Annotated in this window: 51 protein-coding genes and 3 pseudogenes (2 of these 54 cut by a window edge); 20 read left to right on the top strand and 34 right to left on the bottom strand. The window is 34.8% G+C overall.

What is annotated here, in order from left to right:
• From AC4G3O_RS00555 to AC4G3O_RS00535, 5 genes are all read left to right on the top strand, one after another.
• Positions 1 to 1,568: the 3' portion of a TnsB C-terminal domain-containing protein gene (locus tag AC4G3O_RS00555; RefSeq protein ID WP_491135642.1), read on the top strand. The gene continues 457 nt to the left of window position 1, outside the view; 1,568 of the gene's 2,025 nt are visible here — the last part of the coding sequence; its start codon lies off the left edge, out of view; its stop codon occupies positions 1,566 to 1,568.
• Between the two features lie 12 nt (positions 1,569 to 1,580).
• Entirely contained in the window at positions 1,581 to 2,585 is a 1,005-nt protein-coding gene (locus AC4G3O_RS00550) for an ATP-binding protein (protein ID WP_491135641.1), read from the top strand.
• Entirely contained in the window at positions 2,575 to 4,134 is a 1,560-nt protein-coding gene (locus tag AC4G3O_RS00545) for a hypothetical protein (protein ID WP_491135640.1), read from the top strand. The genes AC4G3O_RS00550 and AC4G3O_RS00545 overlap by 11 nt, the downstream gene beginning before the upstream one ends.
• Before the next feature lie 61 nt (positions 4,135 to 4,195).
• Entirely contained in the window at positions 4,196 to 5,470 is a 1,275-nt protein-coding gene (locus tag AC4G3O_RS00540) for a hypothetical protein (protein ID WP_491135639.1), read from the top strand.
• A gap of 95 nt (positions 5,471 to 5,565) precedes the next feature.
• Positions 5,566 to 8,700 carry an Eco57I restriction-modification methylase domain-containing protein gene (locus AC4G3O_RS00535; RefSeq protein ID WP_491135638.1) on the top strand — a complete coding sequence of 1,045 codons (3,135 nt, stop codon included), beginning with the start codon at positions 5,566 to 5,568 and terminating at the stop codon, positions 8,698 to 8,700.
• A gap of 698 nt (positions 8,701 to 9,398) precedes the next feature.
• Here AC4G3O_RS00535 and AC4G3O_RS00530 read toward each other — a convergent pair.
• From AC4G3O_RS00530 to AC4G3O_RS00520, 3 genes are all read right to left on the bottom strand, one after another.
• The gene (locus tag AC4G3O_RS00530; RefSeq protein WP_491135930.1) at positions 9,399 to 10,508 is read right to left on the bottom strand and encodes a metallophosphoesterase; all 1,110 of its coding nucleotides are present in this window, start codon (positions 10,506 to 10,508) and stop codon (positions 9,399 to 9,401) included.
• Positions 10,509 to 10,928: 420 nt separating this feature from the next.
• The gene (locus AC4G3O_RS00525; protein ID WP_491135637.1) at positions 10,929 to 11,459 is read right to left on the bottom strand and encodes a hypothetical protein; all 531 of its coding nucleotides are present in this window, start codon (positions 11,457 to 11,459) and stop codon (positions 10,929 to 10,931) included.
• Positions 11,460 to 11,810: 351 nt separating this feature from the next.
• Positions 11,811 to 11,975 (bottom strand): hypothetical protein, encoded by a 165-nt coding sequence (locus AC4G3O_RS00520; protein ID WP_175354257.1) that lies wholly within the window; start codon positions 11,973 to 11,975, stop codon positions 11,811 to 11,813.
• Between the two features lie 250 nt (positions 11,976 to 12,225).
• Between AC4G3O_RS00520 and AC4G3O_RS00515 the strand changes: the two genes are divergently transcribed.
• From AC4G3O_RS00515 to AC4G3O_RS00505, 3 genes are all read left to right on the top strand, one after another.
• A complete protein-coding gene (locus AC4G3O_RS00515; protein ID WP_139891935.1) occupies positions 12,226 to 12,612 on the top strand; it encodes a hypothetical protein in 387 nt (128 codons plus the stop codon).
• 116 nt (positions 12,613 to 12,728) lie between these two features.
• Positions 12,729 to 12,977, top strand: coding sequence for a hypothetical protein (locus AC4G3O_RS00510; RefSeq protein ID WP_066103816.1), 249 nt, complete (start codon positions 12,729 to 12,731; stop codon positions 12,975 to 12,977).
• Between the two features lie 359 nt (positions 12,978 to 13,336).
• Positions 13,337 to 13,519 carry a hypothetical protein gene (locus tag AC4G3O_RS00505; protein ID WP_066103818.1) on the top strand — a complete coding sequence of 61 codons (183 nt, stop codon included), beginning with the start codon at positions 13,337 to 13,339 and terminating at the stop codon, positions 13,517 to 13,519.
• Between the two features lie 223 nt (positions 13,520 to 13,742).
• On the opposite strand, the gene AC4G3O_RS00500 is transcribed toward AC4G3O_RS00505, so the two are convergent.
• The 5 genes from AC4G3O_RS00500 to AC4G3O_RS00480 all read right to left on the bottom strand — a co-directional run bounded on the left by AC4G3O_RS00500 (position 13,743) and on the right by AC4G3O_RS00480 (position 19,677).
• Positions 13,743 to 15,551, bottom strand: coding sequence for a hypothetical protein (locus AC4G3O_RS00500; RefSeq protein WP_491135636.1), 1,809 nt, complete (start codon positions 15,549 to 15,551; stop codon positions 13,743 to 13,745).
• A complete protein-coding gene (locus AC4G3O_RS00495; RefSeq protein ID WP_491135635.1) occupies positions 15,535 to 17,493 on the bottom strand; it encodes an McrB family protein in 1,959 nt (652 codons plus the stop codon). The genes AC4G3O_RS00500 and AC4G3O_RS00495 overlap by 17 nt, the downstream gene beginning before the upstream one ends.
• On the bottom strand, positions 17,471 to 18,430 hold the full coding sequence (locus AC4G3O_RS00490; RefSeq protein ID WP_491135634.1) for a hypothetical protein: 960 nt from the start codon (positions 18,428 to 18,430) through the stop codon (positions 17,471 to 17,473). Before AC4G3O_RS00490 ends, AC4G3O_RS00495 begins: the two co-directional genes overlap by 23 nt.
• A gap of 592 nt (positions 18,431 to 19,022) precedes the next feature.
• Positions 19,023 to 19,151 carry a hypothetical protein gene (locus AC4G3O_RS00485; protein WP_257469042.1) on the bottom strand — a complete coding sequence of 43 codons (129 nt, stop codon included), beginning with the start codon at positions 19,149 to 19,151 and terminating at the stop codon, positions 19,023 to 19,025.
• Positions 19,152 to 19,374: 223 nt separating this feature from the next.
• Positions 19,375 to 19,677, bottom strand: coding sequence for a MerR family transcriptional regulator (locus AC4G3O_RS00480; protein ID WP_066103826.1), 303 nt, complete (start codon positions 19,675 to 19,677; stop codon positions 19,375 to 19,377).
• Positions 19,678 to 19,903: 226 nt separating this feature from the next.
• On the opposite strand from AC4G3O_RS00480, the gene AC4G3O_RS00475 reads away from it, so the two are divergent.
• The 4 genes from AC4G3O_RS00475 (at position 19,904) to AC4G3O_RS00460 (ending at position 23,426) form a co-directional block, all read left to right on the top strand.
• A complete protein-coding gene (locus AC4G3O_RS00475; protein WP_066103828.1) occupies positions 19,904 to 20,233 on the top strand; it encodes a MerR family transcriptional regulator in 330 nt (109 codons plus the stop codon).
• 146 nt (positions 20,234 to 20,379) lie between these two features.
• Complete coding sequence (locus AC4G3O_RS00470; RefSeq protein ID WP_066103830.1) at positions 20,380 to 21,654, top strand: ammonium transporter; 1,275 nt, start codon at positions 20,380 to 20,382, stop codon at positions 21,652 to 21,654.
• Positions 21,655 to 21,712: 58 nt separating this feature from the next.
• Entirely contained in the window at positions 21,713 to 22,705 is a 993-nt protein-coding gene (locus AC4G3O_RS00465; RefSeq protein WP_491135633.1) for a DUF294 nucleotidyltransferase-like domain-containing protein, read from the top strand.
• Positions 22,692 to 23,426, top strand: a complete 735-nt coding sequence (locus AC4G3O_RS00460) for an exonuclease domain-containing protein (protein WP_066103835.1) — start codon at positions 22,692 to 22,694, stop codon at positions 23,424 to 23,426. Before AC4G3O_RS00465 ends, AC4G3O_RS00460 begins: the two co-directional genes overlap by 14 nt.
• A gap of 113 nt (positions 23,427 to 23,539) precedes the next feature.
• On the opposite strand, the gene AC4G3O_RS00455 is transcribed toward AC4G3O_RS00460, so the two are convergent.
• The 3 genes from AC4G3O_RS00455 to AC4G3O_RS00445 form a co-directional block, all read right to left on the bottom strand.
• Positions 23,540 to 23,764: an NINE protein gene (locus tag AC4G3O_RS00455; RefSeq protein WP_066103838.1), complete on the bottom strand. Its 225-nt coding sequence runs from the start codon at positions 23,762 to 23,764 to the stop codon at positions 23,540 to 23,542.
• Between the two features lie 266 nt (positions 23,765 to 24,030).
• Complete coding sequence (locus tag AC4G3O_RS00450) at positions 24,031 to 24,222, bottom strand: YkvA family protein (RefSeq protein ID WP_066103840.1); 192 nt, start codon at positions 24,220 to 24,222, stop codon at positions 24,031 to 24,033.
• Positions 24,223 to 24,243: 21 nt separating this feature from the next.
• On the bottom strand, positions 24,244 to 24,900 hold the full coding sequence (locus AC4G3O_RS00445) for a hypothetical protein (RefSeq protein ID WP_066103842.1): 657 nt from the start codon (positions 24,898 to 24,900) through the stop codon (positions 24,244 to 24,246).
• Positions 24,901 to 25,054: 154 nt separating this feature from the next.
• Here AC4G3O_RS00445 and AC4G3O_RS00440 point away from each other — a divergent pair, with 154 nt between their 5' ends.
• Both AC4G3O_RS00440 and AC4G3O_RS00435 read left to right on the top strand, forming a co-directional pair.
• On the top strand, positions 25,055 to 25,537 hold the full coding sequence (locus tag AC4G3O_RS00440) for a glutathione peroxidase (protein WP_066103844.1): 483 nt from the start codon (positions 25,055 to 25,057) through the stop codon (positions 25,535 to 25,537).
• Between the two features lie 6 nt (positions 25,538 to 25,543).
• Positions 25,544 to 25,975, top strand: a complete 432-nt coding sequence (locus AC4G3O_RS00435; protein ID WP_066103845.1) for a MarR family winged helix-turn-helix transcriptional regulator — start codon at positions 25,544 to 25,546, stop codon at positions 25,973 to 25,975.
• Positions 25,976 to 26,021: 46 nt separating this feature from the next.
• Here AC4G3O_RS00435 and AC4G3O_RS00430 read toward each other — a convergent pair whose 3' ends face one another.
• The gene (locus AC4G3O_RS00430; RefSeq protein WP_066103848.1) at positions 26,022 to 26,981 is read right to left on the bottom strand and encodes a YsnF/AvaK domain-containing protein; all 960 of its coding nucleotides are present in this window, start codon (positions 26,979 to 26,981) and stop codon (positions 26,022 to 26,024) included.
• Positions 26,982 to 27,283: 302 nt separating this feature from the next.
• Here AC4G3O_RS00430 and AC4G3O_RS00425 point away from each other — a divergent pair, with 302 nt between their 5' ends.
• A complete protein-coding gene (locus AC4G3O_RS00425) occupies positions 27,284 to 27,487 on the top strand; it encodes a hypothetical protein (RefSeq protein ID WP_066103850.1) in 204 nt (67 codons plus the stop codon).
• A gap of 69 nt (positions 27,488 to 27,556) precedes the next feature.
• Here the strand turns inward: AC4G3O_RS00425 and AC4G3O_RS00420 are convergent, their stop codons facing one another.
• The 19 genes and pseudogenes from AC4G3O_RS00420 to AC4G3O_RS00330 all read right to left on the bottom strand — a co-directional run bounded on the left by AC4G3O_RS00420 (position 27,557) and on the right by AC4G3O_RS00330 (position 50,589).
• Positions 27,557 to 28,531, bottom strand: a complete 975-nt coding sequence (locus tag AC4G3O_RS00420) for a Gfo/Idh/MocA family protein (protein WP_140461454.1) — start codon at positions 28,529 to 28,531, stop codon at positions 27,557 to 27,559.
• A 176-nt stretch (positions 28,532 to 28,707) separates the two neighbouring features.
• Positions 28,708 to 30,774 carry a thioredoxin domain-containing protein gene (locus tag AC4G3O_RS00415; RefSeq protein WP_491135632.1) on the bottom strand — a complete coding sequence of 689 codons (2,067 nt, stop codon included), beginning with the start codon at positions 30,772 to 30,774 and terminating at the stop codon, positions 28,708 to 28,710.
• 177 nt (positions 30,775 to 30,951) lie between these two features.
• On the bottom strand, positions 30,952 to 31,101 hold the full coding sequence (locus AC4G3O_RS00410; RefSeq protein WP_181161999.1) for a hypothetical protein: 150 nt from the start codon (positions 31,099 to 31,101) through the stop codon (positions 30,952 to 30,954).
• Positions 31,102 to 31,347: 246 nt separating this feature from the next.
• The gene (locus tag AC4G3O_RS00405; RefSeq protein WP_491089523.1) at positions 31,348 to 32,127 is read right to left on the bottom strand and encodes a hypothetical protein; all 780 of its coding nucleotides are present in this window, start codon (positions 32,125 to 32,127) and stop codon (positions 31,348 to 31,350) included.
• A gap of 545 nt (positions 32,128 to 32,672) precedes the next feature.
• The gene (locus AC4G3O_RS00400; RefSeq protein ID WP_140461451.1) at positions 32,673 to 33,932 is read right to left on the bottom strand and encodes an exo-beta-N-acetylmuramidase NamZ family protein; all 1,260 of its coding nucleotides are present in this window, start codon (positions 33,930 to 33,932) and stop codon (positions 32,673 to 32,675) included.
• 23 nt (positions 33,933 to 33,955) lie between these two features.
• A complete protein-coding gene (locus AC4G3O_RS00395; RefSeq protein WP_375138410.1) occupies positions 33,956 to 36,040 on the bottom strand; it encodes a glycoside hydrolase family 3 protein in 2,085 nt (694 codons plus the stop codon).
• A 14-nt stretch (positions 36,041 to 36,054) separates the two neighbouring features.
• Positions 36,055 to 37,707, bottom strand: a complete 1,653-nt coding sequence (locus AC4G3O_RS00390) for a serine hydrolase domain-containing protein (protein ID WP_140461450.1) — start codon at positions 37,705 to 37,707, stop codon at positions 36,055 to 36,057.
• A 448-nt stretch (positions 37,708 to 38,155) separates the two neighbouring features.
• Positions 38,156 to 38,917 (bottom strand): sporulation protein, encoded by a 762-nt coding sequence (locus tag AC4G3O_RS00385; protein WP_491135631.1) that lies wholly within the window; start codon positions 38,915 to 38,917, stop codon positions 38,156 to 38,158.
• A 285-nt stretch (positions 38,918 to 39,202) separates the two neighbouring features.
• Positions 39,203 to 40,169, bottom strand: a pseudogene (locus AC4G3O_RS00380) (ABC transporter ATP-binding protein).
• Positions 40,156 to 41,154, bottom strand: coding sequence for an ABC transporter ATP-binding protein (locus AC4G3O_RS00375; protein ID WP_140461447.1), 999 nt, complete (start codon positions 41,152 to 41,154; stop codon positions 40,156 to 40,158). Before AC4G3O_RS00375 ends, AC4G3O_RS00380 begins: the two are co-directional and overlap by 14 nt.
• 20 nt (positions 41,155 to 41,174) lie before the next feature.
• Positions 41,175 to 42,062 carry an ABC transporter permease gene (locus tag AC4G3O_RS00370; RefSeq protein ID WP_140461446.1) on the bottom strand — a complete coding sequence of 296 codons (888 nt, stop codon included), beginning with the start codon at positions 42,060 to 42,062 and terminating at the stop codon, positions 41,175 to 41,177.
• Between the two features lie 18 nt (positions 42,063 to 42,080).
• Positions 42,081 to 43,037, bottom strand: a complete 957-nt coding sequence (locus AC4G3O_RS00365) for an ABC transporter permease (protein WP_140461445.1) — start codon at positions 43,035 to 43,037, stop codon at positions 42,081 to 42,083.
• A 55-nt stretch (positions 43,038 to 43,092) separates the two neighbouring features.
• Positions 43,093 to 44,649: an ABC transporter substrate-binding protein gene (locus AC4G3O_RS00360; protein ID WP_491089519.1), complete on the bottom strand. Its 1,557-nt coding sequence runs from the start codon at positions 44,647 to 44,649 to the stop codon at positions 43,093 to 43,095.
• 312 nt (positions 44,650 to 44,961) lie between these two features.
• Positions 44,962 to 46,086 (bottom strand): alcohol dehydrogenase catalytic domain-containing protein, encoded by a 1,125-nt coding sequence (locus AC4G3O_RS00355; protein WP_140461443.1) that lies wholly within the window; start codon positions 46,084 to 46,086, stop codon positions 44,962 to 44,964.
• 349 nt (positions 46,087 to 46,435) lie between these two features.
• Entirely contained in the window at positions 46,436 to 47,830 is a 1,395-nt protein-coding gene (locus AC4G3O_RS00350) for a sensor histidine kinase (protein ID WP_491135630.1), read from the bottom strand.
• Between the two features lie 412 nt (positions 47,831 to 48,242).
• The gene (locus AC4G3O_RS00345; protein ID WP_139891951.1) at positions 48,243 to 48,491 is read right to left on the bottom strand and encodes a hypothetical protein; all 249 of its coding nucleotides are present in this window, start codon (positions 48,489 to 48,491) and stop codon (positions 48,243 to 48,245) included.
• A gap of 203 nt (positions 48,492 to 48,694) precedes the next feature.
• Complete coding sequence (locus AC4G3O_RS00340; protein ID WP_066103865.1) at positions 48,695 to 49,426, bottom strand: ABC transporter permease; 732 nt, start codon at positions 49,424 to 49,426, stop codon at positions 48,695 to 48,697.
• Positions 49,423 to 50,158: pseudogene (locus tag AC4G3O_RS00335) on the bottom strand (ABC transporter ATP-binding protein). The gene AC4G3O_RS00340 and the pseudogene AC4G3O_RS00335 overlap by 4 nt, the downstream one beginning before the upstream one ends.
• Positions 50,158 to 50,589: a helix-turn-helix domain-containing protein gene (locus AC4G3O_RS00330; protein ID WP_490557937.1), complete on the bottom strand. Its 432-nt coding sequence runs from the start codon at positions 50,587 to 50,589 to the stop codon at positions 50,158 to 50,160. The pseudogene AC4G3O_RS00335 and the gene AC4G3O_RS00330 overlap by 1 nt, the downstream one beginning before the upstream one ends.
• A 229-nt stretch (positions 50,590 to 50,818) precedes the next feature.
• On the opposite strand from AC4G3O_RS00330, the gene AC4G3O_RS00325 reads away from it, so the two are divergent.
• Positions 50,819 to 51,304 (top strand): hypothetical protein, encoded by a 486-nt coding sequence (locus AC4G3O_RS00325; protein ID WP_491135629.1) that lies wholly within the window; start codon positions 50,819 to 50,821, stop codon positions 51,302 to 51,304.
• Positions 51,305 to 51,733: 429 nt separating this feature from the next.
• Positions 51,734 to 52,492: pseudogene (locus tag AC4G3O_RS00320) on the top strand (SDR family NAD(P)-dependent oxidoreductase).
• Between the two features lie 121 nt (positions 52,493 to 52,613).
• On the opposite strand, the gene AC4G3O_RS00315 reads toward AC4G3O_RS00320, so the two are convergent.
• The gene (locus AC4G3O_RS00315; RefSeq protein ID WP_066103869.1) at positions 52,614 to 53,375 is read right to left on the bottom strand and encodes an ion channel; all 762 of its coding nucleotides are present in this window, start codon (positions 53,373 to 53,375) and stop codon (positions 52,614 to 52,616) included.
• A gap of 499 nt (positions 53,376 to 53,874) precedes the next feature.
• Between AC4G3O_RS00315 and AC4G3O_RS00310 the strand changes: the two genes are divergently transcribed.
• Positions 53,875 to 54,699 carry an STAS domain-containing protein gene (locus AC4G3O_RS00310; protein ID WP_066103872.1) on the top strand — a complete coding sequence of 275 codons (825 nt, stop codon included), beginning with the start codon at positions 53,875 to 53,877 and terminating at the stop codon, positions 54,697 to 54,699.
• Between the two features lie 78 nt (positions 54,700 to 54,777).
• Here the strand turns inward: AC4G3O_RS00310 and yutH are convergent, their stop codons facing one another.
• A complete protein-coding gene (gene yutH / locus AC4G3O_RS00305) occupies positions 54,778 to 55,806 on the bottom strand; it encodes a spore coat putative kinase YutH (RefSeq protein ID WP_491135628.1) in 1,029 nt (342 codons plus the stop codon).
• A gap of 109 nt (positions 55,807 to 55,915) precedes the next feature.
• Here yutH and AC4G3O_RS00300 point away from each other — a divergent pair, with 109 nt between their 5' ends.
• A complete protein-coding gene (locus AC4G3O_RS00300) occupies positions 55,916 to 56,413 on the top strand; it encodes a phosphatidylglycerophosphatase A family protein (RefSeq protein ID WP_181161997.1) in 498 nt (165 codons plus the stop codon).
• Positions 56,414 to 56,601: 188 nt separating this feature from the next.
• Here AC4G3O_RS00300 and AC4G3O_RS00295 read toward each other — a convergent pair whose 3' ends face one another.
• Positions 56,602 to 56,775 (bottom strand): hypothetical protein, encoded by a 174-nt coding sequence (locus tag AC4G3O_RS00295; protein ID WP_180349962.1) that lies wholly within the window; start codon positions 56,773 to 56,775, stop codon positions 56,602 to 56,604.
• A 350-nt stretch (positions 56,776 to 57,125) separates the two neighbouring features.
• On the opposite strand from AC4G3O_RS00295, the gene AC4G3O_RS00290 reads away from it, so the two are divergent.
• A protein-coding gene (locus tag AC4G3O_RS00290) for a glycoside hydrolase family 3 protein (protein ID WP_066103876.1) crosses the window boundary here: on the top strand, positions 57,126 to 57,671 show its 5' portion. The gene runs 1,221 nt beyond the window's last position; the window shows 546 of its 1,767 coding nt (coding positions 1-546); its start codon is at positions 57,126 to 57,128; the stop codon falls past the right edge of the window.

The following is a 57,671-nucleotide window of genomic DNA, read 5'->3' as shown; positions in this document are numbered from 1 at the left end:
TACGAGTGAAATATCTTCATAGAAAATTTATTGCTTTATGTAAAGGATTGGGGATTGACCCTGCTAATGGTGATTATCCTTTTAACACAGAAGATATGGGGAAAAGAGCTCTATATCGATACGTAAAACAATTACAAGCAGAGAATTCAAAAATTATAGCGGAAAGATATGGAGATGATGCTTCTAAATTATTATATAATACCGGAAGTGGTGAGCAAAACACCTTTAACGAAAGACCCTATAAACGAGTTGAATTTGACGGGCATAAAATAGACGCAATCTTTGTAATCGAATATGAAACACCTGAAGGTGATGTAATAGTAGATACGTTAAGTAGAATATGGATTCTTACAATTATTGATACTGCCACAAGAGCAATTTTAGGTTATCATCTTTGTTTAAGCAAAGAATATTCTGCTCAAGATGTACTTGTTTGTATACGTAATGCCATTATACCTTGGAAACCTATGCAATTTACTATAAATAATTTACGGTATCCAAATGAAGGAGGGTTTGTCTCTTCTATTATTCCTGAAACTCAGTATGCTGTATGGGATGAGATGGCATTTGATAATGCCAAAGCCAATCTAGCATACAAGGTTAAAGAAAAATTAAAGAAAACTATCGGCTGCAGTGTAAACACTGGACCTGTCGGTACCCCCACTAGAAGACCTATTATTGAAAAATTCTTCGATATACTAGAGGATAATGGGTTTCACAGGTTACCTAACACTACAGGAAGTAACCCTAAGGATCCCCGAAGAAAAAATCCGGAGAAAGCAGCTATTGATTATAAGATTACTGTTGAAGAAATTAGAGAGATAGTTGAAGTTCTGATTGCCACGAGAAACGGGACACCACAAAGTGGCACAAATTACTTGAGTCCTATAGAAGTCATGAAACAAAGAGTACTAACTAAAAGTATGCTACCAAGATTATTGCCAGAAGAAATGAGAGAAGAAATTAATCTACTCTCGTTAACAGTAGAAGTAACAGTCCAAGGGAATATAAAGCTTGGAAGGAAACCTTTTATACATTATATGGGCGTAGATTACAGAAGTGAATTACTTTCGAATAGTTGGCAATTAATTAGGAGTAAATTAAAAATTATTGTGAATAGTGAAGACTTGCGATATGTCCGTGCTTTTTTACCAACTGGTGATGAGTTAGGCATTTTAAAAGCTAAAGGTAAATGGGGGTTCAGAAAACATTCATTAGCAGTAAGAAAACAAATTAATAAGCTAAAACGCAAAGGATTAATTCAATTTACAAACCAAGATGATCCAATAGAAATTTATTTCGAACATTTAAAGTCTAAATCAAAAACCAATAAAAATGCTCGTAATTCTCTCGTTTCTCTAAGCGTTGAGCAAGATGCCACAGTCATTAACCATGAAGAGAATGTGACTGAATTAACAGAGCTTATAGAACCCACACTTGATAATTATCCAAGCCTTAAAGAAGATGTCGGTATAGATGAAGATTCAAGTAAAGTAAATGAAGTTATCCCAATAAAAAAACGTACAAGCTTCATCAATCATGATAGTAGGAGAACTTTTAATAGTTAGGGATGTGTAGATATGAATGAAGAACCAATAATTGATTTTAAATCCTTAGAAATTATACCTCCTGATATTCCTGTTGGACAGCATCCTATCGAACAGGGAATTTATCTTCTTGATACTGTAGAAATAAATGAGTTAAAAAATATATTGTTACAGTGGATAGATAATAGGTTGCCTGGAGCTATTATACATGGCAACCCGCGTATGGGGAAAAGTAACGCTATCGAATATCTAATAAGATTTTTTAAAGCCGAATATCCGGATGAATTCTGTACTTTCAGGTTCAATTGCCAAAAATTCCAAAGACCAAATGAAAACACTTTTTTTGAGTTTTTACTTAGAGATGTTGGACATGGGTTATTTGATAAGGGAAAAGCTAATGCAAAAAGGGATAGGTTATATAAATTTCTATTAGAAAAGGGGGAATCGTCACGAAGGAAACAAATTGTGTTATTTTTAGATGATTCCCAGCGACTGCAAGACATTGAATATGATTGGTTAATGGACATTTTTAATGAATTAGACCGCTATAGTATTACTTTGACATCTTTATTAATAGGACAAGATGAACTTCGAAATGTTCAGTTGACCTATAAAGATGTTAACATGAAACAAATAATAGGAAGATTCATGATACACAAATATAAATTTAAAGGCATAAATAGCGCAGATTCTTTAAATTACATGCTTGCAGGATATGATTACGCTACAGACTATCCTCAAAATAGTGGTTGGAGTTACACAAGATATTTTTTTCCAAAAGGCTACACACTTGGAAACAGGATTGAACATTTTTCAGACCAATTATGGAATCTGTTTATTAAATACCACCGGGAAGCTGGCAAAAGGAAGAATCCAGAAATACCCATGTACCATATAACTACCATCATTAATTTTCTTTTCAGAAAATACGGCACCAATGGAGAAAACTTGGAATGGTTAAATATAAATCATTGGAAAGAGGCGATCGAACAATCCGGATATTTAATTTTCCAGGGGATTAATAATTATGAAGAATAGAATCTCTTTTACAAAGGCGCAATCCAAGAAAGTTATATACACTTGGAAAAATCGCTGGATTTCAGATTTTGAATCTCCATGGAGTATATTTGAAAAATTTAAATACATGAATAGTATTACATCTAATGATTTATTAATGCATTTTGGAAATGATTATGTTAAAAATTTACGGTATATCTCGACGGATATTTATAGGGAGTTATATAAGTTAGAAAATCTCGAAAAAGATTTTATAAAGGTTGCTCTTGATTTAGACATAGTAAAACAAAATAGAGATAACATTCAAATGATTATTAAGTCTAATGATAGCGCTAATATGAATTTTTTTAAAGAATACGTATGGTATTGCCCGGTTTGCATCAAAGATGGATATCATAGTATTCTAAATCAATTCAAATTTATCCATGACTGTCCGGTGCATAACATACCCCTAGAAAATTCATGTCCTAATTGCAAGCAACAATTAAAATACTTATTAGAGACGAAGGGGAAACAAAGCCCTTTTACTTGTTACTGTTCTTATGATTTTCTTCAAACTGAACTTTTTAAACATGATTGGAGAAGATACAACGTTTCAGATATAAAAGATACTAATGTAAAAAGATGGCTAGCTATTCCCCAGTTTAATTTCAAAAATTATATGTTCTCAGAAGATACTGCAAGGAATAAAAAAATGAGTGAAGATAAATTTCCGTATTCATTATCTGATCTGATTTCAATCCATAATCATTTAACCACAGGAACTTGCCAAAATAATTTTTATGTACGACACAGTAACAAGAACATTCCTCGTTTAAAAACACCCGAACAAAATAAACTAAAAAGATTAAAAATACAAGGTGATATAAGATTTCAATACGCTATTAAACAATTTAGTGATTTTGATGAAGAAATAAATAGAGAAGCGCATATTTTATTTAATTCAATAGCTAGAAGAATAAGGAAAACCATGCTTAAAAACCACAAAGGTTGTCTTCCGTATTTAACTAGAAATTTCAAAGAAATAAATGTTGATACCATTCATCAAAATAACATTTGTCCCGTTGCCTATGCATATGCGCTTTGGAGAGTCATAAACCAAGATTATATAGCCACTCATGATGTTGATAACTCACGTGATAACCCGTTTACTAGGCACAAAAGTAACAGTATGTTAAGAAGTAATATAATCAATTTAATACTCGATTCATGGAGTAGACAAAACTTTATAAATGGAATAGAAGAATACGAAGAAAATCGTATCGAACAGAGATGGATTGTTTTAAAATGTCTAGAAGGAGAGATAATAGAGGATTTTTATAGATGTTTAAAGGTAGCATATACACCTTATATTCAAAATAGATCATTTCATCAAGATGAACTGTTTTTTAACCACAGTTTCCCTGAACTAAAGTATGTTATATCAAAAACTACACATCAGAAAAGTATCCACTTATATGTAAGTCAATCCCTTAAGTTATTAAACTCCATTGATTTTTGTCCAACCCCTTCTAAGTTAGATCATAAGCGTAAATATAAAATACCAAATCCATTGGATAATGTATTTTAAGTATATTATTTCTCAAATTTGGCTACTACAGTAATAAATCTTTAAAGGAGTTTATACTGTAGTGAATCAATCAAATTATTGCTGGAACAAACAATGGATTTATCCATATGAATCACCGTTTTCAATCTTTGAAAAATTTAAATTTGCGAACAATGTAGGAAAAGAAGATATTTATGATTTGTTCTATAAAAAGCAAACCGCAAACGAAAAAAAATATTCCGGCACAAAATATTTTTTGCTTAATTTAGATGTATTAGATGAACAGAAAGTAACTAATATTTTGAATTATCCGATAATCCAACAAACCAATAATGTTATACAAGATTTAATAAGACCGCTAAATATTAGTTTCAATAGGCAGCGCTTATATTTTTCTAGCCATTTGCGTTATTGTAACAAGTGTTTCCATCTAAGGTACCATAGCGTTATACACCAATTTTTATTAATAGACAATTGTCCATTTCATAACTTAAAACTTATCGAAAAATGTCCATATTGTAAAAGAAGGATTCCGTTTGCTATTTTTAATAACCAATCTTTCCATTGCAATTGTGAATATAATTTACTTAATAAGGAGCAAACTTTTAGTGATTATATAAATTGGGATAAAAACGCTACATTTACAAGTAAGTATAATAGTGAATTGAATGAATATTTACACATGACAGATACGAATATTTTTGTCGATCCAATTTATTTTCATAGCTCTAAAATTAATGTGAATTTTATAAATCTTATAGTAAGTTCACTTCATACTAATTACACAGCATATAAACAAAAAAATAAAGCAAGTTCTAACTATTTCACCAAAGAAAGTTATCAAGAAGTTTACAGTTCTACCAATTCCACATATAAATCCCTAGCGCGGTATATAAGGCAGAAAATATGCACAGAACATAAAAATTGTATTAGAGACTATATAAAGAATAAACCCATTAAATCCATTTGTACGCATGCTCTTTCTTATATAGTATGGAGAATGACAGTTGATGGATTAAATTCTGCTTCTTTGGTAGATAATTCAAAACAAAAAAAGAAAGATATTTCTGACTTTCTAGTATTCAAATTAGAGAATGACATTGAAATATTAGAATCCCTATATCATTTTTTGTCGGTAAATTTGCCTATGAATCATCAATTGGCTATTTTAATTATTAATAAATATATATCATTAATGTTGTTAGAGCGATTTTATATAATACATAATTATTTGAATGAAACATTTGATCAAAGTCTCTTCTCCGTTCTTAATCAACTCCAAGATGTCCATATTACAGTTTTATTTATATTGCAAAAAAGAGAAAAGGGCTATATTTTATGTTTTAAAAAATTATAAGAGAAAATATAATTTACATTCTCTTTGGCTTGTTCAAAGAAGTAAATTTAATGATAAAATAATTGTAATGGTACAAGTAGAGAAAGGGGAGTCAAATGGAAAGAAATCAAACATTATTATTTGACCCACGGATAATTAATAAAGAAATACAACAGCACCGTCCTAAACATATCGAATCATCCATGGATATATTAAAAAATTGGGTTAAAAATCAAGAAATAATTATTAACTCAACTGAAAAAGAATTACAAAGCCAATTTTTAAATGATATTTTCGTGAAAATTTTAGGATACTCCACAGTTACAGCAGGGGGAGAAACTTGGGAAATAGAAATCGAAAAATCTACTGAACTTGATTCAACTGTTCCTGATGCTATATTAGGAACTTATACAATGAATCAACAAAGTACTTCTGCGGTGGTTGAATTAAAAGGACCAAAAGTTAAACTAGACTTAAATCAGAACAGAGGTAATAAAAGCTACGGCACACCTATTGATCAAGCTTTTTTGTACGCATCTAAATATGATGGTTGCAAATGGATTATTCTCTCAAATATTTATGAAATACGTTTGTTCCAATATGGTCGATATCAAGCGACATATGAAAGATTCATCTTAAGTGAATTGGCCGAAAATGAAACTGAATTTAAAAGATTTCATTTCTTACTCAATAAAGAAAATCTTATTGCTGATAATAGTAAAACAAAGTCAATAGTTGAACAACTAGGTGAGATTAGATATATTCAGCAGCAATTTATAACAAATGAATTTTATACATTTTATAGTAAATTAAGAAAACATCTCTGGGATGAGTTAGTCAATACAAATCCCGCTATTGATAAACTTGTTTTGTTGGAAAAAGCTCAAAAGATACTGGATAGAATACTCTTTATTCGGTTTTGCGAAGATTTGACTTTATTACCACCAACAACATTAAAAGATTCAATTGAAGAAGGGGAAAAAGCTGTAAGGGTCTCAATATGGGTTTATTTGCAGAATCTTTTTAGAGACATAGACCGTGGAAACAAGGAATTTAATATCAACCGATTTAATGGAGAATTATTTAAACATGATTCTATTTTGGACGATTTAAATGTACCGAACAGAGTATTCTCTGAAATCAAAAGATTTTTTGATTATAATTTTACCACTGATCTTGATGTCAACATTCTTGGACATATATTCGAACAATCAATCAATGATATCGAAGATTTAAAAAATGAAAATAACAGTACAAGAAAACTAGAAGGTATATTTTATACCCCGGATTACATTACGGAATATATTGTGGAACATTCAATAGGAACTTGGCTAAATAACCAAAAAAATAAGCTTGGTATAAATAACTTAGTCGATTGGAATAAGACAGAAGATAAGGGTTGGAGAAAGAGGTACATACAGGAACATATTGATTTTTGGCTTGCTTATAAAGAGGTTTTATCAAAAATAAAAATTCTTGATCCAGCATGTGGCAGTGGTGCTTTTTTAAATAAGGCCTATGATTTTTTATACGCAGAAAATGCTTTTGTATCAAAACATATAAGAACACTAGAATTTATTATTGAAGATAGAGCTCTTGAACAGACTCTTGAAATGTCTGAACTAATTGATGTTGATAAATCGATACTAAAAAATAACATATATGGCGTTGATTTAAATAAAGAATCCGTAGAAATAACAAAACTTTCGTTATGGATAAAAACTGCGAATAGTAATGAACCTTTAACATCTTTAAATGAAAATATACTTGTAGGTAATTCTGTTATTGAGAATGATGAAATTGCTAAGGGTAAAGCTTTTCACTGGAATGATAAATTTAAAGAAATAATGGAAAATGGCGGATTTGATATTATAATTGGTAATCCACCTTATATTCCTATGGAATTTATCCCAAAAGACGAAAGAAGTTATTTACATGACAGATATCAAAAATTCTTAAAAAACAAGTGGGATATGTCTACAATTTTTATGATAAAATGTTCTGAACTTCTAAATGACAATGGATATTTATCACTTATAGTTCCAGTAACATGGCAAACCGGCCCTAATTATATTAATTACAGGGTGAAATTATTTAGCGAGAATCTTTCTTTAGAGAGGATAATTAATTTACCTTATGATATATTTCCTGATGCCTATGTAGACACTTGTATATTCGTTGCAACTAAATATTTAAATAATGCTAACTATTATTTTGGTTACCAATATGAAAATAGAGAAAAGCTAAATAAAATTAAATTACATGATATAGCTATGGATAAAATAGAGATAAAGAATTATATCTTTCATAAGAATTTCAAGATATTCCCTAGATTATCTGCATATAACTTGTACAATAAGATTGATAAGCAGCTTAGAAACTCGCGACAATTCAAAAGACTAGGCGATATAACAATTTCAACACAAGGACCTGTTAAAAGTCAGTACAGTTACTATAACAGGTGTATAAATGAATATTGTTTCCCTTTTTTAGAAGACGGTCAAACATATCGATATTCACATACAATTAATGAACGAAATTTTATTGATCTAAGTAAAAGAAAAAGTTTAATAAAATATTATATAGGTAACCCTAAAATATTTATAAGACGAATAGTAAATCGTCAAGACAGACTAATGGCAACAATTATATACGAAGATTTAGTCGCTAAAAAAGACATTAACCCATTTATCGTTACTGATGAAACATTCAATCCTTTATACGTACTAGCGCTTATGAACAGTAAATTACTTTCGTATATTTACATAAATTTTTCTAGTATTGCAACAAAGGATGATTTCCGTCAAACAACTATGACAGAACTGAGAGATTTACCAATTAAAATAGTTGACGAAAGCACACAAATACAAATTGCTGAAAAGGTCAGCTACTTAATGACGAAATTAAAAGAGTTTAATCAAATCAAGGACAAAGCAATCGCCATGCTTGAAGCAGAATTTAACTTATCTAAGACCACTAACAAAATAAACGAATTCTATGATTACCCTATAAAAACATTATATGATGAATTAAAAAGTTTAAAGGTAAATATTGATTTTAATGCAAGAGCTGAACTTTATGATTTCTTCATTCCTATTCAAGCAGAGTTAGCGAATTTAAAGAGGGATATAATAGGCTTGGATAACGAAATCGATGAACAAATTTACTCGTTATATTCAATAGATCCAAAAGAAACAGTGGTTATAAACGAATACTTCAAACAATATAAAAACGATTCATCTTTGTTTTGATATTTGAATCAAATAGCTAAAGAGCCCAATAATCGGGGCTTTTTTTTGTTTAATTTAGATAGAGGGATAAGACACCACATTTGTGTCAGTTAAGGCAACACAATTATGTCAGTAGTCACTAGGGGAAACCTCTAATCATTGTGTATTTTTTCTAGTTTACATAATATATATTATAGGAAGTTGTGAAAACCAATTAAACAAGTGTCTCATTAATCAAGATTACTTTAGCAATTGAGACAAAATAGAAAAATTTTCAAATGTAGATCTTAATTATATATTTAATTCTTTAATTCATTTATATAATTTATTTATTCGTTATATCCCTAGTTGTTTTAATAATTTGTTTTTTAAGTTGATGTTGAACATAATTTTTTATAGAATTTTTATTCTTTCTTTGTAGTAAATAATAAATCTTGAACTAACTTATAATTGTTTAACTTGTACTTAGATTTAGTTTTAAATCATTAGAAATTAGATTTTATAGTCTTGTTGCCAGATTTACGTTGGTTCTTTTTTAGTTTACATAATGTTATTATGGCAACTTTTTTCTCGTTTATTTATAAACCTTCTAAATTAGTAGCGATCGATAAAAATTACTTAAGACTTTTATATCCGTCATCGCTTCATTCAACTTTATTGCTGCAAAAAAAATAAGATCTCATGTTTTTTAATGAGATCTGCGGAATAATTCGGTACCTTTATAATGTCTCCAAAAGAACTTCTTTTGGTATCCAGCCTACCAAACCATCTTTTTTTATTAATGTATACGCAGCACAATTATTATCCAATATAGAGACAATATCTCCTTTATTTACGTTTAATTGAGCACAGGAGACATCCGTTCTAACTTTATAGCCTCCATCTTCATGCTGTTTTATATATTCATTTTTGATATAAATCAATTTGTCGGTTTGTTGCTGTCTGCAAAGTGTGAAATACTCCCCTTCTTCTATTGGGGATATTTCAAATAAAGGATAGGATATCGAGCCTGTCATTTTGGGATCAGCCTTGATCTTATAATCTTTTATAATCTCACATTTTGGGAAACGGTCTACATATGTGTAGAAATACTCATTTCCGAGCGGCATTTTATTGATAATTAAAGCATTTAATTGACCAGTTTCCTTAATAACATTTCCCCCATCAATTGCAATTATTTTCTTATCAAAATCCATAATTGGATTGTGGGAAGGAATTTCAGCTGGATAGTTGATTACTGGCCAATGACCGACAAAAACCAATTTATTTGCTTGATGAGCCTTATCTAGGAAAGATGGCATTCTAAGGGCGTTTTCTCTGCTAGTCATTTTCCAATCTTGAACAGAATCTAAACCGGCATGTACAAAGATAAAATCGTCAGTTTCTATTGCTGTCGGTAAATCATTAAGCCAATTAAACTCAGATGAAAAATTCTCCTTTATAATCTCGTTTAATTCAGATATATTGCGAATGGTATCCATATTAACTCCTAAGTGTTTTAGACAATCATTCAGCAATGTATTCTTTCTTTTGGATATGTAATTTAGTAACCAAGGGTCTTCTTCTAATAAGTTCTCTACTAAAGTATCACAGTTGCCTTCTAGTACATATACCTTAGGATTTTCTTCTGATAACTCCATAATATATTTTACAACAGCAAGACTGTTAGCTCCTTTTTCACAAAGATCTCCATTAATGATTAAATAATCTTCCCTGTTGTAATCTGCTTTTTTCAATAAACTTTTTAATAAATCTATTTCCCCGTGTATATCTGAAATAACAACAACTCTAGCATAATCAGGTAAAGATAAAGACTTTATTTTATCGATTATAAATCACTCCATCCCTTATTTTGTGTGCTCAGTTTGCTCCCGCTCCACTTTAAGTAAACCTTCTTTATTATTCAATATAAAAATAAAAAATTCCTTCTTTCTACATAAAAAGACAATGATGAAGCATCCCTTCTATTTAGGAGGACACATCTTGACCAAACTATTGTTAATGTGAATGTAATACCTTAATTACATGGTTCTTTTTCTCTAAATCCCACTATATACATAGTTCAATAAACTTTATTACGGCATTTTGTTAAACCTGAAATAATTTCAACCATAAAAAATGCCCTAAAAGTATGATTCCTACTTTAAAAGGCAGATTAATTTAATATTATTAAACTTATATTTTCTTTACTAATTACATGAATTTAATAACTAGTAGCAAATATGACGAACTTACTTTAGATTCAACCGCTAATTAATCATAGATTTATATAGATCTTCTAAACGGATTAACATCACTTCAATTTTATGTTCATCATTTAAATTGGCTTGCCCAGTCACGATTTGATCTTTTGAACTTTCAGAACCTTCTTTTTGGAGCTGTATTTCTACTGAGAAATCATACACGCTATCTTTTTCATCTACCTTTTCGTAGTCAATGTTTTTAATTTGCAATTGGTAATCATTTTTTATTGGTTCTATCATGACTGTTGAACCGTAGCGATTAACGAATTCCGTATATGATGTTTCATTTGCAAAATAATCTTTAAATAGCTTTTCTTCATATTGCCGTAAAGCTGCAAGTTTCTCTTCGCTTTCTTGATCCACTATTTGTTTTAATTCATCACTTGGACCTGTAAGACTATTCTGTAATACAGCTTCAACGGTCTGAATATTTTCATCTTGTGTTTTCGCTTCCTTTTCTTCGGTACAACCCACTAACATTAATAGAAGTAAAGTAAATAAAACAGTTGCAAATTCATCACTCAGTCGTTTTTTCACATAAACCTCCCCCTTTTGGCAAACTTCCTATATCTGATTATATCTTTAAATGTATTTATTTACCATTTTAATATGGGTGTTTCCTGTTTTCTGCCAGGTTTGATCAAGCATCAAATCAGTGTAAGAGGAACTGCTTTATGCAGAAAGGTATCGGCACGTGTTTTAACAACACCGCAAAAATCTATGGGGTGTTGTTAAGTTGTATGCGTATTTTTGATGTTGATGTGTAAATTCAATAAAACATTAATGATAGATGAAGTTTCCCTAATTAATCCGTTATTTATTTTTTTCTACCCGTTCACCGAACCCGGTGATCTCTTTCTATGTCTCTTAACAATAAAAGACGGCCATTCACAAATGCTCTGTATTAATCCGATTCTTTTCATAAGGCTGTTCTGGTGGTACTTCATATTCTAATTCAATATCAAATGAGGAATCCTGTAACGTGGGGTCTATTGAATTCACTTCTTCCTTTTCTTTTCCTACTATTTCTGCTTTACTATTTTTCTTATTCATATATGTACCTCCTATATATTATGTACATATAGGTTTACCAGGTAACCCTTTATGTATGCTTGTTTATAGCATGTCCTTTAATCTCCCGCTTCTCTTTACATAATCACTTATAATTAAATAAGTTAAAAATTTGCAGTATTCGGATCTATCTTCGATGTAGCTTTTTATTTTAGTTCTCTCTTATTCAAAGGACATATTCTCTTCTCTACCAAAATAACCTATAGTAAACAGGTTAATTTGGAGGGATCATATGAATAATACTCTTATCACTGCTGATATGATTACGAGATTTAATGAGCTCAACAAGAAGAAAAAAGAGATTGAAATGGAAATGGAAAAACTGAAAGAGGTTTTTCATACGTATTTTGATCATCATGTAGGTGCAAATAATAAAGGTGAATTAATCGACAATGGTATAAAGCTTCAAAGGCAGATACGCAAATATGAAAAATACAGTACTGTACCAACTGTATATAAATTAGAAGAACTAAATATGAATGAATTAATTAAAACAGTGAAAATCCCAGATGAAGAAAAGATGAATGCTGCTATTAAGCTTGGCTTCCTTAAGGAAGAGGATTTTGAAAGCTGCAAGCTAATCACTTACTCCAAGGCTATTTCAGTGAAAGAAGTATAACGGTCAGATATTAAGAAAAATGTGCGTTAGAAAGGTTAACAAGATTAAAGACAGATCTATATGAATCCTCTACACTTATAATAAACTATGTTAATAAGGTGGAAGGATGATACAGTATGAGAATAGAGAATGAAAGGCAACTGGCTGAAATGATTATCCAACTGGATTTATTGCGTGATCAGCTCTATGAAGAGTTACAGAATAATTTTGGATCAAGAGGCCAGGAGTTTCTACGTACTGTGCAAAATAGCCCATTACAGCATGATATATCCATGCATTATACAGTTGAGGATAGACGCGGTATCTCCCTTGCTTTATTGGAGATTATGTTCATTACTGCGAAACAAAAAAAGCAGATAGGATAAAACATAATTATTACTAAGACAATCCGTTATAGATCATAGATGTATTCATATGATAAGGGCATAGAAAATCCGCTATGCCCTTTTTGTTTATGATAAAATTTGCTGTTGCAGCCGCTCCAATTCTTCCTCGATTTAAACTAGTTCAATTCGTTCAAATAAAGGTTTTACATGTGATAAATGTTTAAGCTATGAGTAAATTTCGCAGTATTTTAGTTATATCGCAATAGAAGCTAGGTTTGTCTTTCTTACTTTAATTAATCTACAAACGATTTATTAAGTATCGTTTTTTGATTAATCATCAGGAAGTTCCAGAAGAGGCAGTATACTGATGAAAATTAAAGGAATGAAGTGGAATTTCTATGAGGGGAACCGTACACACATTAATTCAATACAAGAGAGAACAATTAAACGGGGTCAAAGAAATTGTTAAAGTAACAATCACCATTTGTTCATTAAAAACAACAATACATAAAGTCCTGGAAGAAACAGAGCACGCTTTTGTTTGTGAGGGTGTGCGTTTCCCGATATCCAAAACAATGTAGGGGTCATTAAGTCATCAACGATTTAAAATTTACCCAAAGATGTATCAAGAATAGAAAAACTCTATCACGAGGTTGAATTGGGGCAGCACCAAGGGGAATTGGAGAAGTTGCAAAGACATATGGAAGAACACCGAGCAGCTTTACAAAAATGCGTTAATTTATAAAAGTAAAAGAATAAAACCACACCATCTGAGATGTGGTTTTTTAATAGTATACTTCGTGATTATATTCCCTTTCCTCTCTCCAATTCGCGTCCTGTAGCTTCTTCAATAATGTCCAAAAATTCATTTTCGATATCCTTGAATTCTACTCCTGGTGAAAGAGAACATCTGATGATTGTGGTTGCGTCATCAGATTCAAAAAAATTAGATTTGTTCTCTTTCTGTGGAAATATGCCAAACACTCTCTTAATGGCTGGATTCGCATACTTCGTTTTACGGGTGGTGTTGTAGTAAAACGACCTCACATTTGAATAATTGACGAGTTGAGAATACACCTTATAGCCTTGGTTATTATCGCGATTACGAGTGTAAACGCCTAGAGTGCCCAGTTTGTCATAAGATCTATATTTGAAATCCGCTAAGACGCTCCCTTTAAACACTCCTTGGTCATAAATATCCATCCTAAAGTCCGGTCTGTTGCTCTTTTCCACAGTGATTAGTGGGTTATCGAATGTATCGGCTTTTTCGGGTGGTTTAGAAATAAACGAATCGTACCAAACATTCAATACGAGGCCCTCAGAATTTCTGAGAGTTATTTTCGTGTTTGGGTCTAAGAATGGATAAATCGAATCGTCATTATGATCAAATATCCAACCCGAGATTTCATTGAAATTTAAATATTTGTTGTTCTTAAGCATTAATAACAGTTTAATAAATCCCCAAATTTCATATAACTTTGATGTTTCTTTCCAATAGTAAATGTAGTGTTTGAAAGGGTTGATCGTAAACGTGCTCCCTTTGTTTAATTGCAAATACAAAGAATATATGGTTCGATAATAGGGAAATCGCGTTAATTTCTCTTGATTATTCATATGTGCATCGACATTTTCAAACCAATTTTCCTCCAAAGCCAAAATAACATTGGCTTTTAGCTTCTTAAATTGTTCCAATCGTTCCTTTTCAATCACTAATTTTTTATCGATTATATCTGTTGGAGATTTATATCTTTTTTGCAATGCCAAGTCATTTTTTAAAGACACAATTTTCTTCTTCACATATTTTTCTACCAAGAAAATGCTGTCTAAAAATTCTTCTAACATCTTCTTTAAATTGCTGTTTATCGAAAGATTGTAGTCAATTATATAATCGTAGCTAGGAACCTTGTGGGTGGAAGTGTGTCTGCTCTGCTTTAATTGGGTCGTTTTCAGGTCGCTCCGCGTTGGCTGTCCTAACGATTTATACATATATTTTTTGGTTATTTTAAATCTAGGCTCTCGTAATATTAAATTGATGTTGTTAATCAAAGCCACTGAGTTTGAAATTAAGAAGTCGTATTTGCGGGTTATAGATTCATTGGTTGAATCATTTTCAAACCCAGCAAAATTTCTTCTAACTGCTGTTTCCTTAGCGAGGTCCACTAAGGTTCCTTCGATTTCTCCCCTCATTAAATTTAGTTGTTCTACGTGGATCCTTGAAGGGGTCACTTTCAAGAAAGCATAATACTCTTCATCGTGAACAGTGACTACCATTCTGTACACACCAGGTAAAAGACAGCTGAAATTAAGGTTATCCGTATTGAAATCAGATTCAAAATTTAAGTAGAGACCTCTGATTTCTTGCGAAGGATGAAAAAACACGGTTTCAGAATCTCTAAATGACTTTTCGGGCAACATATCCATTATTTCGATCCATAACTTAGCGTCCGGTTGGTTGCATTCAAATTTAACCCTTAAATCGCACAGTTCGGTGCAGGAGTAACTATACTCTTCAAGATTTTTTAAAGCTTCTTCTAAATCAGTTGAAAAACTAATAACCAAGTCTCCTACAGTGTTCTTATCCGAAAAAAAGAGCAAGTTAAATGGTATGCCCATACTCATCTAGCTCCTTAGCTAAATTGACTAGTTTTCTTTTTGCTGAATCAAAATCAGAAATACTTCGGTTGTTGTTTAACAATTTATAAAGATGCCCTTCTTCGTATTTTTCGTTTTGAATTTTACCAATCAGCGCTCCGAGTTGCTTTTGGGAACCCCTTAATTTCGGCAAAATCCTTTGTGTTAGTTGCAAATCGAATGCTTTGCTTCTAGGAAATTGCGGAGAGTTAGGGATATTCGCTATATACTCTTCAATTTGGTTAACAATCCTATATCCTACGCCAATTTGGTCTGTTGCTTCCTGCATTAAGCGGTTGATTTCCCACAAGATATCAATCTCTTCTGCAGTCAATACACTGTATTTATGGTTTTTCTGCATACTTTTTAGCTTAATGAAGGTTCTTAAAGGTTCCACAGTCTCAACTTCCCCTTTAGGTGACTCTTTCTTTTCGTTAAGGGCAGTTGCAAGTTTTTCCCGTACATCTTTGTATGGGCATAGTCCAAGTGAAATCGTATTGGCTCTATCAAGCACCTTATCTGAAAATTGGAATGAAGATTCGTCGATGTTAACCGTACCCGCAAACAAAAGATTTTCACTAAGTTTAATTTCAGACGGATATACGTTTTGGTTATAAACACGCCCGTTTAAGTTACTGCTATATAAATTAATGTGTCTATCATCAGGCTCTCTCTCTAATACGGATAGGAACTGGGAAAAATAATGCTCCACCTTTGCTAAGTTCATTTCATCTAAACAAACGATGTAACATTCATCAGGGTTGTTGTTTGCCTCGATGATGAAATCAACTAACCCTGACTCCCCAGGTCTATATATGCCTTGAGAGCTGTCTAGGTATCCTAATAAATCCGTATCGTCCTGCCAAAATGGTCTTACAGGAACGAATAGCAACTTACTTTTATTGACGTTTGAATAATCGCTGCCCTTGCTGGCAAATTTATTAAGAGCTTCGTGATAGCACTGTACGATACGTGATTTCCCTGTTCCGCTCAACCCAGCTAAGATCACAAGGCTTTTGTTCTTCATAGCCGTATGGAAGTTATACAAATCTAAAGGTGTATAAAGTAGGTTTTTTGACAATGCAACCTCTTCGAACACTTTCAAAAATTCTAGTTCATTAATATCCTCGATTTTTGATTTGGCTTTTTGAGGACTTACTTTGCGTCCTTTTGATATCAAGGATTCTCTAAACTCATTATCCTTTTCGCCTGTAACAAACATTACTTTGCCTTTAGATAAGTAATACTCTCCTAGTTCCTTTAAACTGATTTCTCTATAATATGTATTCTCTTTATTCGTGATAAATTTAAATTGATATTCCTCCGAATACTCAATCCCTTCAATAGGACCGAACGCATATAACCTATCAAGTTTTGGCTCCGAAAATGGTTCCTTAACAAGGTTAGATTTGTACTCACCTATCAAAACAAACGAAGGGTAGTCCTCGGATTCTTTAGATAGTGAAAAGTACGATTGGACGTATTCGTTGTTCGTTAACTTTTGGATAACATCTACTGTTTTTTTACCTGAATTAGTTCGAATAAAAGGGATTGGAAAATACGTATGATCGTTGTTTGATTCCCTTCTAACAACCTCTAAGTCGTATGCGTTATAAAAGGTTTGGTCATTTTCTTTATACTTAGCCTTAATTTTGAACATTAGATAATGTACATTTAAAAAATCGGTCAATTCCTTATATCTTTCTTCAGGTGTTAAGTCCTTATCGTCGGTAAACCCTAAGTTTTCTAACTCCCCTGAAAAACTGGTTACTCGCTTAGTTATATCATCTGTTATATTTTCTGGTGGATTAGAAATCACTTTGATTGGAAAGCGTATGATTGAATTCTCTTTCGTTAATAAGAAATGGTCCGTGTCCTGTAGTTTGCCAAGGAATTTTGTTTCAAACCATTTGGTTTCGGTCATAATAACCCTCCATTCTTCCAATGTACTGGTCAAAATTCTCTAGAGAGTCAATAAACAGTGCATTTCCTATTTCTCCAAAGTATTTAAAGATTTTTGAAGCAATTAATTTCGCTTCTTCTTTTTTGTTTAGGGTAAAAGAAAGCACGACTAACTTATGATAATTTTTATAGTCCTCTATCTCATCGATGCCTCCACTCGCATATTCATAATTTAAAAAATCTAAAGTCGTCACTTTAGAATCTATACATTTTCTATAAGAGTCATTTCCGTAAAACAAGAGCTTCAGTTTGCCTAGTTCTTCGTTTTCTATCTCGAACTGCCTCAATTCCTCTCTTAATTTCGTAAGTACATTCTCTAATCTTTGGTTTTCTTTTTTGGCTAATTTTAAATCTTTTTTTAAACCTTTGTTTTCGTGTTCTTGTGTTAAAACAGCTTTTCTTCTCTTCATCGCTATATCTTGTAATCTTTTATTCTCTTCTTCTAGTTTGGTGATAATGGATCGAAGATTTTTGACTAGTGATTCTTCTTCGTTAGTCTTCTCTTCTGTTTTTTTGAATGCTATGTTGTCATTTTGTGAATCTCCTAGATACTTTTCTAATAAGCTAACCTTATCCCCGAAAATCAACGCGAAAGCAACTTCTCCGATACTAGTATTCTCGATCTTTTCTGTTAACATTTTTTCATCAATGGTAGATGTTAAAGCCCAAGAATAATCTCTATTTTTTTCTTTTGTATATGTCTCAGCGGCTTTTTTTAATAAAGTTATCAATTTTTCTTCAGATACTTCAGTAAGTATCCTTTTCATTGTCTTTGTCTTGGTAGGGCTTGATGGGCCGTTAATACGAAAGCCCTTAACGCGCAATTTGTTAATTCTGAATATGTCTTCTAGTTGTTTGCTATCAAGCTTATCTATTATCTTTAAAAAAAGCTCATACATCGCCATCCTCCTAACTCTGCCGCTTACTTAAATTATACTAGAAAAGTTATTTTTAATAAATTCGATATTAACAAACTATTCAGATACCTTATTATGCGGAGGTTCAAATTCAGAGAAAGTGGTTTCATAAATATATAGAGTAGTTGCAAAGACATATAGAAGAACACCGAGCTGCCTTGCAAAAGTGTTATAGTTTATCAGGAGTGTAAAAACAAAAAAACCATCATCTTAGTAATGAAGGTTTTTAAAATGAGATTTAACTTGGATATTGAGCAATAGTCAACTTAATTACTGTCTTGTTTCAGTTGTGGCTGTTGATAATGATTTCACCGTTATCTATTTGAATGAAAAAGTCATTAAGATTTTCAATAATGAACTTTTCTTCTTAAGTTATTGGTTTTTCAGGCAACTTTGGTTCAGATGTAGGAAAATCATCTGTTACATCTTGCCACTCTACCTGAACATATGCTTCGTTCATTACAGGGATGCTTGCTCCGGTAACTCGACCTTCGTTGATACATATAGAGTTTTCATTATCTACCCTTCTATGAAGTTCTCCTGAATCATCACAAGCAATTTTCACACCATATACTTATTCATAAGCAGCAATTAACGAGATCCGCGCTATCAATGCGTCCCTTGCGTCTTTGTACCATTTGCCGTTTATAATCATACTGTTGCCAATTGGGTCGCCTAAAGAAATTTGATATACTCGCTTCATTTCTCTCTTCTGTTAATTCATATTCTAATATTAACAGAGTGTCCAAAGTTCAGCGGTTATATACTTCGTATAGCTGAATATATTCTTATGTTTGCGATTAACAAAACACGCATAAAAAGGTTTGTTCTAAGAGTAGTCTCTCACTTCATATACAAATACCTAGTAGTCTTTGATTTAAAAATGATGACAAATACTCCCGAATTTTGTTTATATGGAATACCATTTATTTATCTGAGTTCCTAAAACGAAAATGAGCATTTAATTGACCCTTAATCATTTCATCCCGAATTTTTCTGCGTTGCATATCGTTTCTAATTTCTGCTGTTTGTACACCTTCTTCCATTTTTTCTGCAATCTTCATTAAGGTCTCTACATCTTGAAATGAGTATTTGCGAATTCCTTTAATTGATCTTTCGGGAAAAATCAATCCGCGTTCCTCGTAATAACGAATTTTCCGTTGGGAGATCCCTGTTAGTTCGCTGACAATGCCTATAGATATAACCTTCTTATCCTTATATGATGACATAGCTCCCTCCCCCCCTAAATAAGGCTATATGAACTGCTATATAGTTGATTATTACTTGTTTACAGTTAATCTCAAGGTGTTTGGGAGATGTTCTGACATATATTTTTTACAACTGCATAGATTATCAAGAATTTTTTGATGTTGATTTTTGAATTTTCAGTATTTTTAATTCTATCTATGTGAGATAATATCAAGGTACATTTTACTATATTTAGGGGGATTGCAGGTGAGCCAGGAGACTTCATATAAAGATAAAAAAGTCATAACAATCGGTGTTGTCAAAGAATTAACTGGGTTATCGGAAAGGCAAATCCGTTATTACGAAGAACGTAAACTCATTTTTCCTGCTAGAAACAATGGCGGAAGTCGGAAATATTCTTTTACAGATATAGAATTATTAATGGATATAGCTGAAAAAATTGAAGACGGCATACAGACCTATGAGATCAGGCAAGAAATGCTTAGAGAAAAGAAAAAAGAAGATGCAGCTAAAACGCACAAAAAAATGATTCAAGGGCAATTAAATGCTCAATTTGGTGTTCAAAAATACAACTAGACCGGTTTATCTCCTTCTGCACATACACTTCCACTCCTTTCCATAAAAACCACGTTAGGTTTCCTTACATGGTTGTAGAATTCCAATCCCTGATGATGCGACAATACAGACAGTAAAGGAAAACTTACTTAGGAAGGTGTGGAATTATGGATACGATTTTTTTAATGAATAGCCTTTGGGTGATGGTGGGAGCAGTGTTAGTCATCTTGATGATTGGTGGCTTTATCCTGCTAGAGACTGGATCCACTCGAATGAAAAATGCTGGACATATCGCAGGTAAAACGATTCTTACATTCGGAATTTCTTCTATTGTCTTTTGGGCAATAGGCTTTGGATTCATATTTGGGGATGGAGCTGGTTTAAGTAAATTCATTGGTTTATCTGACTTCTTTTACTCTGGGTATGATCTCGATGGTGTTGGTTTATCTGGAGCCGTATTCTTTTTATTCCAAACAGCCTTTGCCGGAATATCGATAACTATTGCTTTTGGGGGATTTGCAGAACGAGCGAAAATGGGTGTATATGTACTCTTCGCCGTTTTATTCTCTGCCCTTGTTTACCCTCCTATCGCTCACTGGATTTGGGGCGGTGGCTGGTTAGCTGATCATGGTAAACAAGATTTTGCCGGTTCCACTGTTGTTCACTTAACTGGTGCCATGGCAGCTTTGGCAGCTACGATCCATTTGAAACCGCGTATCGGTAAATTTAATAAAGATGGCTCAGCTAATAACTTATATGGACATAACCAAGTATACACAGCATTAAGTGTTTTATTGCTTTGGGTTGGATGGTTCGGTTTCAATGCCGGCAGTACGGTAGCAGTGGATGCAGGATTCTTTGGATTTGTTGCAGTTAATACGAATCTTGCCGCGGCTGCTGGAACGATAGCTGCCATGATTATTTCTTGGATTGTCATGGGGAAAGCAGATGTGTCCATGATGTTAAATGGAGCATTAGCCGGTCTGGTTGCCATTACGGCATCCTGTGCATTCGTTGAAGCTTGGGCATCCGTAGTTATTGGATTTGTTGCTGGAATTCTAGTATTTTATAGCATCCGTTTCTTTGAAGCTCGAAAAATTGATGATCCAATCTATGCTCTTTCCGTTCATGGAGCTGCTGGGATATGGGGCACCTTATCCACTGGCTTTTTTGCTACAAAAGAGCTGGCCACTGTCGGAAAAGCTGGTTTATTTTACGGCGGCGGCTTTAGCCAATTAGGTGTTCAAGCTTTGGGTGTCGTTGTATGCGGAGCATTTGCTTTTCTGGTATCCTATATTCTTTTATTAGGTATGAAAAAAGTGATGCGCGGCCTTCGTGTTACGGAGGAAGAAGAAATAATGGGATTGGATATGAGTGAACATGGCGCATATGGTTACCCTGAATTACTTAAAAATGAAACAACTGATAAATCTATCATGTAAATGGTATCCCCTGAACTGTGCTTAGTTCAGGGGATCATTTCCATTAAGGAGCGTCTGAATGGAAACCGAAAATCAGGACTATTCAAAAATATGGGCTTATCGAAAACAGCAATTTAATTCAATAACCTTAAGCCCTGATGAACTGAATTTGCTTCATGACGAGATTATAAGGCAGACCATCACGATAGCTTTTAATAAGACAACCCAAATATTTGGGTCTCCTCCCTCCCCTTTTTGCTTTTTTGTTATGGGAAGTGCCGGTCGAAAAGAACAAGGTATCTGGAGCGATCAGGACCATGGGATCATTTTTGAACACAATCATCCAGAAGTGCGAAATTATTTCTTATCGCTGGGGAAAGAAATATCCGAGGGGTTAATGCAAGTTGGATATAGCCTTTGTGAAGGTAAAGTGATGGCAAGTAATCCTTTCTGGTGCAGATCATACAATCAGTGGATGCATCAATTAAATGATTGGATAGATGATGCGTCATGGGAATCTATCCGTTATTTGCTTACTTTTATGGATAGTCGAGCATTTCTGGGCGAGGAAAGGTTTATACGGCAATTAAAACAGTATTCTTATCAACTAATTGATGAAAAACATTTATTAACCCGTATCCTGGATAATACAATGCATATAAAAAAAACGATTGGTGTATTCGGACAGTTACTTTTAGAAACTCACGGCCCATATTCTGGCTGTTTAAATATAAAGGAATCTGCTATATACCCATATGTGAATGCCGGAAGAATTCTCGCAATCAATGAAAAATTAAATGCAACCACCACTATCGATAGGCTTAAAGGTGTACCGGATTCTGTTCTACCAAAACAAAATCGAGAAAAATATGCTAATCAGTTTGCCAAACTACAAACATATCGGCTGGTCTATGGAATTCATACAGACTATGAATCCGGACATTACTTGGCTGTGAATAAGCTATCGAAAGTAGAAAAGAAAAATGTTAAGGACATAATCAAGGATGGGATTCAACTGACTGAATATGTGAAAATGCTTGCGGCAAAGGGTGATCAGAATGGGAATGAATGATTTTATCGAATTTTTCAGAGGAATGAGCGGTAAGATCAGTTCGAACGTACTCGCCGGTGTACAGGGGCAAGCAACTCCGCAAAATATCTCTTTTATGCGACAGCTAGAAAAGGAAGCGCGTAAAAAGGACGATCTAAATTGTCCTCTTGATCAGCTTGATGTGGTTGTGTTTGACATCGAAACAACAGGATTTTTCCCTGACAAAGGTGATCAGATGATCTCTATAGGTGCTGTGAAAATGCATGGATGTGAGATATTAACTGAAGAAAGCTTCTATTCACTGATTAAGACGGACATCCCTTTATCTCCTGAAATTACTTCTCTAACGAATATTACAGGTAAAGAACTTCAAGCCGCTCCGGAGAGTTCAGATGTCCTGATGAATTTCTTTAAATTTGTCTCGACTAAAAGTCTGGTTGCCCATCATTCTCAGCATGAGCAAAGCTTTATGCACAAGTTCACTTGGGACGTGACTCGAACAAAATTCCAGCATAGAATCCTTGATACTTCTTTCTTAACACAACTATTTAATCCCGTCAGCAGCTCAAATGCCTTAGAAGACTTATGTGCTGGATGCGGGATAGAAATCAAAAATAGACATCACGCATTGGGAGATGCCTTCATGACGGCCCGCTTATGGGGCTATTATCTATCAAAAGCCCAGGAAGCAGGTTTTAAAAACCTTAGTGAAATATATAATCACATAGCCAGATATAGGTAAGGGCCATATATCTTTTAATAATCCATTTAGACTATTAAGTAAAATAAATTGAGTGTAATAAAACTACAAAGAGGGGGTTCTTAACCCCCTCTAGCATTAAATACTACATAAATTTAAACCCCATATTTACCGCGGTCGTAGTAATACTGTCTATCAATCATACCTTTCAATCTAAACAGATCAATCCATAGAATGATAGAAAATGTACACATAACCGCTAACCAATACCAAAAGATATAATGGATACGTTCATGTATATACATTCTATGAGCTCCAATGCTTCCGAGAAGAAACCATAGTAGTAACGCGATTCCAAATGATTTTCTTTGTGCTCTCAAAATAAGTCCTTCTTTCTCTATATTATGTATAATATCAAGTATTCATAGCCTTCGCCCATCATTATGAAAGAAGCAAACAGCTATGTCTACCTGCTAAATTTAACAATTATACATAATACTAGAAGGAGTAACCACTTTTACAGTACGCATCTGAAAACAACCAGTTCTCAATGCTAATTAGCTTATCAGTAAGTTTTCATAAACCTCATCTGATTCGTACGAACACTGAATTGCGGGACATTCCTTATCAGATATTCTCAACTTAGTTACTGATTAATAGCTTTTTTTGATTTTTTAAGATCTTCATAGATTGTCTTAAAAACATAGCCCGCTACGGCTAAATCATCCACTTGGCCGAAACCGATAATAAAGTCAGGTATTACGTCTGTAGGTAATACTAAATATAATCCGGCAGCAGCGATAGCAAATTTTGATTTCTTCGATAATTTTTTCAGCATAGGATTACCTCCATTTTTATTTTAGCTTTTATTTAAACCTAGTCCACGGACGATCGGTTTTACCAGCGTATCCAACGGATTAATAATCTCAAGACCTGTTTGTTTAGCACCATCATACATAGATAGTTGACCAACTGATAGGATATCTTGAGATTTTTGACGATATAACGTAATATATTCCGCTATTTTTTCGTTATATTGTTCAGTCATCCCCTTCATCATTAAATCGAATGTACCTTCTATAACATGAACATTAATAGGTAATGTCTTTCCCTTTATAGCAGCATATTGATGAAGTCGGTCCATCGTTCCCTTTACAGTTCCTGGATTCGAAAAGAATATAGTCTGTGGTTCAGTAACCCCGCAGATTGCTTCGAAAAAAGGCTCGTCTATTTTAAATATTGGTAGTTTGGATGTTACATGTTCTTCCTGTAACAGAGCAATATAATTTGTACATGTCAGAAGAATCCCATCTACCTGACAGCTCTCCATCCAGTTTATTTGTTCTGCAATTTTCATACCAGCTTGTTCTTTTTGAAAAGATAAATCATGAGTTAAACGACTCATTAAACCTGGATCCACAAAGTGTACAAGGTCTACCTCATAGGGTGAGAATGCCCCGTCAATATAATGAATATTTGAATGATGTGCATGCATACACGCCAATCGTTTTCCCAAAATAATTCACCTCTATTAAGTTTATAATAGTTTACCAGCTATACTTTTCACTGTCTATTTCCTTCTATTACCTTATACGTGTAGCTTTAAAATTCGTTTCACCCTACCATATATTGTATAATTATATCGTACACGATATAAAAGGAGGAATACGATGAAAAGTGTTTACGATTTTGAAGTAAAAAAGACAAACGGCAAATTGCAGTCTTTGAAAGAATATGAAGGCAAGCCTCTCCTTATCGTTAATACAGCCAGTAAATGTGGGCTGGCGCCTCAATTTAAAGGACTTCAGGAGTTATACGAAAAATTTAACAGCCAAGGCTTTGAGGTATTAGGATTCCCATGCGACCAATTTAATAGTCAGGAATATGATGATATTAATGAAACCACCGAGTTTTGCCAAATAAACTATGGAGTTACATTCCCAATTTTTGCGAAGATTGATGTAAATGGTGATCATGCTGACCCGCTTTTTCAGTATTTAACGACTGAACAGAAAGGTCTCCTTAGCAAAAAAATTAAATGGAACTTCACTAAATTTTTAATTGATAAAAAAGGTCAGGTTATCGAGCGTTATGCTCCAACCACCGCTCCCGAAAAAATTACGAAAGATATCATGGAAGAATTGGAAAAGTGATAGGTTATGGAGAAGGAAGTTACATTAAATAAACAGTTATGCTTCGCTTTACACGAAACTACCAATGAATTTACGAGGCTATATTCTAATGTTTTAAAGCCATTTGGCTTAACATATCCTCAATACTTAGTATTATTGAGCTTATGGGAGCAAGATCAAGTTCCAATGAAAGAGCTTGGACAAAAGCTGAATATGGGAACTGGGACGTTAAATCCCATTATTTCAAGGATGCAGCATAGCGGATGGCTGATAAAAGAACGGTCTAAGACGGACGAACGCATGATGCTGATCTCTCTGCAAGAAAAAGCATATAAGCAAAAAAATAATATCATTGATTCCATTAAGTCGAAAATTGAGGAATGTGGATTAGAAATCGAGGAGTATCAAGCATTGATGGAATACGTAAATAAACTCAATGCAAAGTTAAAAAGTCTTTAAGCTAAAAAAAAGCTGTCTCAATGAGACAGCTTTTTTTATATTACTCTTAAAGATTATCAGTATCAATCTTATTTTTTTGATATGGCTTTGCAGTTAAACGGTCTGTATCTTCGTCTGTTAACGAAGAATCCTGTACAGAGGTACCCTCCATACGAGTAGTTGTATTATGATCATTTACAAATGGATTACCATCCTTGTCAACCTGAACATCTTCTTTTTTAACGGTATCTTGAACGGTTTTGGTATCTGTAACTTTTTCTTTACCGATCACAATCTCATCAGTTACAACTGGCTTTTTGGTCACTTCTATTTTTTCCTCTGTTACAGGGATACGAATTTCTTCATTGTCAGTGATAGCACCCAATTGATCTGTCGTATCACGATCTGTTACTTTACGTCGCTCAATATAAACTTCTTCATGGTCCACTGGTACTTCAACTTCTTTTTGTGTTTCCGTTACTTTTTTATTAACAATTACTTCTCCAGTTTTCACTTCATTTTTATCAACGTTTAATCGTTCTTCGCGAAGTTTAATTCTTCTTTCTTCGTCAGTTAGTGTATCATCATTTGCCAAACGATCAGTTGTATTAAGAGCGGCAGAAGCATTTGCTCCTGAATTCACATCTTCAGTACGATCCATGCCAATTGTATCTCCAAGCTGTGCATCTTGATCAACAAGAACTAAAACTTTTCCGTTGTTCACTTCTTCTGCATAGCGTGCACTTTCTTCAGAAGTAAAACCATAGTCCGTTCTCATTTTCTCTTCAACTGGATTATTAGTATCCAATGTAAAGAATTTTGCTACTTTATCCATAAAGGAATCTTCATCATTTGATACTGTTTTAACATCTTTATCTATCGTGTAATTTCCCATCAAATCTAATTTATCTGCATTATCTGCGACTACAGTAATATCAGAACTATCATACCCTTTTGCTTTCAAACTATTAATAGCCTGTACGACTTCTGCACTTTGTGTGTAAACTCCATAAACTGTTTTATTCATGTTATATTCCTCCTAGCAATTTTTGTTCGGATAATATTTGCTTCACAGTTAAAATATACCCACACTGGAAATCAATAAACAATAAAGTGAGAATCAACACCCTGATTATGTCAAGTGTTTTTTTGCATATATGGTAGGTTCTCGTTTTTATTTTATTGAAATTTTTTTATTATCTTTGTCTTTTTAGGGGAATCTGGCAAATAAACACCCGTTCTCAATCCTTAATTCTCATAAAGTAAACTGGATATTTATGTTAAAATAAACAAAGAAGAGTGTGAAGAATATTTCGGAGGTGAATGAATGTGGAGACTTTAGCAGTCTTAATCATTGGTATTTTTATTATGTTTATTGGTTTTTTAGTATTAAGGAATAAAGCCCTCTTCTTAGTGAATCTTGTTTTGTGGAACGGTGTTTCAGGTGACGAAGAATTGTTATCTCGTATTTTTGGGACAATTTTATTAGTGGTTGGCTTAATCGTGACCCTTCTACCCATTTTCTTGTCTTAAATTACTCATTTTCATACACCTCGTAACCAATAAATCTTCTAAAAAAAGAGAGCCTAATTGGCTCTCCTCTCATCCTTTTAAAACATTATTAGCAAATATTTGATCAACGATATCCATGACTTCAATAGAATCATGCCAAGTCATTTGTGGACTCTCAAGCACACCTTCTTGAAGGCATCGGCCTACTTCACGGATTTGATATTCAAATCCAGTTAATTCGAAAGGTTCTTCAATCGTCCATTCTTTATTTGGGGTGGTGATTGTTGCGGACTGGGCATTTGAAAAATACGGTATATAAATACTGCCGTCTGTGCCTAATAGACTTGCATCTTTTCGTGTATTTGCCCTTATCGTACAGTAAATTTGAGCAAACGATCCATTGTCATAGCTTAATTGTATAGTCCCATTTTCATCTACATCTGTTACTCCATATTGTAATGAGCTTTGAATCGATTTTGGTTTATTTCCAAGTAAATAAGCGCAATATGAGATAGGATAAATCCCGATATCTAATAATGCTCCTCCGCCAAGTTCTCGGTTAAATATGCGCCCCTTCGGATCAAATTCCCCTTTAAAACCGAGTTCCGCTCTCATGAAAGTAGGCTCTCCAATGACACCTTCCTTGACGAGGTTTCTTATTTCTTTATTAATTGGCATAAAGCGTGATTTCATCGCTTCCATAAAGAAGACCTTATTCTCTTTAGCAGCATGGATGACTTCTTGAACTTCTTCTTTATTCATTGTAACAGGCTTTTCACAAAGCACGGCTTTTCCATGGTTTAAACAACGAATCGCATTTTCTTTATGAAATGGGTGTGGAACAGCGATATAAATAGCATCAATTTGTTCATCCTGTATTAGCTCATCATATGTACCATAACAAAATTTTTCTTCAACCCCGTATTTTCGGCCAAATTCGAGCGCGTGATCCTTCGTCCTGGAGGCGACTGCTTTTAAAGTAACGCCATCCATTGCTTTCACCGTTTTCGCAAAACGTTCTGCTATGTTACCAAGTCCAATAATACCCCACTGAATTGTTTTCATAGAATCCCTCAATTTCGTTTATTTAATTTATAGAATATTTACATTCATTATAATATAAATGAATCATAGATGAGATAATTAGTAGTGGAAAGACCCAAAATAAAATAGCACACCAATCATGATGTACTATTTTATCCTATATTTTATATAGCCAACGCAGCTGTTATTTATTAAATTTATGACTCTTTGTCGCCATTTATAAGCTCGATTGCTTCATTTTCACTGGTCAGTGGTCTGTAGCAAACAAAATTTTCACATACATAATAGGTTTCCTGATCATTGACCTTGGAATAACCTGCCGCAAAATCAGCAACACCAGTAAATAAAGAGGAATCCTCGTTTGCCAGATAAGTTAAGTTTGGATGAAACTCCTTGTGCAAATGTGTGATAACGTTATTCTCTGAATCCGTACTTCCCAATACAACGACTTCCTTCATTTTCATTTGGGTTGTCATATACGCCATTAACATATAAGTATGGCCCATTGGATAGTGAATCACATCATCGCTGAATGCGTCAAAAACCTTCTGTACCTTATCCTCCAATGAAAACTCACCGGTTAAACGAGCCAGCCTAAGCATTTGCAAGGTTGCGACGCTATTCCCGGATGGCAACGCTCCATCATATACATCTTTTGGACGGATCAGCAATTCCTCATTATCCTCTCCATAAAAATAGAATCCACCATTTTCCCCATCCCAAAATAATTCGATCATTTGATGCGTAAGTGTTTTTGCTTTTTTGAGATAGGATAAATCAAATGTCGTTTCATAGAGTTCAATGTAAGCCCAAAGAAGATACGCATAGTCATCAATAAATCCTTCCTGCTTAACCTCACCATCTCTGTATCGGACCATGACTCTTCCATCCACGATTAAATTCTGTTCAATAAATTGGATAGCACTTTTTGCTGCAACCAGTGCTTCCTGATGATTGTAAACTCTACCAGCTTTGGCTAGAGCGGCAATCATTAATCCGTTCCAGGCAGTCAATATTTTGTCATCCTTATGCGGATGAACCCGCTCCTCGCGAACATTAAATAAGACTTTCCTTGCTTCCTCCAATTGTTTACGAACTTCTGCTGCGTCTAAATCATTATGAGCAGCAAATGAGTCAATTGGTTCACGAATTAGATTAGGAATATTTTCGCCTTCAAAGTTTCCTTCAGGGGTTATATCATAAACAGCGCAATATAATTCTGCTACGTCTTCATCAAGGTGATCAAAGATTTCAAAGTAGTCCCATATATAGAATTTCCCTTCCACACCCTCTGAATCTGCATCCTCCGCTGAGTAAAATCCGCCATCAGGATGTCGCATGTCCCGTAAAACATATTCAATGATTTGTTCAGATATCACTTGATGGCTATTTTCTCCGGTAACCTGATAGGCTTCTGTATACGCCATTAACAGCATGGCATTATCATATAGCATCTTTTCAAAATGTGGGACTAAGTATAATTCATCAGTGGAATAGCGAGAAAACCCGTATCCGATATGATCATAGATTCCACCTCTTGATAGCCCTTCTAATGTCTTTAGCACCATATTCAATGCTTCCTGATCCTTCGTCATATGGAAGTAACGCAGCAGGAACATTAAATTATGTGGTGTAGGAAATTTCGGAGCCGAGCCAAACCCGCCATACTGTTCATCAAATACCCGCTTAAATTGTTGAACGGCTGCATTGATCGCAGCCATCGTTAATTTCTCACTAGATGTCTCCTGTTTCGTTGGCATAATGGCATCTTTAATCCGCTCACCTGTCATTTCGATTTTATGTGGCTCATTGGTATACGTATCGTATAGCTGAGTAATCACATCTATTATTCCAGGACGGCCATACCGGCTATGCTTAGGAAAATAGGTTCCTGCATAAAAGGGGACCTGATCAGGAGTTAAAAACACATTAAGCGGCCAACCACCTTGTCCCGTCATCACCTGGCACACAGACATATAAATCGAATCCAAATCAGGTCGTTCTTCCCGGTCTACCTTTATGGAAATAAACCGCTCATTTATAACCGACGCCACTTCTTCATCTTCAAAGCTTTCCCTCTCCATCACATGACACCAATGGCAAGTGCTGTACCCAATACTTACAAAAACTGGTTTATTTTCTTGTTTTGCCTTCTCAAAAGCCTCTTTTCCCCATGGAAACCAGTCTACAGGGTTGTAGGCATGCTGCAAAAGGTATGGAGATTTTTCATTTATTAGTCTATTTGGACTAGCTTTTTCATTCATATAATCATTTCTCCTTTTGAAATCAGGATTTTTTCATTTACACAAAGTTTTACCTTTCACCTTCACACGTTATGGATTTAACTTATCCTTTTTATTCAATACAGATCTTTCACTAGTATAAACTTAATTCCATTATTTATTGATTTATAAGGATTTTCATTCAATAAAAAAGGCATCCTAATTGGATACCTTTTTCTTTTCCCAGTAGTCAAGAATAGCTTCTTTTAACCATTTATTATTCGTTGTTCTTTCAAGACTATAAATCCATTCTTCTATATTAATTGGTAAATCTAATTCAGCTTTAATATCTACTTTATAAATTGGCATTTCAACTCTTCTTATATTTTCGATATGGATTCCGCTGGTTATTTTATTTGTAATAATCGTGATTATATTTTTATAAATTTATATATTATTATAATTAATATGATTTATAGACGATAAAAAAGACTTCATAATGAAGTCTAAGTAATATCTATTCCTCTATATTATTCTTATAAATATACAACCAATTAAAAACCCTATTACATCACATCGCTGGAGTAATAGGGTTTCCGCCAATAGTTAAATGTTTCATTTAGAAAAAGCTGGATGTTCCCAATAATTTTGAGATATATTTGGAATATTATCAGTTAAGAAATTTTCCCAATTAATCTTATCTCTAGTTTCTTTGTTGAATGATGATTTCATAACTATAGAATTTGAACTATTTCCATACTGATCTTGCATAGGGAATAATATATTAAAATCAACTGTGTCAATTCCTTCTACACCGTCTAAATCTTCTAATACATCCTGGGTGTCTAGCCACATACCTCTTCTTATCATATTAGTGGTTAAGTTGTCATTGCCCAAAACACGTATTAATACAAATTTTCCGCTAGCATTATATGTCACTTCTTCGAGATTTTCTTCCCCAAAATGTTCCTCTACTGCTTTTCTCACAATGTTTTCTGGTTTCTTAGCCTCTTCCGCTTTCTTAGCCTCTTCTGCTTTTTTGGCCTCTTCTGCTTTTTTGGCCTCTTCTGCTTTCTTAGCCTCTTCTGCTTTCTTGGCCTCTTCTGCTTTCTTAGCCTCTTCTGCTTTCTTGGCCTCTTCTGCTTTCTTGGCCTCTTCTGCTTTTGCTTCCTCCGTAGTTTCTAGCCCAGTAGAAGTGCCTTTATCGGTTTCAGAAGTAGTTGATTCAGTCGGAGGAACTGTTACCATCATTAATACAAAAAGTACTAAAAGAGCTATACCGCCTTTTTTCAAGACTTCTTTACGAGAAGACATTTTTATTTTCGTAGGTTTGATTATTCCAACAACAACTAAGATTGTCGCGACTAAAAAAAGTAATGTTAAAAATCCAAACAATTAAAGCCAACTCCTTGATGTATATTGTATATCATATGCGTAATCCCTACGTTTGTATATTTCGCATGTAATATCGATATAACTTTAGCATAAAAAATAATGATTTGCTCTCGGGGATTTTTGGTAAAATTCGATAGTTTGCAATATGTAAGTGGAGATATAAATGGACTGTTTAAATAAGTCTGATACTCAAAAGCGAGATAGAAAATAACTCATTTGTTCTGGTTATGTAAGTTTATGTGATTTCTGAAATACACATTGACAATAATAAATATTCGACGGATTACAGTATCTTATTGGCGCATACAAGGTGAAAAATAACTCCAAACAATCACCGTAATCATACAATACCTCATTACTTGTTATTATCTTCTAAAATAACGCAGAAAACTATTTTGTCTCATTACTACTAAAGCAACTAACATTTCCTCTAACTCTATAATCTTGGTACCGGTGTCTCTTAGACGGAATAGCATCTTTTGAATGCGCAAAAAAATTAAGAAGCTCAAAGGCTCCACTCATCTCAGCCTTCAAGCTTCCCTCCCTTATCTATACAGCAAATATTTAGATCTTAGTTTCATGAAGTCTTTCAAATCCTTTTCCCATTTCTGCTTGATTTGTTTTACGGATTTACCTGCTTCGATATCATCGCGAATCCAGCCGTTGCCGATAAGCAAGTCGAAATAGGAAATTCCTTTGCTGTCCTCTGTACGGAATTCGAAATCATCCGGATACATGTCATGAATGGTCTTAACGATATGAAGACCTGCCTCAAGAGGCACGAAATCATTATAGTCTGTTATATGAACCTGAACACCATGGGATAGGATTCCACTATGCTTCGAGAATGTCGGCGTGAACGAGGCTGCTCGGAATTGAACACCTTTTAAGTTTAGCTTGTTTAGCTCCTTTGCTAGCTCTGTTCCATTTATGAATGGGGCTCCGAGCAATTCAAAAGGTTTCGTTGTTCCGCGCCCTTCGGATAAATTCGTGCCTTCAATTAATCCTGTGCCCGGGTATACATAAGCTGTGTCGAGTGTCGGCATGTTTGGGGATGGAAGGACCCATTCTAGTCCTGTATCTTCATAATTCATATGACGCTTCCAATTTTTCATTTTTACAACGGTTAAATCCGCCCCAATGCCAAATTCCTTGTTAAATAGTTTCGCGAGTTCTCCAACAGTCATCCCATGTCTGAGTGGGATTTCGTATTGCCCGATAAACGAAGCATATTCGGGTGCTTCAAGAATCGGTCCTTCCACCTTCAGTCCTCCTAGGGGATTCGGGCGATCAAGTACGATGAATGGGATTCCTTGTTCCTTTGCCGCATCCATCGCTAATGCCATTGTGTAAATATACGTATAGAAGCGTGCGCCTACATCCTGAATATCAAATACAAGTACATCAATATCTTTTAACATTTCCGGTGTTGGTTTACGGGTTTTGCCGTAAAGGCTGTATACAGGAAGACCAGTAGTTTCATCAATGTAGAAATCAACATAGCTGCCGGCCTGCGCGTCTCCTCTAACTCCATGTTCCGGGCCATATAAAGCGGTGAGATTGATATCCTCATCCTCATAGAAACGGTCAACAATGCTGTTAAGCTCTTGATCTACACCGGTCGGATTTGTGATGAGACCTACCCTTTTACCTTCCAGCAATTCTTTTTTATCACTTAGAATAACGTCGACGCCTAGTTCTAAATCCTTCTTTTTATGCTTGTCCTTTTGACCTGCTTGGGCGAAAGAAATCGTTGATAAAATCAGAATCAGTGTGAATAGGACAGCGAAACTTCTCTTCTGCATATAAAGCCTCCTTAGTTATCTAATTAGTAGGATAAACCATGGCCAAATGGATATAAAGTTTCCCCTTGCCCGTTCGGGATCGTGACAGGGAGTTTACCAGATGGATTTATTTCACCGAAAATGGCTGCTGCAGTTGCTTTAAAGCTTGCGGTACGGAAACCATATTGAGTGATATATGCATCAACCTGAGGAAAGGACATAATGTCATATGGATTACGAATCGCAACAGCTATAGAAGGCGCATTATAGTTGTCGGTAATATCATTAATTCTCTGCATTTGAGGATGGGTAGGTAACCTCATTGCTACATTTGATGTATGGCTGCCAATAATAATATAATCCGCCTGACGAAGCTGCTCCTTCTGTGCATCGGTCAGTTGATAGCTAGAAGGAAGGGTAATCTCCTCAGTGTTGGCATGCTTTTCTTTAATAGCGTTATATAATTCTTGGTTGTAGGTCATACCGATAACGACAATCTTTCCGGATTCCTGCAAGTCATTTAAAGGCAGGAGCTGATTGTTATTCTTGACGAGGGTAATAGATTTCTCTGCAGCTGTTTTCTCGATCGCCTTATGCTCTGGTGAACCAACGGTCTCAAGCGCTTTTTCGATTCTTTCTTCAAGTGGGTCTGGGGATTCTTCTTTAAAGATGCCCCTTTTGATTTTCAGTGACAGGATCCGTTTTACGGATGCATCAATTCGCTTTTCTTTAATATCGCGATTTCTTACTGCATCAAGGAGCCCATTACGAACATCCTCTAGTCCAACGGGCATAAGTACAATGTCCGTACCTGCCTTAACAGACATGATGGCCGCATCGACAGTTCCATAATGCTCGGTGATAGCACCCATGTTCATGGCGTCTGTAACGATCAATCCATCATAGTCCATTTCCTCCCTAACCAATTCTGTCAGAAAGCGGTGGGAGAGAGTTGCTGGTATAGAGACTTCCTCACGGGTCTTTTTGGAAATCACTTTCGTGTCATCTACCTTCGGAAAGGTGATATGCGCGGTCATGATGGCATCAACACCAGCATTCATCGCTTGCTGAAACGGGTATAGTTCCACTTCCTTTAATCTCTCCATCTCATATGGAACTTCTGGAAGTCCAACATGGGAATCAACTGCCGTATCGCCATGACCTGGAAAATGCTTGGCCGTTGCAATCGTGCCTGTTTCCTGCATGCCTTCAATATAAGCAGTTCCTAGTTCAGCGGTTAGTTTCGGGTCTTCACTGAAGGAACGGACACCAATGACAGGATTGTTACTATTATTGTTGACATCAAGCGATGGGGCAAAGTTTGTATTAATGCCAAGCGAACCGAGCTCCTCGCCAATGGCACGCGCAACATCTTTCGTGATTGTCCCAGACCGTGTAGCTCCTAAGGCCATATTGCCGGGCATATCAGTTCCAGATTGCAGCCTGGTCACAATTCCACCCTCTTGATCAATTGAGATGAGCATCCCATATTTCTCAGAGGCGAGCTGATACGCATCCACGAGACGAGCGGTTTGCTCAGTCGTTACAACATTTTCGCGGAATAGAATAACTCCACCCAAGTCATAATCCTTAATTTGCTGTTCTATCTCCGGCAGCATCTCTGTCACATTCTTGCCATCCCAGTTCCGGTAATCAGGCATAAGCATTTGCCCGATTTTCTCTTCTAACTTCATCTTGCTAACGGCATATTCAGCAAGCTGGTACCGTTTTTGCTTGATGGAGCGGAATGTTGCATTTCCCTTTTTATCCACTACCAAAAAGGCAGTGTCTATCTTTTTTCCCGATGTAGCAAGAATGACTGCCACTCCTGATTTCCCTGTAATCGTCAAGGTTCCATTAGAACTAATTTTCGCGATACGTTTATTTGCAACCGACCATTTTACCTTATTTGTCTTTGTAAAATGACCATCATGGTAGACGTTCACTGCCTTCATTTTGACACTGTTGCCGCTAATCGTTTTATCAACCTCATGCAGATTTTGATAGATTACAATATCTCGCACACCATCATTTGGATTTGCTGGTTTCTTAGTTTGGCTGCTGAATCCGGTCGTCAGGAATACACTCATCACAAGTATAATCAAGAACCATTTCCTATTTTTCAATATTAGCACCTCCCCATTTAATCTGTTCTACGTTCAAATCCATTGCTCTCGAAGGTCAGTCGTTCCTTCTTTCCATTTGTTTTTATGCTTGCGTCTTGTACATACCAGCCGCGCCCGTTCACGCTTTCATCAGTTTTATAGGAAAAACGAATAAATTTCGTGCCGGCAGGAATGAGGACATTCTCCTTCTCCCATCCATTGCTTTTTCCTGTGAAGCTTTGAATACTTGTAAATGCTTTTCCGTCAGTCGATGTTTCCAAATATCCATAATCACTCTCCTCTTCAATACGGAACCAGGTATCGAAACTCAAATAAGCATCTCTTTTTAAATTCACTTGAGCTGAAAGTGTGTTATCTAATTGATCTCCATAGCTCGCGAACCAAGCCATTTGTCCCTTTTTCACATTTATAGGTATGCTGTCTCCCACACCTCTAGCGAATGTTCGTCTGATAGGATTAATGGAAGGTGTATTTCGGGATGGATGTACCCGGTTTGTAAGTAAAATAGCAACAGTCTGATTAGATGGACTCATCACAAGAGCTGTACCGGTATAGCCCGTATGGCCAGCGGTGAATGTATCAGAAAGTGAATCCATGTACCAGCCCTGATTAAGCTCAAAGCCTAATCCATGGTCATTTCCTGGAAACGCAGTGTTATAGTTCTTCATAATTAAGTCAATCGTTTTCTTCTTTAGAATGCGTATCTTACCGTATTTACCATCATTTAAATATGCATGGGCGAGAATCCCTAAATCCTTGGCTGTGGAGAAGACGCCTGCATGACCAGCCACACCTTCAAGCGACCACGCATTTTCATCATGAACCTCGCCCCAGACAAGCCCTCTCCCTATCTTTGGCTGATATTCGGTTGCAGCTATACGTTTCTTTAATTTTGCCGGAGGATTATACATCGTATCCTTCATACCAAGCGGCTCTGTGATGGCTTTCTTAACAAACTCGTCCTGCCGGAGACCACTCCATTTCTCGACTAGCGCCCCAAGCGTTATCATGTTCAAATCACTGTATAAATAGGTGTTCCCAGGCTCGTTAATCAAACCATGTTGCAGTACGGACTGGATGCGGCTTTCTCGAGTGCCCTCTTGCATATAAAGAGGCATCCCAGCTGCAAAACCTGAAGTATGGGTTAAAAGTTGTCTGATTGTTATGTCTTCTTTGCCGTTTGCAGCGAATTGTGACAGATGCAACGCAACAGGGTCATCGAGTTGGAAAATTCCTTGCTCATAAAGCATCATGACCGCAGTAGTTGTAAAAAGCTTACTAATAGAAGCGATATCAAAAATTGTATCCGCTTTCATTTTAAGGGGTGTTTCAATTTCCGTGAAGGTATCATCCTGATAGAGAGCCGCAAACCCATATGCAGCTTTTTGAACAATATGACCGCTTCGTGCCACAAAGGTGACCGCCCCTGGAATTAAGCCGCTTTCGATGTATTGGCCGATTGTCACATCTATGTCATCAAGTGCAGACTGCTTCATACCTGCCATTCTGGCATTTGAAGGTAGGAGTATCGGTAGCATTCGACCAGGTTCGTCCCAATATGATGCATTGTCTAAATGTCCCTTAGCACTTGTCATCATTAGACCATCGGATGTGTTAAATGCAGACACAGCAATCATCGTGCTGAATGCAATTGAGGTGATTTTTTTCATATCATTCCTCCTCTTTTTTATCACAAAGCGAGTGATCAAAACGAAAGAAAGGTTGATGAAGGCTACGGAGATGGATCTTTGGGGGATTTATCTAGATAGATTCCTCTCACTCGAGAATACATCCATCTTTCTTATTTTTCTATCCGGCATAAGTACTTACTTCCATTATTAACCTTAGGTCTATCTTAATGTAACAACAATTATTTCATGAAAAAATGACAAGTTTCTGCATATTCACCTCATTCTTATTGCTTAGTTTACCTATATGGATATATTCATAACTAAGAGATCATTAGTTTCATTTACTTATATCTAATTTCTCAGCTAACTATTTTTATAAAAAAATAGATTTCTATATAAAAAAAGAAACTGCCAGTGAGCAGTTTCTTTCATCACAATGTAAAAAACATGTAAAATTTTATTGAATCTGACTGGTCGAAACCATAAATCAGCAATATTTTCTAATTAAATCTCCCAATGTACGGTCTAGCGTGCCAATGTCCGACTTATCAAAAGTGAATTTAACAAACGATTCATCCATGTTTAATGATTCAGCTAAGAAGCTTGAGAAACCTCTTGCTCTTCGATCGATTTGAAGCAACACTCTTGCTTCGTTTTCCGTCAGCTGGAATACAGCTTCTAGTTCATCCAGCTTTCTCGCAAATTCACCGGATGTAGCTTTAAATTCAAATTCCTGAACAAACGGTAAGCCGTTTCTGAAATACGAAGGAGTCTTTTCACAATCTACCTGACGTAAGCGGAATCCCAATCTTCCTGCAGCATCAATGAATTCTCTTACAAGCTGATGTGGCTTTATTTCCAAAAAGTCTTTATCTTGAGGGTCGATTGCCATTTTAATTTCCAAGCCGGTTTGAATCCAAACACGTGTACTTCCTTTTGTAACAGGGGCTTCATAAGGAATATTCAACTGAAAGGGCACCACTTTATCTTCATTTGAAGCGATTGTGAAGCGTTCAGTCAATAAGATTTTGTCCAAGGCAACAGAACGTCTAACCTTTTTATCATCAACTTCCACTACATAGTCAGTCATTAATGTTAAATAGATGTTATCAATATCCTGCTCGTTTTTTCCTCCCTTGATAAAAACCTCACCTTCGATTGTCTCACCGACAATATAACTTTTTTTCGCAAGCCTCGTATCAACTTTGGCAGCACCAATACCTATGGATGACAGCAGTTTATCAAACATGATAATCCCTCATTTCCTTTTTATAAGTCTATTTTACTATACTTATCCGTAAAAATAACTAGTACAGAACAATTATAGATATTCAATGTAAAATATAATTAACTTATTGGGCAAAATCCCACTAGAGTTGATAGATAGACTGTATGAATACTATTGAAAGAGTTTATGCTAAGACTGTTATTTAGTTGGCCGGTGTTGATTCTAATATTTTTCAAATATCTTCTTTATTACACAATGGATCACCAACAGATTAATCTCTTTAATATTCTAGAAAAAATTCCTCTTTTAATACAAATGGCAATTTACAAAATGGGCGCTCTCTACTTCTATTCTTTTAGGCAAATGGTGTTTACAAATGTCCATCACTTTAGGACAGCGCGTATGAAATGGACATCCAAGCGGTGGATTTAATGGTGATGGAGGCTCGCCAAGAACTTCTATTCGTTCACTTTTAGTTTTCGGATCTACTGAAGGTACTGCAGAAAGCAGTGTCTGGGTATAAGGGTGTAACGGGTTATTATAAATATCATCAGTTACAGCTTCTTCTATTAAACTACCAAAATACATAACACCAACCCTGTCTGAGATGTGGCGAACTACACTTAAATCATGTGCGATAAAAATATATGTAAGCTGTAATTGCTTCTGTAATTCAATTAATAAATTTATAATTTGTGCTTGAACCGAAACATCCAATGCGGAAACAGGCTCATCACAGATGATTAACTCTGGTTCACAGATTAGTGCCCGAGCAATCCCTATGCGTTGTAATTGACCGCCAGAAAACTCGTGAGGGAATTTATATAAGCTTTCCGGTCCCATTCCTACGCTTTTCAGTACTTTAATGACCTTTTCTATTCGTTCTGATTTTGCGCCAACATTATGAATTGCAAGTGGCTCTTCTAAACTTTTTCCTATCCGTTTTCAAGGATGAATATGGATCCTGAAATATCATCTGTAACATTTTACGATATTTTCGCATGTTCCTTTGGGATAGGCTTGATAAATTTATCCCCTTGAATACAACATCACCATTTGTTGGCCTTATTAAATTTAGGATGGTTCGGCCAGCTGTACTTTTACCACAACCTGATTCACCTACCAGACCATATGTTTCACCTCGTTCAATACATAGGGTGATATTATTGACTGCTTTTACAATCACTTTTTTTCCTAAGCTTTCATCTTTAAAATACTTCTCCAAATTATTCACTGTCAATAGAATATCTTTTGTATTATCATTCTGTTGCATATAATTCCCCCTCCTTTGCAAACAAACATCGGACACGATGATTTTCACTCAATACTTCAAATGGAGGATTCTTCTTTGTACACTCAGGGGTTACAATTGGACAACGAGGGGCAAATGAACAGCCGGCAGGTTTTTCAAATAAAGAAGGCACCATCCCTGGTATAATATGCAATAACTCTTTACGATTACCTTTTAAATCAGGAATTGATTTTAGTAACCCTATTGTATATGGATGCTTTGGATTAGAAAACAATGTTATGGCATCTGCCTCTTCTACTACTTGACCCATATACATAACAATCACTCTATCACAAATTTCCGCAACTACTCCTAAATCATGAGTAATCATTAAAATTGCCATATCTAATTCCTTGTTTAATTTCATTATTAGTTTAATGATTTGAGATTGAATCGTAACATCTAATGCTGTAGTAGGCTCATCTGCGATTAACAATTTAGGTTTACATGCCAGCGCGATAGCTATCATTATTCGCTGTCGCATACCTCCAGAAAATTTATGGGGATAGTCGTGTATCCGCTTTTCTGGTGAGGGGATACCGGTAAGTCGTAACAAATCAACTACTTTATTAGTGAGTTCAGACTTCGGAATATTTCGATGTAATACTAGTGCTTCCTTTATTTGATCACCTACCTTCATCAAAGGATTTAATGAGCTTATAGGATCCTGAAATATCATAGATATATCATTACCCCGTATGTCTTGCATTTTTCTCTCGTTAACTTCAAGTAAGTTTTCACCTTCTAATTCCACTTTACCTTCATAATTCACCAATCTGTCTTCATCAAATAATCTCATAATTGATTGTGCAGTCACACTTTTACCACAACCGGACTCACCTACTAAACCTACTACCTCACCCTTCTTTATCTGAAAATCTACACCCTTAACAGCAGAAACATTTCCTCTTTCTGTTTTAAAACTTGTCTTTAATCCAGTAACATTTAATAAGACATTTGATGACATAATTCCCCTCCTTTGTTAAATTACTTTTTCATTTTTGGATCTAATAAATCCCGTACTCCATCTCCCATTAAATTCAGAGAAACGACGCTTAGTACCACAAATATTCCTGGAAATACGACCATCCACCATGCACTGAATATCACCAGTTTTCCATCATACAAGATATTGCCTAAGCTTGGATTGGGAGCTGGTACACCTACTCCCAAAAAACTTAATGCAGCCTCCAAAATAATAACTTCCGCAAAAATATAGGTTGCCTGTACTATAAGGGGAGATAAAGCATTAGGAAGTATATGTCCAAAAATAATACGTAAATCACTAGCACCTAATGACATCATCGCCTCAATATATGTTTGTTCGCGGATAACTATGGCCGCAGAACGGATAATTCGAGCAATATAGGGTGTGAAAACAATGGTCAAACAAATAACAACATTTTTAATATCTGGACCTAATATCGCCATAACAGCAATCGCTAATAAGATAGATGGAAAAGCCATAATTCCATCACATATCCTCATTAAAAGATTGTCTAAGAATTTGTAATAACTTGCATATAGTCCAACGAACAGACCAAAAAGAGTAGATAATATAGTAACAGAAAGCCCTATAATAAGAGAAATTCGTAAACCGTACAGTATTCTACTAAATAAGTCTCGTCCTAAATTATCCGTACCGAAGTAGTGATCGCCATTTGGTCCTACAAGCCGATTCATGGCATTTACTTCGATAGGTGTATACCTTACAATCAAGGGCGCAAGAATTACAATTACCGTAATCAACAGTAAAATTGATACTCCAGTGACAGCAGCCCTTGTTTTAAAGAAGCGGGTTAACTTTATTCTATTGCGCTTTTTCAGTTCTGCCTTTTGAACTTCTTTAATACTACTTATAACGTTTTCTTGCATTCGATATCACCCTTTCTTTTACGAACGCTTGGAGGACAATCTAACGCGAGGATCTATAATACTGTACAAGACATCAATAAATAAATTGATAAATACATAGCAAACAGTTATGAATAATACAATCCCCTGGATAACAGAATAATCTCTTCGTGTTACCGAATTGACTATAAGTTGACCTATCCCTGGTATGTTAAAAATTGTTTCCACTACAGCAGCCCCAGCTACTAAGGAGGCAAAAGATTGGCCAATGACTGTTAAAATAGGAATAAATGCGTTTCTTAAAGCATGATAATAGATAATCCTTTGCTCTTTCGCCCCCTTGGCCTTAGCTGTACGTATAAAATTTTGGCCTAAAATTTCAAGCATGGATGAGCGTGTCATTCTTGTTATTAGCGCTGCCTGAAGTAATCCCAATGATACGGCCGGTAAAGTCAAATATTTAATATGCTCGATAATACCTTGATCCAATGGTTTGTACCCAGCGACTGGAAGCCATTTTAGAAGCACACCGAAAATCATAACCAAGAACAATCCAGATAAAAAACTGGGTAATGAGATGCCAAATAACGAAGCTGATGTTAAAATTTGATCAATTATTGTTCCTTTTTTTCGGGCTGCCAATATTCCAAGTGGAATAGCAATAACAAGAGCTAAAATTTGTGCATAAATAGCTAAAGATAATGTTGCTCCGAGATATTGAAAAAGAATTTCAGACACAGGTTGGTTACTAAAATATGATGTTCCTAAATCTCCCTTGAAAATTCCAGTAATCCAAACGAAATACTGTGTAACAATGGACTTATTTAATCCCATCTCTTCCCTAAGATTCTCTATTTGCTCACCAGAAGCCTCTTGACCTAAAATTGTACGGGCAGGATCTCCTGGAATAAGGTGTATTAATGTAAAAACAATAATTGATACGATTATCAACACAGGAATGATAGAGAAGACCCTTTTCATTAGATATATCTGCATATTATTCACCTCGATATAAACCTTGCTGATATTCTACCAGCAAGGCTATCAAATTTTATTCAGTGACTTTAACATTCCAAAAAATAGGTCCTTGGAAGAATTCTAAATTACTCACTTTTTTTGAACGGCCAGTTAATGTATAAATATCCCCAAGACTCGTTATAGGTAAAGATTCCCACATATATCCTTGGAGCTCATCCCACGCAGCTTTAGCATCTTCTCTTGTCGTTTCATTATCAATCTTAACCATTAATTTTGAAATTTTTTTATCATCTGTCCACCCTGAGTACGTCGGACTTAAATATAAGTAACTCGTGGGTGTGGTTACGGGGCTATATGACATCACGTATAAATCAAATTTATCAGGGTCATTCTCAATCTCTAATTGAGTAGCCCAATCGTATACATCTATACGTACTTTTACTCCTATGCGTTCAAGCTGATCTTTAATTACGATTGTTGCGTTATAGAATTGCGGATATTCTTTATTAGTAACCATAACTAACTCTTCACCGTTGTATCCTGCTTCCTTGAGAAGTTGCTTTGCTATCTTTTCATTTTTTTGATTATAATGTTCACTCCCGCTTTCTGAAAACCAAGCTTCTTGTTCTTCAAACATATAACTTGAACCCATACGATAGAACTTTTCATTTGTCCCTGCACCCATCATAATTTCATCTATATCCAATGTGGCATTTATAGCTTGGCGCATCTTTTGGTTTGCCATTAAACCTGTTTTTTTATTGTATACAATCGTTAAATCTCCAAGCAGCTCTGATTCTGATGCTAAATCAGAGTTATTTTCAATCATATCGAAGTCATCATAGGAAAGGGAACGAGCAATATGATACTCACCAGTCTGCAAGCCAGCCAACCGAGTAGAAGCATCTGTGACAATATAGAAATAAAGATTGTTGATAAACAATTCCTTCGTACCAGCCAAACCTTGAGATGGAATATCTATAGATTGATAGTCTTTAAATTTTTTTAGATGAATGTATTGCTCAGATTTCCATTCAATAAAACTAAATGGCCCTGTTCCAATAGTTTCAGTAACACCATTAGCGGCAGCATTATTAATTACTTCTTCAGGCATGATTGATGCTAACTGTTTGGCTCCAGCAATCATAGATTGAAATTCTAAAACACCTTTAGATAACTGAATTTCTACTTTATAATCGTCAACCTTTTTAAAACGTGCATCACCAACTACTGATTGAATTGTACCGAAGTTATCTATCCAGCGATTCATGGAAGCAACTACATCATCAGCAGTTAACTCCTTACCGTTATGAAATTTAACACCTTTTCGCAAAATAAAAGTAAATTTTTTATTATCCCCCGATTGTTCCACTTTTTCTGCCAACTCCGGTACTACTTCATATTTGTCATTTAAAACAACCAGCTGCTCGTATATATTTCGCGAGATATCTCGGGTAATTCCCGCTGTTGTTATATGAGGATCTAATGTATTCGGCTGCGCGTTGATTGCAACCTTTAATTCTGTTGCTTGTTTTTTTACATTTGAATCAGTAGCTGATTCTCCGCCTGATGAACAACCACTTAGGACAAAAGCTAAAATTAATATCATAAATAATAAATTTTTCTTCATAATAAAATCTCTCCCTTATCTGAAAATTCAGAAAATATAAAGCGTTTTTTTTCATAAAACTCGAATCATAATGCTATTTTAAGATGACTGAATTAAATTTAGACCGTGTCTAAGCGTTTAAATGGTCTTCCCATCTTTTTAGAATGGCCCTTCTTGACCACTAAAATTTCATTTTCAGCCAGCCTTTCTTTTTGAAGACTTCAACTGGAGTATTCAAAGAAAATTTACACCTCTCTTCTCTAGAGCGGATTTTGAACAAAGGTAGATTTAATTACTGATAATTTTAGAGAATCATCCTTCGTATGATACCATTTATAAAGCCATATCGATGACTATCCGCTTTGCCCTTCCTGATCTTAACAAATCAAAACCTTTGTTTATTTCATTTAGTGATATTCTATGGCTAATTAATTTATCAATAGGCATTAATCCTTTCTCATAAAGTTCTAAATATTTGGGAATATCCAGATACGGTAAAGAACTACCGATATAGGATCCCTTTATTATTTTTTCTTCAGTCGTTAAATTAATATATGGTATAAAAAGCTTACTTTCAAAATCCGGTAAACTGCTTGTAATATATGTAGCCCCTGGTTTTAGAAGCTTATAGGCTATATCAAATGCTTCTGATACACCTGAAGCATCAAAAACGAAATCTAACTTGCCTTCAAAATCATGCATTAATTGTCTAACAGAACTATGTTTAGAAGTATTAAATGAAAGATTTGCTCCCAATTCTTGAGCAAAAGCTAATTTTTCATCATTAATATCCATTGCAATAATTAGACTAGGTCCCATTACTTTACTGCCTAATAGCATGCTTAACCCAACACCGCCAAGCCCTACGATGCCAATATGACTTCCAGGAGGAATTTTTGCCGTGTTAATTACGGCACCTGCACCAGTAATTAATGCACATCCTGAAATAGCAACAACATCAAGTGATATTTTTTTAGGGACTTTAACGATTGAACGGGATGACATAATAGCATGTGTTGAAAAGGCAGATATACCAGCATGGTGTGAGACATGTTGGTCATCTACTATGATTTTCTTTTTGCCACTTAAAAGTGTTCCTTTTATATTTGCTTTTTTACCAAACGTACATAAAGAAGGTCTTCCCTTTTGGCAATACTCACATTGCATACAGCTCGCCAGAAAAATACATACAACATGATCACCTTTTTGGAAATTATGAACATCTTTTCCGGTTTTCATAATTATTCCGGATGCCTCATGCCCAAGGGCGATAGGATATGGTCTCGGGACTTTTCCATTAATAACAGATAAATCAGAATGACAAATTCCAGCGTATGCTATTTCAACTAGTACCTCATCATCATCAATATCATCTAGCTTTATATCCCTTACTTTTAGAGGTTTGCTTTTACTGTATGGAAATTCGATAGATGGATTATATAAAATTGCAGATTTCATCAAGACTCTCCTTTTTCTCAGCGTTTGTTACCACCCTTTATAACGGCTTTTGATACCTTGTTATATATATATTCTATAGAATAGCCAATATCCTATTTTATTAAAAAATCAGAATGGACATTTCACCTATCTTATACTAATATTCTTTATTGTATTTTTGTTCTGTAAATTCATATTACATTCTTCTCTATTAATCACCTTCAAAATACTTCAGATTGAAGATTAAATATATAGGATAATAAAAGGTATTGTTATTCTCGGTTTGTTTTATTCGTATCAAGAAATCAATTTTTGTTCTGACTGTAAAGGTTAATTAAGTTTTTAAACAAAATATATAAAGCGATCTCTTTTAAGAAGAGATCGCTTCATCCACAAGTCTTTCTTGTTCTACAATTTTATAATGCTGAAAAGCAATCGCAAATCCTGTGGTATTTGTTGAACTTTGCACATGTACGTTGGCATTATAGATGTCTGCAATACTATTAATCAGCCAAAGTCCAATACCTGCTCCACTCGTTTGCGCTTTAGCCGAATTTGTACGATAATACTTTCCAAAAATCTTTCCAAGATTATTATAATCTATACTCGAACCAGAATTTATGACTTCAATAACGATCTTTTTGGTCTGATTATACTCACGGATACCAATAAAGATGGAGGAGTCTTCTTTTGAATATTTTATGGCATTATCAAGCAAGTTTCTGATCATCAATTCGATTGAACCTTGGTCAATCCATATATGAATATTGGGGTTAATACTATACTTGAAATGAAATTCTCGATTAGGGTATTTTTTCTTATATTCCTCAAAAATAGGTTTGATTTTCTCGATTGGATTCAGCCAACTATCTGGAGGGGAACCCCCTAAATAATACATATCATAAATGATTTTTATGCTAGATAATAAGGAAGTGATATTTTCCGTTTCATTTATAACGGATTGAAGTTTCTGTTTCATTTCCTCATCTGCTTCAGGTAGCATATCCTCTATCAATTCAAGTTCATTCTTAATATTATGGGCTGGATTTTTAATTTCATGAACCATTTCATCAAGGAAGGATTTGGTCTCTTTAATCCCATCCTGCAGTTCAAACATCGTCGTATTGACTGCGTCAATCGTCTTTTCTATTTCTGGTATAACAGGCTTTTTGTATACGAAACTCTCTAAATGAAATCGTGACATTTTCATAAAATGTTCTCTCATTTTTATTAGAGGGGTATAGTAAAGATTTCTCATAATTTTATAGTTAATGAAAATTAAAAGCACTGATAGACTGATGAATAGCAAGCATTGAATAGTCACTATTTTGAACTCCTGCAAGAGAGCTTTACTAACATTACGGTAAGTAACGATCTCACCCTTAAAAGCATCTGTATTAACCTCATGGCCGATGTTGATTAAAATAGAATTACTTTCATTAAGTAATTTCAGATCCAAATTTTGTTTAATAAACACATTATAGACATCCCCTAAATCGACATGCATTAACAGTTTGTTTAACAAAAATAATAAAAGACCATCGAAGCCTTCAACGTCATCGGCAAGTACTGTTGTGTCCTTATAATATAATGCCTTTGACTGAGTATCTTGATTATAAACATAGATATACTCGTTATCTTTTGGAATAGTTTGCAAAAAGTCAGTTAATTCTTCGGTATCAAGCTGATCTTCATATAGAGCATGTTCTAGCCAAATATGAGTTGGGAATAATTCAGATGCCTCTTTCCTAAAGAGAGTCGACATCCTGTTATAACCAAATAAAATAGTGGTAATAAACACCAGCGATATGATTGAAAAGTATGCAACTTGCTTAAACACTCGCTGATTATTTATCAAATTCTTTTTAAAACTAATCATTTTATATCTTAAGTGTTCCTTTCGCCTATTCAATTAAATTAACAGAGGATTTCATTATATCAAAATAATAATGCCTTTTTATATGTATTTAATTCCAGTCCTTTCGTTATGTATAAGCACCATCATTCATTAGAAAATTAGTTGAAAATGTGATTATGAAAGCAAAAATAAAACGCCGCTCCGATTGGAAAGACGTAAAAAAAAAAGGATATCTACCTATAGAATCATTTTATAAATAGATAGAGCGGTCTGCTATTAAAAATTATTAATTTGATACACTATCAATAAGGAGGGTCCTTTAGTTTATACCTATACCTACAACTAATATTAATATGAAAAAGCCAACCCAGATAAGGGCATTTAGGAGGATACCAAAAATCATGCTTACCATTTTTTTAGATAAAATAGCAAAGACGATTCCTGCTATAGATAAGATGGTAGCCATTAACAAGAACAATCTAGGATATGCCATATTATCCGTTATAAAATAGGATAAGACTATACAGATGCCTACTGTTAATAAAGATAATCTGCCGTATGTGTTCATAGATATCCTCCTTTCCAATTTAATTCTATTGATATATGGTAAAATCCTTCATTAATAATGCGAAAAAGCTGCTTTAAATTCTAGAAGAATAATGATCCTCTTATCTGATGGATTGGTAAATTCTGACTTCACTAAAATAAGCATGGCCTAATGACCATGCACCAATTTCAGATGATTAATCATCTATAATTTTAAGTTAATAATTAGACTTCCTGAGTTCTCTTTTTAAAAACAAATATTGAAATAAATAGAATAATAACAGCATACCCAAGTACCCACCATAGATGCGGAAACATATTTCTATAAACTCCGCTTAATGCAGCTTTTCCAGCTTCAACAGCATGAACAAACGGCAGTAGATAAGCGATATCCTTAAATAATCCACCTACTAGCTCTAAATTAAACCATATGCCCGATAGCCATGCTGATACATTTGTAAGGAGCGCACCACATATTCCTACCGCTGCTTTTTCACTAAATAGAGCTCCGCTAATTAACCCAATTCCAATAAAGATTGATTCCATGGGAACCAATATCAGAATAACCATAAAAATCGTTGCTGTAAAATCTAGTCCCATACATAATGCAGCTATAAAGCAAACGGATATTTGTATAACGGACATAACTAACAATGGCAGTGAATAACCCAAAATAAAGTCTCGAGATGTCATCGGAGTTGTAAATAATCTAGTCAAAAAAGAGCTTGCACGATCTTTCGATAATACTTGTGCTGCAAACAATGCCATAAAGGAAAGGCCGAATACAGCAATGCCTGGTGCTAATGAAGATATATTAAATAAATCCACAGGGATACTGCTATTAATCGCTGATAAAAGTGCAAGTAAAATGAGCGGAAAAGCAAGACCAAGGAATAATGAAATAGGATCTCTGACAATTTCCTTCATCACTCGATTGGCAAAAATGATTGCTTTCATCGTTTATCCTCCTTCGTAACAATTTCTACGAAGGCATCCTCGAATCTATCGGTCTTTGTCATGCCTGTGAGTTCTTCGACTGTTCCGATTGCTTTTACTTGGCCATCTTTCATGACACAGATTCGGTCACATAATGCTTCAGCTTCCTCTAAATAATGTGTTGTTAACACAATGGTTGTTCTATCTTTTAATTTTTCAATTATAGACCATAATTCTCGGCGTCCTAATATGTCTAAACCTAATGTCGGTTCATCTAAAAATAAAATGTCTGGATCAGAAATAAGTGCAAGCGCAATACTAAGCTTACGTTGCCAGCCACCGGATAAGGTTTTACTTTTTTTGCTTTTCATATGGTTCTAAAGAGAAATGATTCATCATATTAGCTGTTTTTTCATATACTTCAGATTTAGAATAACCATGAATAGCCGCCATTAATTCTAAATTTTCTCGAACTGTTAAATTTGGAGCAATGGCAGTTTCTTGTGGCGATACCGCTATGATCTTCTTCACTAGCTCTTGATTTTTTACAATATCATGTCCAAATATAGACGCATGGCCGCTTGTAGGCTTTGTTAAGCAGCATAACATTTTAATCAACGTTGTTTTTCCTGCCCCATTCACACCTAATAAACCAAACAATTCTCCCTGCTTAATTGAAAATGATACTTGATTAACTACAATTTTATCATCATACTTTTTAGTTAATTGATCAATAGAGATTGCATAACTCATCATTCATCCTCCTTATGAAGCGGAGACTTTACCAGATTTAAAAATTCATTCATCATATTCTCGGGTACAATAGCAAGCCCTCTCTCTTCATCACCCAAGATAATAAGAGAGTCCCCAGGTTTTATATAAAATACATCACGCGCCTTTTTGGGTATAACAATTTGACCACGCTCACCTATTTTGGCTACACCAAAAAAGTACTTACCCTTTGGTGGTACAATCAAATTCGTATCTTCTCCATCAAAATTTACCAAATCATCCAGCGTCACTTTATACAATTTGGCTAATGCTTGCCAATGTCCAAGGTCAGGAGTTGATTCGCCCTTTTCCCACTTTGCGATTACCTGTCTTGAAACATTGATTTCATAAGCTACCTCTTCCTGTGTCAATTTATGATGCAGGCGCAGGTTTTTTAGATTCATACTTATCATACTTTTCCTACCTCCATATTTATTATGAATTATTTCTATAATGCCCTCCACCAACAATCCGTAATAGCTATGTTAGAATTCGTAGCATTTCTGATTTAACATTGCTTTTACCAAATAAAACAATCACCGTTGTTTTCATTAAAATATCCCTTTAAAAGGACATTTGTATTCCTTGTCGTATATATGTCTTTATATCGCAATAAAATATTTTATGGTGGTGGGGATAATCATGAAAAAAATTCAAATTGTAATAGTAGGAATTTGCCTTTTACTTATTGGCTGCAACGATAATGAAGCATCTGCTGGTTTATCCTATGATCCGTCAAAAATTCAAAAACAACTAAAAGAGGAACAAAAGATTGATTCAAAATTACCAACTGCATTTCCTGTTGAAATCAAAGATTATGAGATAAGTCCACAGACTCATACCGAATCTTCTGTTCATGATGTGCAGTTTACAGGGACAAATGAAGAAAAATTCATTCTTATGATCCATACAAAAGAAGTAACATATGATGGTAAACCACAAGGGTATGAGGAGTTAAAGATTAATAATCAGGAGGTGTTTTATATAGAGGATGATTTAGCATCATCAGCTCATTGGACAGATGGCGATTATCATTATATTTTTGAGTATCAAGTTGCTGAATCCGGCAAAGATGCCGCGAAGCTAACAAAAGAAGAAATGGTGGAAGTAGCTGAATCTTTTAAATAAAGCAGTTCAAATACGAAACCTATCCTCATTTTACATTTCAAAAAACTAGCATTGATTTTTCAATGCTAGTTTTTATTGCATTCATTGAATAGATAGGCATCCTCTTAAAAAATTCTCACTATAAAAAAGCAGCTCATTGGTCATTCTGGATTTAACTTATTGACGTTTCTTTTTGAACCTTTACATATCTATTTTAAATATATAAGCTTTCCTGTGTTATTGGACATTAATCAAACGATAATTCGTTGAATACATATAATCATTGTTAAAATCCATAGGTACTTTTGTATCAATGCGTGTTCCCTCCTAATATTTCTAATAAAACCTTTAGATCAATTCCTGATATTCTATCAATATATGTAGTTTACACATTTTTACTGTTTATCTTCAACAAGAAGAGGTTAATACATAAATCGGAAGGTTTTTCACATGAATAAAGTTTCGATTATTACAGGTGCAGGCAGCGGATTAGGACAAGCAGCTGCACTTCGTCTAGCAAAAGATGGGGTTAACATTGTAGCGGTTGATATTAACAAAAAAGGCGGAAATGAAACAATCAAACTCGTGAAAGAAATAGGGACAGATTGTATATTCATTAAAGCTGATGTTTCTAAAGCAGAAGATGTGAAGAATTATGTGGCTTAAACGGTTGAACGCTTTGGGACAATTGATTACTTTTTTAATAATGCCGGGATTTCAGGAAGCGGTTCATTTTTCTTGGATTCTAAGGTCGAAGAAATCAATCAAATTGTTGGCATTAACCTAATGGGAGCTTTATAGGGCGTTTATTATGTTGCTGAGGTTATGCTGAAAAACGGTGGAGTTTCAATCGTGAATACAGCTTCAAGTGCGGGTGTGATTGGTCAAGATTCCGTTGTCGCCTATTCTGCCACAAAACATGGAATTGTAGGTTTAACAAAAAGCTTGGTTGCAGAATATGCGAAAGATGGATTGCGTGTAAATGCGATTGCTCCGGGACCTACTGAAACACCAATGGTAAAAGCTTTCTATGAAGCTAATCCAGCTATGAAAGAAAATGCTACAAAAGGAATTCCGCAAAAACGATTGGGAACACCTGAAGAAGTAGCAGAACTGGTTACATTCTTATTAACTTCTGAAGCACAATATATTAACGGAGAAGTTATTCGTATAGATGGTGGATTTACAAATACAAAATATGCTTGGTGAATGATAAAAGAAGCTCAGAATCATACTCTGAGCTTCTTTGTTATTGGAGTTAGACTTACGGACATCTAGCTCTAGTTTCTGGAGTATGAATCCCTGCATTATGCCTTGCCTGTAATCTCACTTACATGGCATCTACTACCATCTTGGCAATCGTTCCATTGGATAATATAAATTTATCAATATTTATATGTGAGAAATTTTCAACATGCTCTTCTCTTTCAATTTCGACAACTGTATGGACATGAGAGGCGATTCTTTCAACCGCACATGCAATCATTAATGACTTTCCGTCAGTTAAGGTTTGATTCTGAATCCGATCATCAGAGAAAATCAAGATAGATTTTGCATTTTGGATATTGGCTTTCTTTAATACCTCAACATTCGAGGCCTCTCCTCTTATATAATGGATATTTCCATTTACATAAGATAGCTTTTCAAGCATATCTATAACCACTATTTCCGCCTTTTTATTCTTGTCTAAAATTTCCTTAACTGCGTTTTGCGCCTTATGTGACCAATCTATGATAACAATATGATTCTTTCCTTCATACATAAGCTCTCCACCCTCTTTACGTCTTCTGTAAACCGTAAAACTTTCCATAACTTTTCCGATAAAAGTGGCGAATAAACCAATACCAACCACATACAAAAATAGGATTGTAAATATTCTTCCTTCTATAGTAGTCGGTGACATGTCTCCATATCCAACCGTCAACATGGTCGTCATTGTGAACCATAACGAGTCCATATAGGTAGTAAACGTATCTGGTTCAATCAACCTAAGCATAATTGTACAGAATACGATTAAAAATATGGTTGATGTGGTCAATAATAACCAAGACATATGTGTTAGTTTAAAATATAAATTACGTAAGATAATCATTCAAACACCTCTTCTTACTCTGAACAGGATTTTTTTCGGTTAATGCATGCATAGTCCATTTTCTCTATTATTATAAGATTGAACCATCTATTTAATATATACTCAATTCCATTTTGTTACTTTTATTATTCAATATAATGCTGTCCAAAGTTAAGTTATTTAGCGTGTCCCTCTTTCCTCTCGTATGCTTCTGCAATTCCAATTAAAATATTTGCCTACATATTTCAATTATTTACCACCCATATACCGGGTTACCCTATCTCTAACTACGCAAATCTTAAGATAATTTGGTTAAATGTGAAGCATTTTGTAAATAGGTATTTCTTTACAGTTTATTCTCCAACTGTTATGTTAGAGAAAATAATATACATTCTTTGTATAAGGGTTATTAGCTTATTGGATATGCGCTTAAATATTTTCAAAATTAATCCTTCTAAAGGGTTTTTTTCTTTGCAAAAAAACAATGGGTCATAAATCGCAGTAATTAGGAGCTGTTGATATGCATAGCATTGATAGTAGCATACATGTGTTTTTAGAAGGTGTTTCAACTCACATAATCTCTTCAGAAGATACTCTTGCAGATTTACGATTTAAAGACGCTACGAATACATATTCCGAGGAAATCAATAGTATGGTTAAAACTTGGCGAAAAACCCTTATAGAGATATATGGATTTTCAATTGCCCAAGAGCAAAACGAAACCTTTGCAGTTTTAAAAGAATGGGGAAAGGAAACCGTTGATTTACTCATAAACTTAAATTTATCACTTGCTGATGCAATAGAAGAAGTTAGATTTTATCGTGATAAAATTGGCGGTATCATCAAGGACCAAGCTAAAAAATATTCAGTAAGTCTGGACGTTTTCTATGAAATCATTTCTAAATTCGATTCAGTTGTTGATAAAGCGATACACTGGCTTAGTATTTCTTATTCTTCACAATACTCCAATAGAATCGTATTAGCGGAGAGGACTGCTTTTGAACTGTCTATTCCTGTTGTTAGGATTACATCCAATATCGGGATTATTCCAATCATTGGAGTATTAGACACTCAACGTGCAAGCCACTTGATGGAAAAAGCATTACAGGCTGGAAGTGAATATGATCTAAGTTATATTATTATTGATCTATCAGGAGTTCCGATTACGGACACAATGGTGGCTCATCAGATATTTAAAGTTATTGATGCATTGCGACTCATCGGTATCGAGACGCGCTTATCCGGTATCCGAATAGAAATTGCACAAACAATGGTAAACCTCGGAATTAAATTTACAGCTAAAAGCTACTCTAGCTTACATTTGGCTGTTAAAGATATCCTATGATAAATTTCTCCCGGACATACAGTCGGGAGTATTTTTATTAAAAACAAAAAAGACACTCAAAGAATGTCTTAAAATAGACTAAATAGTTCTCCTGTTCATGATCCATTCAGGAACAACCATTTTGATATTCCCCTTTAGTATACCAGCCAGTTCATATATTTCACTTAGCATTCTTTCATACATAGTAGAGTGCTTCACGAAATTTTCTAATCTTTCCTCCAAACGAGTCTTTTCTCCTTCTGATTTTGTTACATAATACTGCTCAATAATTTCAAAATAATGAACCGGTAAGAGCAACCTTGAGAATAACATCCGTGCAGAAAATGTTGATAAAGGGGTGATTGATTGATATTGGCGCAAAAATGACTCGACACCCTGATGGTATGTATTTGGCTGTTTAAAATAATAAGCGCGTATCCACTCCGCAATATCCCTCGCACTATGGTCAAAAACCCATTCACTAAATAATTTGCCATTTGAGCCAGATCCCCAGGTTTCTGAAGTAAAGCGATCATAACAAACGGTCCCAGCATCAACCATCTCCGGGTTTTCATCTATTTCAGTATCAACTAAATATTGGATTGCGTTTTCCGAAAGGCCTGCGTAATAAGGATAGCTGTCAATAAACAGGTTTTCAAAATCGTTTTGTGGCTTTGCTGCCAATTTATCTCTCCAAACTCGTTCAAGCTGATCGACCCGCTGCTCCCACATTTCCTTCCATTTTCCGATTCTGCTGCAAAAAACGATTCGTTGCGGAATAGACCTGCCACGATAATGAAATATTGCCAGCTCTCTGCCCACTTCATATGATTGAGGAATTTCCATTTCATTTATACAAACCACATAATCGTTACTTTCCAGTTTTGTTAATAGCTTTTGTTCATTGTTTAACAGGGGAAGCCATACTCCCTTCTCCCCTTTGTTATGCATATGGTACGCCAAACTGCTTCGTTCCTGGAGCTCTTGCTCTTCCATGTTTATGGCAAAGCTCATGAATACTCTGCCTCCACCGTTATATATGTTTATTGCCCCACTGCTTATTTCTTGATCAACTGTAATTCCATATTGTTCGTGTAATAATTGTTTGTTCATCACAATATTGTTCATCACCTCTAATTCCTTGCTTACTATGATAAGTATATGGGCAAGATAACTGTTATATGTGGTTAACATCAAGATTTATTCTTACTATATGCATGGGAGTTGGTGTCTTCGTATGAAAGGGAAACCTGTAGATATGACTGAACAAACAGCAAGAAAATGGTTGCATGATCGAGGGGTGACAGTTACAGATATTGGTGAATTAGTTTTATACCTTCAGCATCAATATCATGAAAATCTGCTATTGGATGAGTGTATTAAAAATGTGGAGCGCGTACTCTCAAAACGCGAAGTCCAAAATGCCATTTTAACTGGCATACAACTAGATATGCTTTCCGAAAAAGGGATGCTTGAAGAACCTTTACAATCCATAATCCGGACTGATGAAGGATTATATGGGGTTGATGAGATTTTAGCATTTAGCATCGTGAATGTATATGGTTCTATTGGTTTTACCAATTATGGATATATTGATAAAAAGAAACCAGGCATACTGGCAAAATTGAATGATAAATCCTCCGGTGAATGCCATACCTTCCTGGATGATATTGTTGGGGCGATTGCTGCTGCCGCTTCCAGCCGTTTAGCTCACCGAGTAGAGAATGTAGAATAAATATAAAATCCTGAATTTATACTTTGAGTTTTTCTTTTATAAGGTAATTAAACCGAGTCGGTTAATTTCCTAACAGTCTAACAAGTAAGAACGAAAGAGCATACCTGCCCTTTCGTTCTACTGTTTAGATATTTATATGAATTATGTGTAATACACATCTTTGTGAATTCATTTAATCGCTTAGGTAATCATAAGTGAACTAACTCAAATTCCACATTGTCAAACTCCATTTCAGCTGCAAGCTCTATTGTATAATAGACAAAGGCAAGAGCAATCAGTGCTGCCAATATGAGCTGCTGATCAATAAGGGTAATTGCAAAAATGATATCGAGTAAGATTAGTATTGAAAATCTTAGAATCATCGTCTATCCCCCCTTTTTCTTCTATTATCATTATTCCCGTTATCAAACACTGTACCTATAGGTATCTTGACAATTGTATGGCTTTTCTAAATATTAATCTTTATTATTTAAATCCTGAATAAGTTTGTGAAATATTGAACTTTCTATAGAAATCCTTAAACTAGTATGCTAGAATACTAGTGGTTGAGTTAAATTACTTTTTTGTAGTTTAAATGTATGGCTAATTTATTTGAAGGTTGATGCCTTCGTCTTTAATTATGAAAGCCTAAACATAAATAAAGGAAAAAACGTACATACTACATGATGATAGAAATTTTTCTCAAATATTTAGTAAGGGAGTATTACATAGGATGACTAAAGTGGATTTAAAAGCAAAACCATACCATTTATCTGATGAAGATATTAAATGGGTAACAGACACAATTAATTCTATGACAATCGAAGAAAAGATTGGCCAATTATTCGTTAATATGGGAGCTAGCCGTACTGAAGAATATTTAACAGGTATGCTAAACAACTACCATATCGGTGCTGTACGTTACAATCCTGGTAAAGCTGAAGAAGTTTACGATCAAAATAAAATTCTTCAAGAAAACAGCAAAATTCCATTGCTAATTGCTGCAAACACAGAAGCAGGCGGTAATGGAGCTTGTACAGACGGTACTGAAGTTGGTCTTGAAGTTAAAATCGGTGCAACAAAAGATGCGAAATGGGCATATGAAATGGGCCGAGTTTCTGGTGTAGAAGCGTCTGCAATCGGATGTAACTGGAGCTTTGCGCCAATCGTAGATATTCACATGAACTGGCGTAACCCAATCATCTCTAGCCGTACTTTTGGTTCTGACCCTGATCAAGTTTTAGAAATGAGCTTGGCTTACATGAAAGGTATCCAGGAA

Source organism: Bacillus sp. z14 (2026) (assembly GCF_058313575.1).
Note: the sequence above shows the minus strand (reverse complement) of the source record. Positions and strands in the feature narration are given on the sequence as shown.

Excerpts from the sequence above, each read along its gene's own strand:
- AC4G3O_RS00515 (WP_139891935.1), top strand. The coding sequence starts at position 12,226 with ATGAATAATACTCTTATCACTGCTGATATGATTACGAGATTTAATGAG.
- AC4G3O_RS00535 (WP_491135638.1), top strand. The coding sequence starts at position 5,566 with ATGGAAAGAAATCAAACATTATTATTTGACCCACGGATAATTAATAAA.
- AC4G3O_RS00315 (WP_066103869.1), bottom strand. The coding sequence starts at position 53,375 with ATGATTATCTTACGTAATTTATATTTTAAACTAACACATATGTCTTGG.
- AC4G3O_RS00400 (WP_140461451.1), bottom strand. The coding sequence starts at position 33,932 with ATGCAGAAGAGAAGTTTCGCTGTCCTATTCACACTGATTCTGATTTTA.
- AC4G3O_RS00340 (WP_066103865.1), bottom strand. The coding sequence starts at position 49,426 with ATGAAAGCAATCATTTTTGCCAATCGAGTGATGAAGGAAATTGTCAGA.
- AC4G3O_RS00385 (WP_491135631.1), bottom strand. The coding sequence starts at position 38,917 with ATGTTTGATAAACTGCTGTCATCCATAGGTATTGGTGCTGCCAAAGTT.
- AC4G3O_RS00465 (WP_491135633.1), top strand. The coding sequence starts at position 21,713 with ATGGAAACCGAAAATCAGGACTATTCAAAAATATGGGCTTATCGAAAA.
- AC4G3O_RS00520 (WP_175354257.1), bottom strand. The coding sequence starts at position 11,975 with ATGAATAAGAAAAATAGTAAAGCAGAAATAGTAGGAAAAGAAAAGGAA.
- AC4G3O_RS00440 (WP_066103844.1), top strand. The coding sequence starts at position 25,055 with ATGAAAAGTGTTTACGATTTTGAAGTAAAAAAGACAAACGGCAAATTG.
- AC4G3O_RS00450 (WP_066103840.1), bottom strand. The coding sequence starts at position 24,222 with ATGCTGAAAAAATTATCGAAGAAATCAAAATTTGCTATCGCTGCTGCC.
- AC4G3O_RS00505 (WP_066103818.1), top strand. The coding sequence starts at position 13,337 with ATGAGGGGAACCGTACACACATTAATTCAATACAAGAGAGAACAATTA.
- AC4G3O_RS00360 (WP_491089519.1), bottom strand. The coding sequence starts at position 44,649 with ATGAAGAAAAATTTATTATTTATGATATTAATTTTAGCTTTTGTCCTA.
- AC4G3O_RS00350 (WP_491135630.1), bottom strand. The coding sequence starts at position 47,830 with ATGTCGACTCTCTTTAGGAAAGAGGCATCTGAATTATTCCCAACTCAT.
- AC4G3O_RS00365 (WP_140461445.1), bottom strand. The coding sequence starts at position 43,037 with ATGCAGATATATCTAATGAAAAGGGTCTTCTCTATCATTCCTGTGTTG.
- AC4G3O_RS00435 (WP_066103845.1), top strand. The coding sequence starts at position 25,544 with ATGGAGAAGGAAGTTACATTAAATAAACAGTTATGCTTCGCTTTACAC.
- AC4G3O_RS00430 (WP_066103848.1), bottom strand. The coding sequence starts at position 26,981 with ATGAATAAAACAGTTTATGGAGTTTACACACAAAGTGCAGAAGTCGTA.
- AC4G3O_RS00330 (WP_490557937.1), bottom strand. The coding sequence starts at position 50,589 with ATGATAAGTATGAATCTAAAAAACCTGCGCCTGCATCATAAATTGACA.
- AC4G3O_RS00415 (WP_491135632.1), bottom strand. The coding sequence starts at position 30,774 with ATGAATGAAAAAGCTAGTCCAAATAGACTAATAAATGAAAAATCTCCA.
- AC4G3O_RS00295 (WP_180349962.1), bottom strand. The coding sequence starts at position 56,775 with ATGATTCTAAGATTTTCAATACTAATCTTACTCGATATCATTTTTGCA.
- yutH (WP_491135628.1), bottom strand. The coding sequence starts at position 55,806 with ATGAACAATATTGTGATGAACAAACAATTATTACACGAACAATATGGA.
- AC4G3O_RS00485 (WP_257469042.1), bottom strand. The coding sequence starts at position 19,151 with ATGAAGCGAGTATATCAAATTTCTTTAGGCGACCCAATTGGCAACAGT.
- AC4G3O_RS00370 (WP_140461446.1), bottom strand. The coding sequence starts at position 42,062 with ATGCAAGAAAACGTTATAAGTAGTATTAAAGAAGTTCAAAAGGCAGAA.
- AC4G3O_RS00500 (WP_491135636.1), bottom strand. The coding sequence starts at position 15,551 with ATGGGCATACCATTTAACTTGCTCTTTTTTTCGGATAAGAACACTGTA.
- AC4G3O_RS00490 (WP_491135634.1), bottom strand. The coding sequence starts at position 18,430 with ATGTATGAGCTTTTTTTAAAGATAATAGATAAGCTTGATAGCAAACAA.
- AC4G3O_RS00470 (WP_066103830.1), top strand. The coding sequence starts at position 20,380 with ATGGATACGATTTTTTTAATGAATAGCCTTTGGGTGATGGTGGGAGCA.
- AC4G3O_RS00410 (WP_181161999.1), bottom strand. The coding sequence starts at position 31,101 with ATGCCAATTTATAAAGTAGATATTAAAGCTGAATTAGATTTACCAATT.
- AC4G3O_RS00550 (WP_491135641.1), top strand. The coding sequence starts at position 1,581 with ATGAATGAAGAACCAATAATTGATTTTAAATCCTTAGAAATTATACCT.
- AC4G3O_RS00545 (WP_491135640.1), top strand. The coding sequence starts at position 2,575 with ATGAAGAATAGAATCTCTTTTACAAAGGCGCAATCCAAGAAAGTTATA.
- AC4G3O_RS00420 (WP_140461454.1), bottom strand. The coding sequence starts at position 28,531 with ATGAAAACAATTCAGTGGGGTATTATTGGACTTGGTAACATAGCAGAA.
- AC4G3O_RS00390 (WP_140461450.1), bottom strand. The coding sequence starts at position 37,707 with ATGAAAAAAATCACCTCAATTGCATTCAGCACGATGATTGCTGTGTCT.
- AC4G3O_RS00510 (WP_066103816.1), top strand. The coding sequence starts at position 12,729 with ATGAGAATAGAGAATGAAAGGCAACTGGCTGAAATGATTATCCAACTG.
- AC4G3O_RS00325 (WP_491135629.1), top strand. The coding sequence starts at position 50,819 with ATGAAAAAAATTCAAATTGTAATAGTAGGAATTTGCCTTTTACTTATT.
- AC4G3O_RS00375 (WP_140461447.1), bottom strand. The coding sequence starts at position 41,154 with ATGTCATCAAATGTCTTATTAAATGTTACTGGATTAAAGACAAGTTTT.
- AC4G3O_RS00310 (WP_066103872.1), top strand. The coding sequence starts at position 53,875 with ATGCATAGCATTGATAGTAGCATACATGTGTTTTTAGAAGGTGTTTCA.
- AC4G3O_RS00345 (WP_139891951.1), bottom strand. The coding sequence starts at position 48,491 with ATGAACACATACGGCAGATTATCTTTATTAACAGTAGGCATCTGTATA.
- AC4G3O_RS00355 (WP_140461443.1), bottom strand. The coding sequence starts at position 46,086 with ATGAAATCTGCAATTTTATATAATCCATCTATCGAATTTCCATACAGT.
- AC4G3O_RS00495 (WP_491135635.1), bottom strand. The coding sequence starts at position 17,493 with ATGACCGAAACCAAATGGTTTGAAACAAAATTCCTTGGCAAACTACAG.
- AC4G3O_RS00300 (WP_181161997.1), top strand. The coding sequence starts at position 55,916 with ATGAAAGGGAAACCTGTAGATATGACTGAACAAACAGCAAGAAAATGG.
- AC4G3O_RS00460 (WP_066103835.1), top strand. The coding sequence starts at position 22,692 with ATGGGAATGAATGATTTTATCGAATTTTTCAGAGGAATGAGCGGTAAG.
- AC4G3O_RS00480 (WP_066103826.1), bottom strand. The coding sequence starts at position 19,677 with ATGTCATCATATAAGGATAAGAAGGTTATATCTATAGGCATTGTCAGC.